The organism is Bacillus sp. LR_5 (assembly GCF_042709275.1).
In genome coordinates this window covers 57,672-111,363 of the sequence record NZ_JAVAXX010000003.1, presented here as the reverse complement: position 1 = coordinate 111,363, position 53,692 = coordinate 57,672, and the positions used below count along the sequence as shown (strand labels likewise).

General features: G+C 44.5%; 28 protein-coding genes and 1 pseudogene (1 of these 29 running past the window's edge). 9 read left to right on the top strand and 20 right to left on the bottom strand.

Annotation, left to right across the window (positions count from 1 at the left end):
- Positions 1 to 53 precede the first annotated feature (53 nt).
- Entirely contained in the window at positions 54 to 1,208 is a 1,155-nt protein-coding gene (locus tag RAC86_RS01915; protein WP_377885348.1) for a site-specific integrase, read from the top strand.
- Between the two features lie 112 nt (positions 1,209 to 1,320).
- Here RAC86_RS01915 and glnA read toward each other — a convergent pair whose 3' ends face one another.
- From glnA to spoVK, 5 genes and pseudogenes are all read right to left on the bottom strand, one after another.
- The gene (gene glnA, locus RAC86_RS01910; RefSeq protein ID WP_003231737.1) at positions 1,321 to 2,655 is read right to left on the bottom strand and encodes a type I glutamate--ammonia ligase; all 1,335 of its coding nucleotides are present in this window, start codon (positions 2,653 to 2,655) and stop codon (positions 1,321 to 1,323) included.
- A 58-nt stretch (positions 2,656 to 2,713) separates the two neighbouring features.
- The gene (gene glnR, locus RAC86_RS01905) at positions 2,714 to 3,121 is read right to left on the bottom strand and encodes a transcriptional repressor GlnR (RefSeq protein WP_003238341.1); all 408 of its coding nucleotides are present in this window, start codon (positions 3,119 to 3,121) and stop codon (positions 2,714 to 2,716) included.
- A 109-nt stretch (positions 3,122 to 3,230) separates the two neighbouring features.
- Positions 3,231 to 4,495, bottom strand: a pseudogene (locus tag RAC86_RS01900) (methionine gamma-lyase family protein).
- 17 nt (positions 4,496 to 4,512) lie between these two features.
- Positions 4,513 to 5,775 (bottom strand): GTPase HflX, encoded by a 1,263-nt coding sequence (hflX, locus tag RAC86_RS01895; protein WP_015483254.1) that lies wholly within the window; start codon positions 5,773 to 5,775, stop codon positions 4,513 to 4,515.
- 132 nt (positions 5,776 to 5,907) lie between these two features.
- Positions 5,908 to 6,876 (bottom strand): stage V sporulation protein K, encoded by a 969-nt coding sequence (gene spoVK, locus RAC86_RS01890; protein ID WP_003231746.1) that lies wholly within the window; start codon positions 6,874 to 6,876, stop codon positions 5,908 to 5,910.
- A gap of 639 nt (positions 6,877 to 7,515) precedes the next feature.
- On the opposite strand from spoVK, the gene cwlC reads away from it, so the two are divergent.
- On the top strand, positions 7,516 to 8,283 hold the full coding sequence (cwlC, locus tag RAC86_RS01885; RefSeq protein WP_377885347.1) for a sporulation-specific N-acetylmuramoyl-L-alanine amidase: 768 nt from the start codon (positions 7,516 to 7,518) through the stop codon (positions 8,281 to 8,283).
- A gap of 63 nt (positions 8,284 to 8,346) precedes the next feature.
- Here cwlC and RAC86_RS01880 read toward each other — a convergent pair whose 3' ends face one another.
- The 9 genes from RAC86_RS01880 to RAC86_RS01840 form a co-directional block, all read right to left on the bottom strand.
- Positions 8,347 to 8,967: a hypothetical protein gene (locus tag RAC86_RS01880; RefSeq protein ID WP_003245105.1), complete on the bottom strand. Its 621-nt coding sequence runs from the start codon at positions 8,965 to 8,967 to the stop codon at positions 8,347 to 8,349.
- A gap of 49 nt (positions 8,968 to 9,016) precedes the next feature.
- The gene (gene nrdF / locus RAC86_RS01875; protein ID WP_003231754.1) at positions 9,017 to 10,006 is read right to left on the bottom strand and encodes a class 1b ribonucleoside-diphosphate reductase subunit beta; all 990 of its coding nucleotides are present in this window, start codon (positions 10,004 to 10,006) and stop codon (positions 9,017 to 9,019) included.
- A gap of 17 nt (positions 10,007 to 10,023) precedes the next feature.
- The gene (gene nrdE, locus RAC86_RS01870; protein ID WP_014479842.1) at positions 10,024 to 12,126 is read right to left on the bottom strand and encodes a class 1b ribonucleoside-diphosphate reductase subunit alpha; all 2,103 of its coding nucleotides are present in this window, start codon (positions 12,124 to 12,126) and stop codon (positions 10,024 to 10,026) included.
- Positions 12,086 to 12,478, bottom strand: coding sequence for a class Ib ribonucleoside-diphosphate reductase assembly flavoprotein NrdI (gene nrdI / locus RAC86_RS01865; protein WP_003231758.1), 393 nt, complete (start codon positions 12,476 to 12,478; stop codon positions 12,086 to 12,088). Before nrdI ends, nrdE begins: the two co-directional genes overlap by 41 nt.
- A 243-nt stretch (positions 12,479 to 12,721) precedes the next feature.
- The gene (locus tag RAC86_RS01860) at positions 12,722 to 12,952 is read right to left on the bottom strand and encodes a hypothetical protein (protein WP_003221102.1); all 231 of its coding nucleotides are present in this window, start codon (positions 12,950 to 12,952) and stop codon (positions 12,722 to 12,724) included.
- 81 nt (positions 12,953 to 13,033) lie between these two features.
- Complete coding sequence (locus RAC86_RS01855; protein ID WP_072566311.1) at positions 13,034 to 13,306, bottom strand: YmzC family protein; 273 nt, start codon at positions 13,304 to 13,306, stop codon at positions 13,034 to 13,036.
- Between the two features lie 196 nt (positions 13,307 to 13,502).
- On the bottom strand, positions 13,503 to 13,724 hold the full coding sequence (gene hfq, locus RAC86_RS01850) for an RNA chaperone Hfq (RefSeq protein WP_003221097.1): 222 nt from the start codon (positions 13,722 to 13,724) through the stop codon (positions 13,503 to 13,505).
- Between the two features lie 39 nt (positions 13,725 to 13,763).
- Entirely contained in the window at positions 13,764 to 14,708 is a 945-nt protein-coding gene (miaA, locus tag RAC86_RS01845; protein ID WP_072566310.1) for a tRNA (adenosine(37)-N6)-dimethylallyltransferase MiaA, read from the bottom strand.
- A 99-nt stretch (positions 14,709 to 14,807) separates the two neighbouring features.
- Positions 14,808 to 15,221, bottom strand: a complete 414-nt coding sequence (locus tag RAC86_RS01840) for a YmaF family protein (protein WP_072566309.1) — start codon at positions 15,219 to 15,221, stop codon at positions 14,808 to 14,810.
- A gap of 89 nt (positions 15,222 to 15,310) precedes the next feature.
- Here RAC86_RS01840 and RAC86_RS01835 point away from each other — a divergent pair, with 89 nt between their 5' ends.
- The 3 genes from RAC86_RS01835 (at position 15,311) to ebrB (ending at position 16,385) form a co-directional block, all read left to right on the top strand.
- Positions 15,311 to 15,559, top strand: a complete 249-nt coding sequence (locus RAC86_RS01835; RefSeq protein ID WP_041520968.1) for a hypothetical protein — start codon at positions 15,311 to 15,313, stop codon at positions 15,557 to 15,559.
- A 141-nt stretch (positions 15,560 to 15,700) separates the two neighbouring features.
- The gene (ebrA, locus tag RAC86_RS01830; protein ID WP_041520967.1) at positions 15,701 to 16,018 is read left to right on the top strand and encodes a multidrug efflux SMR transporter subunit EbrA; all 318 of its coding nucleotides are present in this window, start codon (positions 15,701 to 15,703) and stop codon (positions 16,016 to 16,018) included.
- Positions 16,019 to 16,031: 13 nt separating this feature from the next.
- Entirely contained in the window at positions 16,032 to 16,385 is a 354-nt protein-coding gene (gene ebrB / locus RAC86_RS01825; protein WP_014113871.1) for a multidrug efflux SMR transporter subunit EbrB, read from the top strand.
- A gap of 11 nt (positions 16,386 to 16,396) precedes the next feature.
- Here ebrB and RAC86_RS01820 read toward each other — a convergent pair whose 3' ends face one another.
- The 3 genes from RAC86_RS01820 to RAC86_RS01810 all read right to left on the bottom strand — a co-directional run bounded on the left by RAC86_RS01820 (position 16,397) and on the right by RAC86_RS01810 (position 18,144).
- Positions 16,397 to 16,849: an OsmC family protein gene (locus RAC86_RS01820; protein ID WP_072566308.1), complete on the bottom strand. Its 453-nt coding sequence runs from the start codon at positions 16,847 to 16,849 to the stop codon at positions 16,397 to 16,399.
- A 74-nt stretch (positions 16,850 to 16,923) separates the two neighbouring features.
- Positions 16,924 to 17,631, bottom strand: a complete 708-nt coding sequence (locus tag RAC86_RS01815; protein WP_014113869.1) for a poly-gamma-glutamate hydrolase family protein — start codon at positions 17,629 to 17,631, stop codon at positions 16,924 to 16,926.
- A gap of 279 nt (positions 17,632 to 17,910) precedes the next feature.
- A complete protein-coding gene (locus RAC86_RS01810; protein ID WP_041520966.1) occupies positions 17,911 to 18,144 on the bottom strand; it encodes a hypothetical protein in 234 nt (77 codons plus the stop codon).
- 215 nt (positions 18,145 to 18,359) lie between these two features.
- Between RAC86_RS01810 and aprX the strand changes: the two genes are divergently transcribed.
- The 4 genes from aprX to RAC86_RS01790 all read left to right on the top strand — a co-directional run bounded on the left by aprX (position 18,360) and on the right by RAC86_RS01790 (position 22,512).
- Positions 18,360 to 19,688 carry a serine protease AprX gene (gene aprX, locus RAC86_RS01805; protein ID WP_072566307.1) on the top strand — a complete coding sequence of 443 codons (1,329 nt, stop codon included), beginning with the start codon at positions 18,360 to 18,362 and terminating at the stop codon, positions 19,686 to 19,688.
- A 108-nt stretch (positions 19,689 to 19,796) separates the two neighbouring features.
- Positions 19,797 to 20,621: an MBL fold metallo-hydrolase gene (locus RAC86_RS01800; protein ID WP_072566839.1), complete on the top strand. Its 825-nt coding sequence runs from the start codon at positions 19,797 to 19,799 to the stop codon at positions 20,619 to 20,621.
- Between the two features lie 78 nt (positions 20,622 to 20,699).
- Positions 20,700 to 21,056, top strand: coding sequence for a protein YmzB (ymzB, locus tag RAC86_RS01795; protein WP_014113863.1), 357 nt, complete (start codon positions 20,700 to 20,702; stop codon positions 21,054 to 21,056).
- Positions 21,057 to 21,294: 238 nt separating this feature from the next.
- Complete coding sequence (locus RAC86_RS01790) at positions 21,295 to 22,512, top strand: cytochrome P450 family protein (RefSeq protein ID WP_072566306.1); 1,218 nt, start codon at positions 21,295 to 21,297, stop codon at positions 22,510 to 22,512.
- 42 nt (positions 22,513 to 22,554) lie between these two features.
- Here RAC86_RS01790 and RAC86_RS01785 read toward each other — a convergent pair whose 3' ends face one another.
- The 3 genes from RAC86_RS01785 to RAC86_RS01775 all read right to left on the bottom strand — a co-directional run.
- Positions 22,555 to 30,186, bottom strand: a complete 7,632-nt coding sequence (locus RAC86_RS01785; protein ID WP_072566305.1) for a beta-ketoacyl synthase N-terminal-like domain-containing protein — start codon at positions 30,184 to 30,186, stop codon at positions 22,555 to 22,557.
- 14 nt (positions 30,187 to 30,200) lie between these two features.
- Positions 30,201 to 46,604: a non-ribosomal peptide synthetase gene (locus RAC86_RS01780; RefSeq protein ID WP_236827582.1), complete on the bottom strand. Its 16,404-nt coding sequence runs from the start codon at positions 46,602 to 46,604 to the stop codon at positions 30,201 to 30,203.
- 118 nt (positions 46,605 to 46,722) lie between these two features.
- On the bottom strand, positions 46,723 to 53,692 hold the 3' portion of the coding sequence (locus RAC86_RS01775) for an SDR family NAD(P)-dependent oxidoreductase (protein WP_072566303.1). Its footprint extends 5,813 nt past the window's final position; the window shows 6,970 of its 12,783 coding nt (coding positions 5,814–12,783); its start codon lies beyond the right edge, outside the window — the gene reads right to left on this strand; the stop codon is at positions 46,723 to 46,725.

Here is a 53,692-nt window from a genome sequence, read left to right as displayed (position 1 = left end):
ACACCTCGGCCTTGGTCGGCAGCGTCCGATTTGTATAAGAGACCGGAATAGTCGTGGCGAGTTATAGAAAGCGTGGCCATACATGGGAATACCGAATCTCATACCAGGATCCCTTTACGCTCAAGAATAAAGTTAAATCGAAAAGTGGTTTTAAAACAAAAAAAGAAGCTCAGCTGGCAGCAGCTGAGCAGGAAACATTACTAGCAACGGACTTCGAATACGACACGGTTACTATTTCTCTTAAGCAATTTTTATTAAGCTGGCTAAACGAGTATAAAAAAGATACTGTAAGAAAAAATACTTACGAGCTTCATGAACGAAACATCAAAAATCATATTCTACCTTACTTTAAAAACATAAAGGTTACCGATGTAAAACCTATTATGTATCAAAAATTCCTTAATTCGTTAACCGATAAGGGATATAGTAAGCGTACTGTTGAAATTATACACGGGACAATGTTTAATGCATTTAGTAAAGCTGTAATCATTGGGAAATTAACAAAAAACCCTTGTTTCGGAGCTACAGTTTCGAATAAGAACGAAAAGAAAAAAGACACTCTTCAATACATGCTTTCTGACGATATTCCAAAGTTTCTTCAGGAAGCCTATAAGTATAACTATATTTATTACATCTCCTTCAGAGCTCTCTTGGAAACCGGGTTGCGAAAAGGAGAAGCCGCCGCGCTTCAATGGACAGACATCAATCTGAGAGAGAATTACATAGACATTAAGAAAACATTAGATTTCGCTGCAAAAACCACCGATGAACTCTTCGGCGAAACTAAAACGTATGAATCGAAAAGAAGAATATCAATCGGCGCCTCACTTTCTGCTGCTTTACAAAAACATAAGAAGTGGCAATTTGAGAACAAACAAATGTTACAAGATGATTATAAGCATGACCTTAACTTAGTTTTTAGTCGCGTTGACGGGAATATCTTACCGAAGTCTACTCTCTTCAATGCATTTAATCGCATTTTAAAACGAGCAAACATTGATAAAATGCCAATCCATGCATTGAGGCACACGCATGCTGTATTACTTTTAGAGTCGGGTGCAGACATGAAATATATTCAAGAGCGCTTAGGTCATAAAAGTATGATGGTAACCGCCGATGTTTATTCCCATGTAAGTAAAAAACTTGACCAAAACCGAATAAAGAATTACGAGAATTATGTCTCGTCAATCGTAGAGTTAGATTTCTAACTTCAAATATTTTTGGTCAAAATTTGGTCATTGACCAAAAATACTAACTCCTCATTCTATTAATCAAAATCAAAAAATCCCTTGACACCAATAGTGCCAAGGGATTGAAAGATTAATACTGAGACATATACTGTTCGCGCTCCCAAGGGTGAACTTGTGTGCGGAACATATCCCATTCGATTTCTTTTGCTTCGATGAAGTGTTCGAATAGGTGCTCGCCCAGCGCTTTGACCATGACTTCGTTTGATTTGAATTCTTCTAGTGCTTCCGCAAGTGTTGCGGGAAGGTCAACAATTCCGTTTTCCATGCGCTCTTCTTTGCTCATCACATAGATGTTGCGGTCTATTGGAGCCGGCGCTTCCAGTTTGTTTTTGATTCCGTCTAATCCTGCAGCAAGCAATACGCTAAGTGCAAGGTATGGGTTTGCAGCTGGGTCTACGCTGCGTACTTCAACACGTGTGCTGATGCCGCGAGAAGCCGGGATACGGATAAGCGGGCTTCTGTTTTGCGCGCTCCATGCTACATAGCAAGGTGCTTCATAGCCAGGAACAAGACGTTTGTAAGAGTTTACTGTCGGGTTTGTTACTGCTGTAAAGCTTGTTGCGTGCTTCACGATACCTGCAATGAAGTGTTTCGCTGTTTCACTTAACTGAAGATCTGCGTTTTCATCAAAGAATGCGTTAACACCATTTTTGAAGAGTGATAGATTGCAGTGCATACCTGAACCGTTCACGCCGAACAATGGTTTTGGCATAAATGTCGCATGCAGGCCGTGTTTGCGGGCAATTGTTTTGACAACTAGTTTAAATGTTTGGATGTCATCACAAGAGCGGACTGCTCCAGCATATTTAAAGTCAATTTCGTGCTGACCAGGTGCTACTTCGTGGTGAGATGCTTCGATTTCAAAGCCCATCTCTTCAAGTTCAAGCACGATATCGCGGCGGCAGTTTTCTCCTAAATCAGTTGGAGCTAAGTCGAAATACCCGCCTTTGTCGTTTAGTTCAAGCGTCGGCTCGCCTTTTTCGTCCAATTTGAATAGGAAGAATTCAGGCTCAGGCCCAAGGTTAAAATCACTAAATCCGAGGTCTTCCATTTCTTTCAAAATCCGTTTTAAGTTGTTTCGCGGGTCACCTTCAAAAGGTGTGCCATCCGGATTGTAAATATCACAGATGAAACGTGCTACTTTACCTTTTTCAGCTGTCCATGGGAAGATAACAAATGTATTTAGATCTGGATACAGGTACATGTCTGACTCCTCGATACGAACGAATCCCTCAATAGAAGAACCGTCAAACATGACTTTATTATCAAGCGCTTTTCCAAGCTGGCTTACAGGAATCTCAACATTCTTGATTGTTCCAAGAATGTCAGTAAATTGAAGGCGGATATACTTCACGTTTTCTTCTTTTACTAATTTTTCGATATCTTCTCTAGTGTACTTTGCCATTTGGTAAAATTCCTCCTCTTAAAAGGTAAATGTATATAGCAAAACAGTTGCTAACGGATTAATGAAAGAAGCGGGACATGTCGCCTTGACGGAATGTATTCCCTCTTTGAAAACGGCCGGCTTGCATGAGCTCGTTTTTCAGGAGCTGTCTCAGTTCGTCATCGGACAGATCATGTTTCATTGGTTTTTTCGTCTTCTCGTTTTGTTTTTGTTCTGGCTCGGCTTCGGCTTTCGCCAGAATCTGTTTAATTCCTGCCATGTTTACACCTTGTTCTATCAGGTGCTTGATTTCTAACAGTTTATCTACATCATGAAATGAAAATAATCGTCTATTTCCTTCACTTCTGGCTGGAAATATCAGTCCATTTTCCTCATAATATCGAATTTGTCTTGCTGATAACTCAGTTAACTGCATGACAATTCCTATTGGAAATAAAGGCATTGAGCGGCGAATATTATCACTCATCTCAATTTCCTCCTTTTCTTAACTTAGTTTCATTATAGGTGATGTTATATTATGTGTCAATACGATGTAATGATTCTTAACATCAAATCCAGAGAAATTTTTAAAAAATTTAAATGAATTGCTTATCCATCAATGAATCCACTGCACTGCATATGCCTTCTTCACATGCGAATAGGTTAATCCTCCCTGAACATACGCTACATACGGCGGGCGGATAGGGCCATCAGCTGATAATTCGATGCTTGCTCCTTGAATAAACGTGCCTGCTGCCATAATGACATCATCTTCGTATCCCGGCATGTAGGCTGGATAAGGCGTCACATGAGCATTGATTGGCGATGCGTATTGAATAGCCTGGCAAAAAGCAATCATCTTTTCTCTGTCAGAAAACTCAACGGATTGTATTAAATCCGTTCTTTTCGCATCCCATTTCGGGTTTGAAGTGAAGCCGAGTTTTTCAAGGAATCTCGCTGTAAACACCGCTCCCTTTAGACTTTGAGACACAACATGAGGCGCCAAAAAGAAGCCTTGGTACATTTCTTGGAGCGAGTAAAGAGATGCCCCCGCTTCTCTGCCGATGCCGGGTGACGTCATACGGTATGAGCAAGCTTCAATCCATTTCGCTTTTCCGACGAGGTAGCCGCCTGTTTTCGCAAGGCCGCCGCCGGGATTTTTAATGAGAGATCCCGCCATCAGGTCGGCTCCGACATGGCAAGGCTCAAGCTCTTCCACAAATTCTCCGTAACAGTTGTCCACAAAGACGATCAGATTTTCATTGATTTCTTTTACAAAACGGATCATTTCTTTTATTTCACTAATTAAGAAAGAAGGGCGATTCGCATATCCTTTTGAGCGCTGAATGCCGATTACTTTTGTCTTCGGATTGATCGCAGCGGCGACTGCATCATAGTCTATCTTTCCGTCTTTCGTCAGATCAACCGCATTATAGCCGATTTGAAAATCCTTTAACGAACCAGCGTTTTCTCCACCCCTGACGCCCACAATTTCCTCTAGCGTATCATACGGCTTGCCCGTGATATAAAGGAGCTCGTCCCCCGGTCTGAGGACACCGAACAAAGCAATTGAGATGGCATGTGTGCCTGAAATGATTTGCGGCCTTACAAGCCCCGCTTCTCCGCCAAACACATCCGCATATATGCTTTCAAGCGTGTCTCTTCCGATATCATCATAGCCGTATCCAGTAGACGGCGTGAAATGAGTGTCGCTTACTTTGTGTTTTCTATAGCTTTGAAGCACTCTCCACTCATTTCGCTCGCTGATTTCTTCTATTTGTTTATGAATGCCGGCAATGTCCGCTTCCACTTCCATTGCCGTTTTCTTCAATAATTCTCCGTGTGTTAATGTGTCAAACATGTCTTTATTTTTCCTTCCTACATATACTTCTTTAATTCACCGATGATACTTTGCTCTTCTTGGACATAGCCGGATATGTCATACTGTTCATTTTCTTCATTAAAATAGAAGCGGTCTACCATCGTTTCCGATTTGATTCTGGAAAGGAGCTTCCCTTCACTTGCCGGCACATGTGCTTCAAAAGACGTTAACAGTTCTTGGCGCAAATAGCGCTGAATCGCTTCTTTAAAGGCTGCAGCGTCGTCCTCAAATTTCGCACTGACCATAATGTGATCCCTTCCGGCGGACGGTATAAAATCAGGCAGTTTTTGATCACGTTTATTGTAAGCCGTCAGCATCGGGATATCATCTGCTTCAAGCTCCTCGAGAAGCCGAAGCACTGTTTTTTCATGTCCCGCATAATCCTCATTTGAAGAATCAATTAAATGCAGGATCAAATCCGCTTCTTTTACTTCCTCAAGCGTTGAGCGGAATGCAGCAATCAATGTCGTCGGAAGATCCTGAATAAATCCTACTGTATCTGAAAGAAGAACACTGTAGCCGCTTGGCAGGACCATTTTTCTGGTCATTGGATCGAGCGTGGCAAACAGGAGGTCTTCTTCATAGCTGTCAGCACTCGTCAGGCGGTTGAACCATGTTGATTTCCCTGCGTTTGTATAGCCGACAAGCGCAATTTGAAGCACACCGTTTTTCTTTCTTCTTTCACGGTATCGGCTTCTATGGCGAATGACAGTGGAAAGCTGTGTGTTGATTTCATGAATGCGATTTCTGATATGGCGGCGGTCGGTTTCCAGTTTCGTTTCCCCGGGACCTCTTGCCCCAATTCCTCCGCCTTGCCGGGAAAGGTTGATCCCTTGTCCCGTCAGACGCGGCAGTGCATATTGCAGCTGAGCCAGCTCAATTTGAAGTTTGCCTTCTCTCGTTCTCGCCCGCTTTGCAAAAATATCTAATATCAATTGCGTGCGGTCAATCATCTTCACTTCAATTGCTGTTGCCAATGACTTCAACTGACTTGGCGACAGTTCATCATTAAAGATGAGGAGATCAGCTTCAAGCTCTTCCACGAGTGCCTTCAGCTCTTCTACCTTCCCTTTTCCTATATATGTAGCGGCGTCAGCCCTGTTCCGTTTTTGTGTGACGCTGGTCAGTACTTTTCCGTCTGCTGTTTTCGTCAGAGATGCTAGCTCTTCCATAGAATTTTCAAAATGCTCATCCGTGATATGCGGCAGCTGACATCCGACTAAAATGGCTTTCTCCTGAATCGTTTCTTGTTCGTTCAAATGGATGTTCCTTTCTTTTGCATATTGGGCAGTAGTATTATCATACCAAACCCTGCATGTGTATACCACAAATCGATTGCTTTGAAAAGCGAAAATACGAGCAAAAAACAGACCTCTCAAAAACTGAGAGGTCTATGCAGATCCAGATGCTTCTTCTTTAATGGAAAGATCTTGGCTTTTGATGGTCATCAAGTCGCTTTTTAAGTATTGGTCTCCCATTAAAAGCCTCATGGCTTGTGCTCTGATCGATTTTTCGATCACATTTCTGACAAAACGTCCATTGCTGAATTTAATGGGGCTTGTCGTGCTTTTCACCGTCATTAAGTAATCTTTCAATTTCCATTCCGCTTCTTGACTGAGCTGGTATTCCCTTTCATCGATCATTCGTTTCGCAATCTCCATGAGCTGGGTCACAGAGTAATCTGGAAAATCAATGGAGATGGGAAATCTTGATTGGAGTCCGGGATTTAACGAGAGAAAATGATCCATTTCCCGTGAATATCCGGCGAGTATCAAAATAAACTCATGCTGTTTGTCTTCCATATGCTTTACAAGTGTGTCGATCGCTTCTTTCCCAAAGTCCTTTTCGCCGCCTCTTGCCAGCGAGTAGGCTTCGTCTATAAACAAAATGCCACCTAATGACTTTTTGATTAAGTCTCTCGTCTTTTGGGCGGTGTGTCCGATATACTCCCCGACCAGGTCAGCCCGCTCCGCTTCTATTAAGTGGCCTTTTGACAGGACATTCATTTCAAAGAACAGCTTGCCGATGAGCCGTGCAACCGTCGTTTTTCCCGTTCCCGGATTTCCTTTAAACATCATGTGCAGCGCTTGCTTTCCAACCTTCAAGCCTTGCTCCGCGCGTTTTTGGTTCACAAAAATCCAGGCGTATATTTCCTTGATGTTGCGTTTCATTTCCTCCATCCCAACTAATGCGCTCATCTCTTTTTCGATTTCCTTCAAAATGCCGTGCTTTGCTTCGTTTTTTTGCAATGCAGCCTGATATTCCGCCTCTGCCTCAGCATTCGTCAGTACCTGCTTTTGCCCGTTCAGAATAATGTTGATCTGTCCGTTGTTTTTATAAGTCACAGCGCGCTCCAACATCTTCACCTCTCTGTTCTCTCTATATGATATTCAAGCGGATGCCGATTGTGACAAACGCCTATCATGTGTCGAAACAATTGCTTTTTTCGGGAACAATAAGGAATCCTGCGCTTTCCCGAGAAATACTTTATTTCTTATTGTATTCACGGACATGGGGTGGACAAACCATGAGATTTTGTTTTTAATCATTTTGTCAGAGTATTATGGTGAACTTCTTTTTCATTATTTTTTCCATTCGCCAATCCTTTTTTCATGCAACGGGCTGTTTTTTGTACGAAGCGTATTACCCGCCCTAAGATACCTGAAGTGTTTTTCTTTTTTTCGATTTATAAAGGGGTGTCTTTAATGAAAGGAGCTTTTCTCATCAATTTACGTTTCAAATGCTTGATTTAATATGAACGCAAAGCTTAAAACCAGCAGGAATCAGTGCAGGTTAACCGAACCCATAGTACATACAAACATATGGCATATGCACATATTTCATTTTGGGCCGTATCTGTTGTCGCTTCATGTTGAATTGTGCGCTTTCCCGAGAAATAATTCCCGGTGTGAAAGGGTTATTTCCTCATTTTTCAGTTGAATGATAATCGTACAAGCAGAAGCCGTGTTTTTTCATATCCTGTAATGAGGTGATGAAAAATGGTTAAAATTTTTATTGATCCTGGCCATGGCGGGTCTGATCCAGGCGCAACAGGTAATGGCCTTCAGGAAAAAACGTTAACCCTGCAAATCGCTTTAGCCTTACGTACGATATTAACTAATGAATATGAAGGCGTTTCTCTGCTGCTGAGCCGGACAAGCGACCAATATGTCAGCTTAAACGACCGGACAAATGCCGCAAATAACTGGGGAGCAGATTTCTTTTTGTCCATTCACGTTAATTCCGGGGGAGGCACAGGTTTTGAAAGCTATATTTATCCAGATGTAGGAGCCCCGACGACGACTTATCAATCGGCAATTCACTCTGAAGTGATACAAGCTGTCGACTTTGCCGATCGCGGCAAAAAAACAGCGAACTTCCAAGTCCTAAGGGAGTCGGCAATGCCTGCCCTCTTGACCGAGAACGGCTTCATTGATACCGTTTCCGATGCAAATAAGCTGAAAACGAGCAGTTTTATTCAAAGCTTAGCGAGAGGACATGCAAACGGGCTGGAGCAAGCCTTTAACCTTAAAAAGACTTCCAGCTCAGGGTTATATAAGGTTCAAATCGGCGCATTTAAAGTCAAAGCGAATGCCGACTCGCTCGCAAGTAATGCCGAAGCCAAAGGTTTTGACTCGATTGTCCTTTTAAAGGACGGATTATACAAAGTGCAGATTGGCGCATTTTCATCCAAAGACAATGCAGACACCCTCGCTGCCAGAGCGAAAAATGCCGGCTTTGACGCTATTGTGATCCTAGAATCATAGCCGAGACGGGGACGAGCGTCTCATAAAAAAACCCGGCTCCTCATCGCGAGAAACCGGGTTTTTTTATTCAAGAATATCAACAACAAACTGTGACCATGTTTCCAGACGGTTGTAGATGTCATCCTGTTTTAATTCAGAAACTTTCATCCATTTACCCGCAATTTGTTCTTTCTCCTTCACTTCCACTTGTGCGCCAGGCTTTAATTGAAGCGCAGAAAGAATACCGATATGCACTTTGCCAACACTGTTTTCATCATCATTGATCAATCCCAGTGTGACAATCGCCTGTTTATCTTCTTCATTTATTTGCAGTTCTTCCTCAAGCTCACGGTCTGTGTTCAGCTTTAAGACTTCAGCAAATGAAGCTGCCCCTTCGATGGCGTTCATATGACCGCCAAAGCCGAGAGAAAGCTTGTTGTGCAGTCGTGATTCACCGCCGCCAGCCAGCCGCTCGTAAAGAAAAACTTCATCTTCACGCTTAATGACGACATAAGGTATCGGCTGCTTGAAACGCGGATCTTCTTCTGCGTCCCCTCTTCTCATTTCACGATAGGCCGCTTCAATCTGAGCCATGATTTCGGCTACTCTGCTATCTTCACTGTACACGCCCTGGAAGGTTAAGCTTTCTTTCTTAAACACATCATCGCGCGGGGCAACTAAAATCATTTCGTCCATTTTTCCCATGGGTACTGCGTCCTCCTCATTTGAATCTTCAAGCCGAAAAGAGCAGATATTATATCTGCTCTTTTTCATCTTCAAAATAAAAGTCATCATCTTTGAGCGGCTCAACTGTCGCTTTTTTATAACCATTCCCCTTCATAGAGAAGAAGTCATGCGATTTTGTTTTTGTGTTTAATCCGTTTAATACGATCGGATTAATATCTTCCTCTTCGAAGTATGGATCAAATCCAAGATTCATCAGCGCTTTATTCGCATTATAGCGGATGAATTTCTTTACATCGTGTGAGAGTCCGACTTGATCGTACAAGTCCTCTGTATACTCAAGCTCATTTTCATATAACTGATTCAGAAGGTCGATCGCAAATTCACGAAGCTCTGCTTTTTTCTCTTCTGTCTGTTTATTATAAATTTCCTGAGCAAGGAGACCGACATACACGCCGTGAATCGCTTCGTCACGAAGGATCAGGTTAATGATCTCACCGCTTTGCATCAGTTTTCCTTGTCCGTAGAAATATAACGGATAATAGAAACCGCTGTAGAAAAGGAAGCTTTCCAGATAGACGGAAGCAACCATCGCTTTGAACAGTGAAATTTCATCATCTTTTTGAATGGCTTTGTAAAGCCCGACAATCATTTGCGCTTTTTTCTGCAAATATTTATTTTGTTTAACCCATTCAAATACTTCATTGATCGTTTCAGTCGGTGCAAGGGTCATGAAAATATTAGAGTACGACTTCGCATGGACAGCGTTCTCCATCATCGCCATAAAGTTCAGCACCGCTTTCCGCTGGTGGCCGTCTACGTGTTCAGCCACGATCGGCATCCCCGTATTCCCCTGCTCTGTATCAAGAAGCGTAAGTCCGGCCAGTACCTTCATATAAGTGTCCTGCTCATTTTTTCCGAGGTACTTCCATGTGAGGAGATCGCCGTTTAAAGCAATCTCTTCCGGAAGCCAGAACTGTTTCACGTTTTGGTTATAGAACATTTGGGTAAAATCGTCTTCATGCTTTGACCAGTTTGCTGCGTCATAAATTTTTGTCACTATAAACTCTCCTTTAATCAAACAACACAAGAAAGGCAGCTGTCTTGCCCAGTATCTTTCGTTCTTGCATAGTAAATGGTTTTAATTCCTCTATGATGTGCATACAGATCGATTCGGTTTAAATCACGGGTCGTCATTGTGTCTTTTAAGAACAATGTAAAGCTGATTCCCTGATCAATGTGCTGCTGGATAGTGGCGATCATATCCACAACCTTGAACATGTCCATATCGTAGGCTTCTTTATAGAAGAACCAGTTATTAGATGCAAGCCCAGGCATTGGGTAGTACGTTTTTGAGTTGCCGTATGTTCGTTCTTCAATCCGTTCCATAATCGGCATAACAGACGCCGTGCTTGATTGAACGTATGAGATAGAGCCTGTCGGCGCAATGCATAATCTGTAGCTGTGATACATACCGTGTTCAGCCACAAATGCTTTTAGCTTTTTCCAGTCCTCTGTCGTCGGGATATGCATACCTTCAAACAGATTAGCTATTTTTTCATATTTCGGTGAGAAATCAGTAGAAACGTATTTGTCAAAGTATTCACCTGTCGCATAGGTTGAGCCTTCATATTGATCAAACGTTTCACCCTTCTCTTTTGCGATTTCCGCAGAACGCTGGATGGAGTAGAAGTTCACCATCATAAAGAACGTGTTTGCAAAATCACGCGCTTCCGGACTTTCATACGCAATGCCGTTTTGCGCAAGGTAGCCGTGAAGGTTCATAGCACCGAGGCCGATTGATTTCATCGCCTTGTTTGCCCGTCTTACAGCAGGCGCATTACGGATGTCAGTTGTTTCAGACACGTGTGTTAAAGAGTCTGTCGCAAGCTTGACTGTCTTTTCGATTGATTTATGCTCCATGACATTGAGAATGTTAAGCGAACCCAGGTTGCAGGAAATATCCAGACCGATTTCATCTTCTTCATCATAGTCTGTGTATGAAGAAACTTGAGATGCCTGCAGCACTTCAGAGCAAAGGTTAGAAAATTTGACCTTGGAAATATGGTTATTCGCATGCACTTTATTGACGTTATCTTGGAACATGATGTATGGATAGCCTGATTCAGAACGAAGCATCGCCAATTTTTCAAGCAGTTTCCGCGGGTTGATTTTTTCCTTTTTCACCCGAGGGTTGTCGACAAATTTGTCGTACATTTCGTTCATGTCCATCTCATCCATGTGCTGGCCGTACTCTTTATAAATCGTGTGCGGATAGAATACATAAGCCGCTTTGTCCTCGCGTGCAAGCTCAACGAACTTATCCGGAATGACAACACCGATCGAAAGCGTTTTGACGCGCACATCTTCATCCGCTGAAATCTTTTTCGTATCGAGAAAATCATTGATATCGCGGTGGAAAATATTTAAGTACGCCGCGCCAGAGCCTTGTCTTTGTCCCATTTGGTCAGCATAACGGAACGCGTTATCAAGAAGCTTCATGACGCCTACAACGCCTTTTGTGGCATTTTCAACATCTTTAATGGCTTCACCTTTCGCGCGAAGCTTGGACAGGTTAAGAGAAACCCCGCCGCCAAGCTTAGAAAGCTGCATGGAGATATCGATCGCTCTTGAAATGTCATTTAAGGAATCATTGACTTCCAGCAAGAAGCAGCTCACAAGTTCACCGCGGCGTTTTCTGCCGGCGTTCAGAAATGTCGGTGTGCTCGGCTGATATTCTTGATTGATCATCAGGTTTACATATTCTTTTGCTTTCTCAGTGTCGCCGTTAGCGAAGAACAGCGCAACAATTGAGATCCGGTCCTCATAACGCTCGAGGATTTTTTTCTTGTCATTCGTTTTCAAAGCATAGTCATTATAGAATTTAAACGCACTCATGAAGGAAGGAAAACGAAACTTCTTAGCGTAAGCTGTCTTAAACACTTCTTTAATGTCTTCAAAAGAATAAAGGCTTAAGAATTCCTCTTCGTAGTATTGGTTTTCAACCAAATAATCCAGCTTCTCTTTTAAATCGTGAAAGAAGACTGTGTTTTGATTGATATAATCTACAAAATAGCTATGTACAGCCTCTTTATCCTTATCAAACTGGAATTTTCCATCTTTTTGGATCATGATTTCGTTATTTAACTGGATCCATTTTGGCACTTGATTTTGTGACAACTCTTTCTACCTCCTGAGTAAACAATTCAACGTCTTTAGATGTGCCGCTGAGTTCAAATTTGTGCAAGATCGGCACCTGATATTGTCTTGAAATGGTATCGGCGCTTTTTGCAAAGTTATCGCCCCATACTTTGTTGCCGCTCGCAGCGACTCCTAATAAGAGATGGGCGTATTTTTCGAGAAATGATTGTGTTGATGCCGGTACCTGACCGAAGTTTGTCGTGTAGGTGACCAAAACAAACGGAGTGTCCACGTGGTCCATTTCGTCCACCTTGCGTATCTGCTGAAAGCCTGTTTTATTCACAAACCGCTGAACATTCCCTGTTTTCGAATCAAATATGATTTGTACCACGTTTTATCACGACCTATCAAAAAATATGAATCTCTCATCACTAACACTATATATAGTATACTACCCTCTATCAAAAACACAATATATAGATTTGTTTTTATGAAAAATTCATATTTTGATCAAATCAGGCAAATGGGCAGACTCATTAGGGCCCAAAAAAGAGAGCAGAACGAGAATCATCTCTCGTCCTACTCGGGGTGTCGTTTTTAAGCCGATGTATATCATAACATGAAAAAAAACTGCTTAGTAGTCTAGATTTTTTTTTCTTAAGCTATCACAGCATTTTTCGCTCTCTACTGTTTCTTCTATTTCAACATCCGCACCGATCTCTTCTAAAACCGCCTTCAAAGCGCTGATAATTGACGCTTCTCTGACTAATTCTTTTCCGTTCACAATGATGCTTGTTCCGTATTCATAGCAAGAATCATCTTCGCAAATTTCTTCCCAATGATTCACGATCACTTTATGCTTCATTTTTTCACCCTCTGTTTGATCTGTGTCTGTATTTAGTTTAGCGGGTAGCATCCGCTTTGTAAATTCGGATGCTTGTGAATTTTATTCAAGCTCATCATCCGCGTATTCTTTCTTCAGCTTTACCTCATTGCGGGACTCATTATACTCATAAATTTTGATATAGCCGTCCTCCACAACGCCAAAATGATTATGTTCAAGCTGGAACGAGGTTGGCTGAGGCGTTTCATAGTCTGAATTGCCGCTGTCTGTTTCAATGATGGTTTCTTGGTTCCCACACGCCCCGAACAGCAAAAATACAGCTATCCACACAAGCGCAATCCTGATTCGTCTCAGTTCTGCTTCACTTTCAAACAAGGTCGCGTCACTCCCAGATTGTGATTTTTACATGATATTCAAGTTAGTCTTGCATATGTTGATTTCATAAAAAAAGACCGTGCCTTGGCATGGTCTGCTTACAAAAAAGCTTGGAACGGAAGTGGATCAATTTTAAAAAATGGCTGCCGGGATTCCCCCGACAGCCTCCCCATGCCTTGACATGGTATTTTTTGATCTATTCGAGTTCAAGCTGGACGTTTTTTTGCGGCGCAAACGTTGAGATCGCATGTTTATATATAAGCTGCTGCTTACCTTCCGATTCCAGCAATACGGTAAAGTTATCAAAGCCTTTCACCTGGCCACGCAACTGAAAGCCATTCAGCAAAAAAACAGTGACATACGTATTTTCTTTCCGGATTTGATTCAAAAACTGATCCTGAATATTAATCGGTTTCATGTTTCGTCCTCCTTGATTCTCTATATCATACAGTTTCGATTAAAGTTCGAGTTTTCCTGCTATATGTGTGAAAATTTCCTTTTTTTTCAGCTCCATATCAACGGGCGGTGTCATATCGAACCAGGTAACCTGCATTTTGTTGCGAAACCACGTCAGCTGGCGTTTCGCATACCGCCTTGAGTTCTGCTTTAGCTGATCGACGGCATCAGAAAGTGTCACAAAACCGTCAAAATATGCATATAGCTCCTTATAGCCTATCGCCTGTATCGATTGACAGTCTCTCACGTTCCTGTCGTAGAGGCGTTTCACTTCTGGAAGAAGACCTGCCTCCATCATCATATCGACCCGCTGATTAATTCTTGCGTAAAGCGTGTCTCTATCCATTGTCAGTCCGATTAACACTGCATTGTACAGAAGTTCTCGTTTTTGTTCCTTCAAATGCTGAGACATCGTTTTTCCAGACGTATGTAAAATTTCCAGCGCGCGAATGACTCTTCTTGTATTATTGGGATGAATCGCAGCTGCTGCCTCGGGATCTGCTTCTGCAAGTTTGGCATGAAGAAAGTCAGCGCCTTCCCGCTCGGCAGCGACTTGCAGGCTCTGTCGAAACGCAGGATCGTTCGCCTCTTCCGTAAATGTATAATCGTAAAGCACAGACTGTATATAAAGCCCTGTACCGCCGACAATCATCGGAAGCTTTCCTCTTTTTGCAATCTCACTTATTTTGTTTCTCACTAAGCCTTGGTAATCGGCGGTGGAGAAGGAATCTTGGGGATCTAAAATGTCAATCAGATGATGGGGCACTCCCTCCATCTCCTGTTCAGTAATTTTAGCTGTTCCAATATCCATCCCTTTATAAACCTGCATCGAATCTCCGCTGATAATTTCCGCGTTCAAAGATTTGGCTAGCTGAATACTTAAATTTGTTTTCCCCACTGCCGTCGGTCCGACTAAAATGACAACGGGCTGCTTCGTATTATTCAATGTGTATCACTCTCTTTTATAAATCTCCCCCCATTATAGCATTCATCATGTACAACCACCTATCCATTTTGCCCTTTTTTTGCACTGGTAAACATTCTTCTACCACCCGAGCGGCTCATTGCCGACGATTTCTCTCGTCTTTCCTTTCAGGGCATGCCGATGCGTTTTTCTTCCGTCATCTTTCGGATCATACACCACGCCTCCGTACCGGATCTCAATCGGTTCATTATAGGCCAGATACGTCGTTTCTTCGATTTCGTGATAATGGGTGCCGTCCGCTAAGGGAATCGCAGGCCCTGAGATTCCGTAATACCGGTGAAAATGGCCGTTTTCAAAAGAAGTAATCCCTGTAAAGTAATGTGTATGCTGATCGGTATTCGATCCATTAGCCGGCTGAGTAAATCCTTCAATGAGATGATAATGTTCCTGTTCTCTCGTCGTTTTGACATGATAAGCATGTGCGTGAGGCGGTGCTTTTGACCAGTCAGACGGATACAGGCCCAATGTGATCACATCCCTTCTTTTTCATCAAACGCCCAATCAAATCTGGGTAGGCTGAATACACTGCATCATCTACACTTTATTACAGGAGGCAAGAAAAAATGAACGAGATAGAACATTTCACTGCTGAAGATACAAGAATATTTGGAAGACCTTTCGGATTTGGAAGACCTGGATTCGGCTACGGGTTTGGAAGACCTGGATTTGGGTTTGGCCGGCCATTCGGTTTTTACGGGGGACCTTTTTTCGGCGGCCTAGTTGGCGGGCTTGTAGGAAGCGCTTTATTTAATCCTTATTTTTATGGCGGATATCCCTATTATCCGTACGCCCCATTCCCTTACTACTATTAAACACAAAAGGCCTCTTCAAAAGGGGTCTTTTTAGGTGATTGAAAATGAATCTCTTGACTCATACATAGGCATACACTAATATTTTTCTAGCTGAAGATCTTTTCAAATCTAAAAATGTAGTTGAAGTGAGGAGAATTTACGATGTTGGTAGGATATATATTCCTCACGATTGCCATATGCTCGGAATCGATAGGAGCGGCCATGTTGAAAGTATCTGACGGTTTCAAAAAGTGGAAGCCAAGCGCTTTGGTCGTGATTGGCTATTCCCTCGCCTTTTATATGCTGTCGCTGACCTTAAACCATATCCCCCTCAGCCTCTCGTATGCGACTTGGAGCGGTGTAGGCACGGTGCTGACGGCAGTGATCGGAGTGAAATGGTTTAAGGAAGAATTGAATGTCAAAGGGCTTATCGGGATTCTTTTATTAATATCAGGGGTCGTGTTACTTAACTGGCAGTAAAGGAGTGATAATGATGAAAGGATTGCTTTATTTGGCTCTTGCCATTGTATCTGAGGTTTTCGGGAGCACAATGCTTAAGCTTTCAGAAGGATTTACACAAGCCTGGCCCATTGTCGGAGTCATTGCCGGATTTCTTTCTGCTTTTACCTTTCTAAGCTTTTCTTTAAAAACAATTGACTTATCAAGCGCGTATGCGACATGGTCTGGCGTTGGAACGGCGCTTACAGCCATTGTCGGGTTTTTGCTTTTTGGCGAAACCATCAGCTTAAAGGGAGTGTTCGGGCTCACGCTTGTCATTGCAGGCGTCGTCGTGTTAAATCAGTCGAAAGCCCCTGCTAAAGAAAAAAAACAGACGGTCTGTGAGTGACCGTCTGTTTCTTATTCTCCAGTCCGTTTTACGGAGGCTTCAAGCTGCAGCTCGACATTTCCTTGAATTGCGCGTGAAATCATGCATGACGATTCCGCCTTCTCACAAAGCTTGTGCGCCAATGTGACATCTTCTTGTGAGGCATCATGTTTGAGCACGACAGAGGGACGATGAATGATCTTTTTATATGTAAAAACTCCTTTTGTGACGTCGACAATACCTTCTGACTCCATCTGCAAGTCTTCCTTTTCCAGCCCGCTTCTTTCCATCATTGCAGCAAGTGTAATAATGTAACAGGTCGCTGCCGCCCCGAGAAGCATTTCATCTGGGTTGGTCCCCTCTCCCGGTCCATCCATTTCTTTAGGAATGGAAATAGATGTGATTAAGTTCCCGCTTTCGATCGTACCGACATCATTGCGGTTGCCTGGCCAGTTCGCTTTTAAATAAAAATGATGATCTGCCATCGTATGTTTTGCCTCCTTTTATAATCCTATTTCAGTCTACTGATCTTCTCTTATTTTGTCTTCTGATCTGCTTATTACGAATACTCTTTTTCAAGGACACTTTTGATCGCACTCACATAAGCATAAAATTCACTGTTCTTTGTGTATTTCCTATTTTTATAATAAAAATCATCGAAAAATGCTTCTCTCTGCTCGCGGCTGATTTCCAGCTGGATACTCAGCCCCGTTTCCCCTTGGTTGTTAATGTTTTCGGCACTCAACCCAGCAAGACCGCTTTTAGACGACGCTAACTCAGCGGAAAACCCTCTTCTCTCAAGGGCTCTTACGATCATTTTCGCCCGCTTTCGATCTGTGCCTCCAACAAGTGTATTCTTGTTCTCTCCTTTATATCCGTGAAAAGCCACAACATATTGATGCTCCTTGATTTTCTTTTCGGCCAATGGCTCATCAAAGTTGGTGCTTGTAATGTGAAGCGTTTGGTTATCGTGTGACTTCAACCCTTCAAACAGGTATGTAGAGAATTCATTATTGAAATACCGCACAAGCTCGCTTACTCCGCCTTCAATTCTTCCGCCGTGTGGAGACATAATTAACACTTTGCTTCCTTTTTTCTCACTATAAGAAATATCATAATCGGCTGGGCTCTCATTTTCTGCCAAGCTGCTGAAATTTGAATATGTATCTGGCTGATTAGATGGTTCAGGTTCTAATGAGTAATGAACATATCTCAGGAATAAGACAATGGCTAAGACTAATATGACATTTAGTATAAATCTTCTCATGTTTAACTCCTTTCATAAGAATGGCACGGTTCATTATATGAGGTTTAGCCAATAGGTTTTATCTTACCATTGTATACGCTATATCATCAGTGAAAAAGTTCCCGGTTTCAAAAAATCAATTGATTGTCACGGTTAATAGCGGTTCATTTGAAATATGAGTGAAAAAAGATTGAGAGGAAAGATAAAAAAGGTAGGAATAACCTCACTTGGCAATTACATGTATAGAGGTTTAAGGAGGGTTTTATTAGCGGCTGCCCAGTTGCTGAGACGGACAGCCTGTTATCTGTCTGCCAAATAGAGGTTTTGTTTATTTGTTCTCACAAAGTCACAGGAGAGGATCGAATCCAACAAAAACGTTCTGATCTGTTGTTTCGAAAAACAAAATGCTTTGATTTGCGTTTGGCTTTTCTGTCTTACAATAATTGTTCTTTTACTAATCGTTCCGTCTTTCTTCATATATATAATGCTAATTGGTATTTGGCTTTCCAAAGACCGATGAAAGAAGAAATTCATACAGCTGCTCTCCCTTTGCCAGTTTAATATGACAATATTATAATACGAACAAACGTTCCTTTTCAATCCCCAATGATTGCCACAACTCCTGAATCTAATTCGAAAGATTCATAAAAACCAACTCTTGTCCGCCTCTTATAAAGGACAAACAAACTTACCAAACCTATCATCTGTTCATAGAGTATACAGTGAACCTTATAATAGGAGGAAAATACATGTTTGGGTACTCTATGGTACAAATGGTGAGAGCAAATGCTCATAAGCTAGATTGGCCGTTACGGGAAAGCGTCTTGCAGCTTTACAAGCCCTTCAAATGGACTCCTTGCTTCTTGCATCAGTTTTTCGAAACCAAATTGAAAAACAGAAAAAAAATGTCAGTCATTATTGAATTTGAAGAAGGCTGTCACGAGACCGGCTGTCAAATGGCTGGAGAGGTACTGCAAAAAGAAAAACGCAGCAAGTTAAAAAGCCGATTCAATAAAATCAATTGCTGCAGCGCCGAGGTGACCCCTTCAGCGTTACATTCCCTTCTTTCTGAATGCAGTGATATCCGCAAAGTGTATTTAAACCGCGAAGTCAAAGCGCTACTGGACACGGCAACCGAAGCAAGCCACGCGAAGGAAGTCGTCAGAAACGGGCAGACCCTGACTGGAAAAGGTGTTACTGTCGCTGTTGTCGATACAGGAATCTACCCGCATCCTGATTTAGAAGGCAGAATTATCGGATTCGCGGACATGGTCAATCAAAAAACAGAACCGTATGATGATAATGGTCATGGCACACACTGTGCAGGTGATGTTGCAAGCAGCGGCGCATCCTCTTCTGGCCAATACCGCGGGCCTGCACCGGAAGCCAATCTAATCGGTGTGAAGGTTTTGAACAAGCAAGGTTCGGGAACGTTAGCTGATATTATTGAAGGTGTAGAGTGGTGTATTCAATACAATGAGGACAACCCGAATGAACCGATTAATATTATCAGTATGTCGCTCGGTGGCGATGCGCTTCGATATGATAATGAACAAGAAGACCCGTTAGTCAGAGCGGTTGAAGAAGCGTGGAACGCAGGGATTGTCGTCTGTGTCGCTGCCGGAAACTCAGGGCCTGATCCACAAACCATTGCAAGCCCGGGCGTGAGCGAAAAGGTGATTACAGTAGGTGCCCTTGACGATAACAATACCGCAAACAGCGATGATGATACGGTCGCTTCCTTCTCAAGCCGCGGGCCGACAGTATACGGGAAAGAAAAGCCCGATATTTTAGCGCCGGGTGTTAATATTATTTCCCTGCGCTCTCCCAATTCTTATATCGATAAGCTTCAAAAATCAAGCCGTGTAGGATCTCAGTATTTTACAATGTCAGGAACATCGATGGCAACACCGATCTGTGCAGGAATTGCAGCTTTAATCCTTCAGCAAAATCCGGATCTTACACCTGATGAAGTGAAAGAGCTTTTGAAAAACGGCACGGACAAATGGAAAGATGAAGATCCTAATGTTTACGGAGCGGGCGCCGTCAACGCAGAAAATTCCGTTCCTGGCCAATAGACAGTACCATAAAGCCGGCAATTCTCTCTGCAGAACTGCCGGCTTTATGTTTTGAATTTCCATAATAATAGGATAAAATAATAGAAAATGGATGAAGGAAGTGAAAAAGTGCCATATTATATCTGCAAAACATGCGGAGTACAACATGCGCAGACTGTAAATCCGCCGAACTCATGTCTGATTTGCGATGACGAAAGGCAGTATATTCATCCGGATGGACAATCTTGGACAACCCTTGAAGACATGCGTGAGAAAGAAAACCTTCAAAACATCCTCAAAAAGGAAGAAGAGCATCTTTACAGCATCAAAACTGAACCAGAGTTTGCGATCGGACAAACAGCACATTTGATCCAGCATAAGGGCTTCAACGTGCTGTGGGATTGCATTTCATATCTTGACCAAAAGACAATTGACCAAATCAAAGAATTAGGCGGTATTCAAGCCATCGCTTTGTCTCATCCACATTATTACTCTGCTCAGGTTGAGTGGGCTGAAGCGTTTCAGGCTCCGATTTATATTCACGAGGATGACAAAGAATGGGTGGCAAGGCCAAGCAATCACATTCATTTCTGGACTGGGGAAACTCTCAACATGAAGCCGGGACTGGACCTTTACCGCCTGGGCGGACATTTTAAGGGCGGTGCTGTTCTCCATTGGAGCAACGGCAATGAAGGGAAAGGCTGTCTGTTGACCGGGGATGTCATTACGGTTGCGGCCGACCGGAACTGGGTCAGCTTTATGTACAGCTATCCAAATCTCATTCCCCTCCCCGCCTCCAAAGTTGAAGAAATAGCAGCCAAAGTGAAACCGCTTCAATTTAACCGGATTTATAATGCTTTTTCTAAAGTTGTCAGAGAGAATGCCGGCGAAGCAGTCCAGCGTTCGGCCGTACGTTATATCAAGGCTCTGAACAGCGAATTGTTTCATACATAGAGAGTGAGGCGGCTCTTTTCCGTGTAAAAGATGCAGCAATTGGGAATAGTATCGTGTAGATCAAAAGGAGGAATATTGATGGCACACACGAATACACAGCTTTCTCAATGGCTGGAATCAAAAGTCGGCCAAACGCTTGATATTAGAAAAGGTGAATTGACCCATGATGAAGAGATTTCAGACCTGGATCAGATTGTTCTCCATCTTCAAAAAGTGGGTATACGCAGCACGAATCATCCTGATGACTATGTTGCAAAAGAAGAACTCGTTTTAGAAGGCGAAGGAACAACATTCACTGAGGACGGCGACGTACCGCTTCCGCAAAATGCCTATGAGATTCCTTTATTAGGCGATATTCATATTCACCAAGAAAACGAAGGATTGAAGGTTGTAACAGATCGTGCAGTATATACATTTGATGTCCAGCACAGCTGATAGTCACTTTCATCAAAATAATACAGCTTAGCGTCTTTGAGCTTTCATTCAAAGGCGCTGCTTTACATGGCGCCACTTTTTCATTTTTTCATTCTTCACCCTATTGAATGCCGCCTAGAATAGATATATAGTTTTAGAGACAGGATCAAGTTTCAAACAATTCTGTTTTTTGCAAACTGCAACTTGTATAACAAAATGAAATTACCAATTTACCCTATTTTAGGCGAGGAGAATGCACATGGAAAAATTGATGTTTCATCCGCATGGTAAAGAATTTCATCAAAATCCTTTTTCAGTATTGGGCCGATTTAGAGAGGAAGATCCCATTCACCGATTTGAATTAAAACGATTCGGAGGCACATATCCGGCTTGGTTAATCACCCGATATGATGATTGTATGGCCTTTTTAAAAGACAATCGAATTACAAGAGACGTTAAAAACGTGATGAGCCAAGAACAAATCAAAATGCTCAACGTCAGCGAGGATATCGATTTCGTATCCGATCATATGCTGGCAAAAGACACACCTGACCATACCCGCTTAAGATCACTTGTTCATCAAGCATTTACTCCCCGCACCATTGAAAATCTGCGCGGCAGCGTCGAACAAATTTCTGAACAGCTTTTAGATGAAATGGAAAAAGAAAATAAAGCGGACATCATGAAATCCTTCGCATCCCCTTTGCCTTTTATAGTTATATCTGAATTGATGGGAATTCCTAAAGAGGATCGGGCACAGTTTCAAATCTGGACCAATGCGATGGTTGATACCTCTGAAAGTAACAGAGAGCTGACAAATCAAGCCCTTCGTGAATTTAAAGACTATATCGCCAAGCTGATCCATGACAGAAGGATACAGCCAAGAGACGATTTAATCAGTAAGCTTGTGCATGCTGATGAAAACGGCAGCAAGTTAAGTGAAAAAGAGCTTTATTCGATGCTGTTTTTGCTGGTTGTAGCGGGCCTTGAAACAACCGTTAATTTACTCGGATCAGGCACCCTCGCATTGCTTCAGCACAAGGAGGAGTTCGAAAAACTGAAGCAGCATCCTGAAATGATCGCTACAGCAGTTGAAGAATTGCTGCGATACACCTCGCCTGTCGTTATGATGGCAAATCGGTGGGCCATCGAGGACTTTACATACAAGGGGCATTCGATCAAAAGAGGAGACATGATCTTTATAGGCATCGGATCTGCCAATCGCGATCCAAACTTTTTTGAGAACCCGGAAACATTAAATCTAAATCGATCGCCTAACAGACATATTTCTTTCGGCTTTGGCATTCATTTCTGCTTAGGAGCGCCGCTTGCCAGACTGGAAGGCCACATTGCGTTCAACGCGCTTCTAAAGAGATTTCCGGATATTGAACTCGCGGCAGCGCCTGATGACATTCAATGGAGAAAAAATGTCTTTTTAAGAGGGTTAGAATGTCTCCCTGTTTCACTTTCAAAATAACATATTCAAAACGCCCCCTTAAATAGGGGGCGTTTGTGTTTCTCAGCGCTTCACCAATTCATCTTCTTTTTCTTCTTTCGCTTCATGTTTTTTCCGGAAAGCCTTAAGGAAATTCGCGTTTACTACTCCCTTATTTGAATAGAGTTTTTCGCAAAATTCTAACATGGCTTTGGACGCTTTAGGTTCCGTTAATATCATGAAGTGGTTGCTTGAATCGATATCTATCAGGTTGAAATGGGGAATTTGCCGCTCCCATTCCTCCCAGTAGGCAGCTTGATCGAACGATGTTTTTTCATTTGAGAAAGTGAAATAAATGTCTAAATCACCAAAGAAAGACCTGCTTTTGTTGCGGAAGTAATAACATTTTACCGCCTCAGGGTCAGGCAGAGGCTGTACAGTATACGATTCAACATCATAGGCACACTGTGTTTTCATCATTTGCTTCGTCTGCACACGTATTTGCTTCTCCGGTTTATTTAATCCCCGTTTTTTTGCCAAATCAATCAGCTCAGACAGGAATTCTTCATCCTCTGTGCTGGTGTCTACCTCTTCACGGCTGATGAGAACGTCAGTAAGCTTATCCGGATTTGCAATCGATGCCAGCATCGTATTGATTGTTTGCAGCATTGACGCTTTCATAGAAGCCTCATACTCTTTCGTCTCAGAACTGTATGGAGAGTCAATCATCACCATGCTTTTGACCGCGAGGCCTTTATTTTGCAGCTGGCGTGTGACTTCATATGCAATCATTCCGCCTAAGGAATATCCGCCTACATCATAAGGGCCTTCCGGCTGTATAGATCGAATGATCTCTATATAATAGGAAGCCATTTGTTCAATTCCATGTAAAGGATCATGATCAGTCATAAATCCCCTGGCTTGAATACCATAAAAAGGGCGCTGGCTTTTTTGTGCAAATTGCTGATAGATTTCAACGCCTCCCACCCCGCCATGAAACCAAAATACAGGGCGCCCCCGCTTGCCGTCATTTAACGGTATCAATTCCGCAAACGTGCGAGCATGATCATTTTGTAAAGATGCATCCTCCTGTTTCTTTGCGATCAAGTCCGTCATGTCCTGTACAGTTTGGCATGCTTGCAACTCCGCCAAGGTGACGAGAGGGTCAACCTTTGATTGCAATTGCTGTAATAACTGTATGCAAGAAATCGAATCAAATCCGTAATGTTGCAATTGCTTATGAGGATGCAATTCTTCTGGAGCCATCCCTAATACATCAGCTAACATGTGATGATCGCGGATGTTGATATGCTCATCATGTGAAACAGAAGGCGTATTCTCTATTGCTTGAAAGCCATTCCAGCAACTTCTCTTTTCAAATGGATAGGTTGGCAACGGTATTCTGCAAGCATCTTTTCCTTGATAAAGCTGCTCCCACGGGATTTGCACCCCTTTTGTCCAGCAAAATGCAATCTTTTCAAAGTTGTTTTCAGACAACAAAGTCTCTATCACCATTTCTCTTAATGGACCATCCAGCAAGGCTTCGATATCTGACGAGCCCTCTTCCGCATTTCCGCTAAAGACAGGTACAGAACTTTTCGGCTTTTCGCCTTTTTCCGCGGCTGTTAAGCAGTCTTGCAAGCCGGTTACCAGCTCTTCTTTATTGCGGACGACCAGCGCCAGCCGGTCTCCCATCTCCTCTCGTCCGGTTTGAAGTGTAAAAGCATAATGTTGTAATGACAGTTCTTGTTGTTTGTTCACATAATCAAGCTGCTGTTGAATAACTGCTTTTAGCCTGTCTTGATTCTTTGCAGAAAGAACCGCAATGTGAGCTTCATTCTCATTCATATGAATCGGTGCTTTTGGTGAAGGAATGTATTCTTCTAAAATGACGTGCGCATTTACGCCTCCAAAGCTATAGCTGTTGATACTCGCTCTGCGCGGGATTTTTCTGCCTGAGCCGTCCTTTACATCCTCCCACTGCTGGTTCTCCGCAGTCATTTGGAAACGGGTGCCCTTTATTGACACCTGATCATTCAATGAATCAAATCCGGATATGCCTGGTATTGTTTGATGCTTCATTGCCATGCTGACCTTCATGAGAGCAGCCATGCCGGAGACCAGTTCACCGTGTCCGATGCTTGGCTTTAAGCTGCTGATATAACATGGCGCTTCCTCCTGTACTTCCTGTGGAAGTTCCAATTCAAGCTGGCTTAAGCCTGCAGTTAATGCCCCCATTTCTATCGCGTCTGCTAATGGAGAAGCAATCCCATGCGCTTCTATATAGGTCACCGTTTTTGGATCAATTTGCGCTCCTTGGTAAGCCTTCAGCAGTGCATCCTTCATACCAACCGGATTTGGCGCGTGAAGTGACATTCCCCTGCCGCCATGTGATACACCTGTCCCTTTAATGACCGAATAAATATGATCTGAATCCTCAATGGCTTTTTGCAAAGGTTTAATGATAAGAACCCCTGCTCCTTCACTTCTGACAAAGCCATTCGCATCTGCTTGAAAGGATTTGGCCTGTCCTTCTGCACTCAAATATCCCATTGAGTCGAAGCCAATGAAGCCTTTTGGTGAAAGCAGCAAATTCACAGCCCCGACAATGGCTTGCTCACATTCACCGTATCGAATTGATTGTATGGCTCTGTGCAAAGCCACAAGAGCTGAGGAGCAGGCAGCTTCGTAATATTCGCTTGGCCCTTTTACATCCAGTGCATAGGAGATACGGTTAGGAATTAAGGAAGGAATCACAGCTGTATCTGTATTGCCGGCCGCGACAAACACTCCTGTCGGACGGCTAGATAAGGCCTGTCCTGTTAAGCCTGCGTCTTCCATCGCCTTCCATGCATGTATCAAGAGCAGAAACTCCTGCGGATCCATATGTGCCGCTTCTTTAGGTGATATGCCAAAAAACAGCGGATCAAACTCACCTATTCCCTCTATAAATCCGCCCCATTGAAGGCTAGATTGTTCCTCTTTATCAGCTGAAGCAAATTTACGCCAGTCCCAGCGTTCTTTCGGCACTTCAGAGATACAGTTCTTTCCGTGAATGATGTTGTCCCAAAATTCCGTGACGCTGTTTGCTTTCGGAAACTGCCCCGACATGCCGATAATGGCTATTCCGTCTGTCGCATGTTCAATTGTTTTATCCGTCTTCACCTCATGTGCCGGGATCTGTTTCATTTTGTTATCGATTTTAGCCGGGCGTTCCTGCAGCTGATCAGCTTCACCAAACAGCCGGACAAATGATTCTTCATGTTTGTCCGCAAAAAAGTCGATAAGCTCTTGAACAGTTGGATATTCAAAAAACAACGTCGGATTTAATTCGATTTTTGTTTCTGATTCCATCTCCCTTGTCAGCGCAACCAATTGAGAGGAATCAACCCCCAAATCCATAATATGCGCTTTTGAAAGAGACAGTTTTGACGGGTCGGCCATGTTTACTGCCAGTTTATCTGTTACATAGCTTCTGATACGGTCTTTTAGATTGCTGACTTTGATGGGCTGATTTTCATTTTCTCTGTGATTTGAAATACGTAGTTGCTTTAACGAGTAGCCCGAATAGCGCAGCACTATTTCTGACGATTCATTGATTACATCTACATCGAACAGCAGCATGTCACCTGTATTTTTAACCAATGTAATCAGAAGCCAACAATCCTCTTGTATCGTATGTTTTGTAAATTGGATATCATTGATTCCAAATGGCAGGAAGCTGCCCTCAATGTCAAATTGCTCTAAGAAACTGAGGATAGCCAAGTAGGCGCTGTTTGTTACCAATGGGCTTACAGTGTACAGATGCCTGTTTGCCAGACCGCTTTGAGGAAGGCGAATTTTTGCCAGTATCGACCTATTGTCTCTGTAAAGATGAGTAATCGTCTTAAATAGCTCTCCCCACTCAGGCCCGTTTCCGGCTTTATACATCTGTTCGATGTGATGAAGCTCGGTTAATGACTGCTTTAAGCTCTCGATATTGACTTTTTTTGTTTCAAATAAACTTTTTTGGCATTGCCCGATGGCGGCAGGCTTCCATGTATCAGAGGCCAGCTCACGGTACATGATTTGTAATTCTATGACTTGATCTTTTTGAAGCGGGTTTGCCTGTAGTTCAATGGTCTCGCCTTGTTTGATGACAACTGGGTTGATATAACTTAATTTGCTGATACGGCCGCTGGTTTCCTCAGGAAACAAGTTAAAAAATGCATCAATGGCCAGACTGCTGAATGTTGCACCGACAAGCACCCGTTCATTGTTAAAGACGTGGCCTCGCACGTAAGGCTCATCATATGTGAATTGATCTTGTATGACCGGATGATTGATATTGCTTTCGACAGCCGGTGGTTTCCCCTGACCCGACGGAACATCGAAATGAAATGCTGTATGATGATCAAATGCATAGTGTGGCAGGTGAACCCAGCCGGATCGGTTCCCTTGAGTTGCTTCTTTAAAAGCAATGGATGCCCCTTGTGCCCATTGCTTTGCTGGATTTGTTTCTTTATCCTTATGGGCTGATCCCGCACATGGCTGTAAATCGAATGATGTATAAATACCTTGCTGGAGTGAGCTTTCTTTTGATGTTCGGAACATCTTTAGTTTTTCGATCAGTTCCTGAGTCGATGTTACTGTAAATGCAGCCCTATGCTCTAAATTGTGATTTCTCCTGTGTAAAGCCTGTACAATTGGTTCAATACCCAGAGCAGCTTCCTTCTCTAAAAACAATTGCATGTTTTCAAGATAGCTGAGCAGGCTCCATTTTGTTTTTGCTGAAAAAACGGCTGTAAATTCCTGTTGGCGGGAAGCAATCTGTCTCTCAGGAGCCGTCTCTATAAATTCTTCTATAATGAGATTGGCATAGGCTCCCCCCGCTCCGAAGGAATTGATCATGCTTCTGCGAGGCAATTGTTTTCCGGTTTCAGGATCATTCAAGCGATGCCATGGCTCCGTTTGTTCCTGAAGATAAAAAGCCGTATTTTCCAGTTTAATATTTGGATTGACAGGTGTTGCGTTGATTGTCGGCACCAGCGTGCCCTTCTTCATCTGTAGCAGCACTTTTGTCAGCTGAGAAATGCCGGAGGCCGCCTCCAAATGCCCCAAGTTGGATTTGACAGAGCCTATCGCACAAAACTGTTTCTTATTTGTGTATTGTTGAAACGCGTTTGTCAATGCAATTACTTCAATGGGATCGCCGAGTGCTGAACCGTTTGCCGCTGATTCAATATAGCTGATAGTTTCCGGATCAATGCCCGACTGGTCAATCGACTTGGCAATTAATTTTGCTTGCTGCTTCGGATCTGGAGCTGTATACATCTGTCTTCCTCCGCTATGATTGGCAAAACTGCTTTTGATCACAGCATAAATATGATCCTGATCCTCAATTGCCTTCGATAGTGGTTTTAACAGAACAGCTCCGACGCCTTCCCCGGGAACAAGCCCGGTTCCTGTGCCAAAACTTTTGCTTTGATTTCCGCTTTCCAGCAGATTGGCTCGGTCCAAAGAATCATACTTTGAGAGATCAAGTGTTAAATTGACCCCTCCAGCAATTGCCATAGAGCAGCTATTCAATTTCAAGCTTTCACAGGCAAGATGAATGGCGTTTAATGAACTGGAGCATGCAGAGCTGACAGCGATACTCGGTCCGGTCAGATTGAAAAAATGGGAAACGCGGTTCGCGATATGCCAGTCTCCTCCATTTGAACTGAGGACTGCCTGCTCTATTGATGGGATATTCCAAAAATACTGGTTATACATATTCCCGATAAAGACACCCACTCCGGTGTCGCCATCCCGCAGTTCATCCAGCCGGGTGCGGGTATAGCCGCCGTCCTCAAATGTTTCCCAGACGGTTTCTAAACATAAGCGGAGTTCCGGTGTCATTTCCATCACTCGGCTTTTCTCCACTTCAAAAAGCTGATGGTCAAATGCTTCAATGTCTTGTAAAAATCCGCCATAACGCTTCTTATCTGCAGGCTTTATTGAATCTTTTGATAATGTTTTCAATAACGATGTGCGCCATCTGGATTCCGGAGCCTCTGTAATACAATTGTCTCCAGCGATTAAATGCGCCCATAGCTCTTCTAAACTATCAGACATCGGATAGCGTCCGCTGATCCCGATAATTGCGATATCTTCTGTACCAGAATCTTTCGTCTGGGCCTCTTGGACATTGCTTGTCGTTTCCTTTTTTACCTCGCTATTTGATGCTTGCTGCGTTTCTTTAACTTGCTGCTCTCCAGCAAAACGGCGTGTAGTAAAAGAAAACGGCTTACTAGCAGTTGCACGCTCCGTTTGAACAAGAGCTTCGTTTTTGGCAGGCTGTGGTGTTTCTTTTAACAGTACTGTCCGGAGCTTGCTTTCGTGCTCCTTTACTAAATAATCAACGAGTTCTTTTGTGTTGTTATGTTCAAATAAAATGGTTTTTGGAAGATCCCCCGTCACTTTTTCTAATTCACGAATGAAATTCACCTGCAAAATCGAATCAATTCCATACTTCTCGAATGTTGTATCTTCATGAATACGCTCTGGTGATAGTTTGATTGATTTTGCCAGCGTCTGCATGACAAATTGTGCAGTTTGTTCAATGAGAGAATCGCTTTCCTGTGAATGAGCTTTTACAGCATTCATTTGTGTAGGTCCTGTATCTTCTGCCGACTCAGTTCTCTTCTTTTGACGGACGACTCCGTCACTTTCAGCAGCAATGATCTGCTGGCCAAGCTGATGTGATTGTTCAGCCATAAAGGAAACATAGCGATATCCCTCACTTTCAAGCGCCATTTTCCAAGTGTCCGGATACAGGCCCGGGCAGCCCGGTATACGGAGATCAGGGTCCTCATACAGCCACCAGCCCTCCAAAAGGCCGAACGTCAAATGCGAGTATATATTATGATCACTTATTTCATTTAAGAGAAGCAGCCCATTCTTTTTCAGAACTGCTTTTGCATTTCGCAATGTCTGCCGGATATTTTTCGTGGCATGCAGCACATTCGCTGCAATGACCACGTCATAGCTCCCTGCATCAATATGCTGTTCAGATGCCGGCTCCTCCACATTAAATCGTTTATATGTCAAATATGGATTGTCCGGACCGTACTTATTTTCTGCATGCATCAAAAATGCTTTCGACAGATCTGTATAGCAATATTCTTTTATATGTGTCTGCCAGGCTTTCAATTTTTGAAAAACAGCCGCGCTTGTACCGCCGGTTCCGGCCCCGATTTCTAATATTCGAATCTTCGCCTCAGGCTCTTGCTTCAGGCGTTCTTGCAGATAGGCCGTTAACGTGTCGGCTAACACATCATTAAAATAGTCTGCGACTTGGTTGTTTTTATAGACCCCTTCTACTAAATCCATAGATGAATCCGGAAACAGGATATCGGTGGCAGACGCCTTGCCGGTCAGGATATCCGGCAAGGCTTTAAGTGCTGTTTCCACCAATGTCACCATGGCTTTCATATTATTGTCTTGAAGCAGGTCTGACTTTTGTTCATTCCATTCCTTCCACAGCTCACCTACGGTCCCTATTGAGCGCGTTGGAATATGTCCATTCTTCGTTCGCTTGAGAAATTGATGCCGTTCTAAAATCGATTGGCTTTCTTCAAACCATCTGCCATAGAAATTCTCCAATACCGGCTGGGATTTACGTTCTGTGAAAAACCCTATGGACTGCAATTGTGCGAAAAGCATTTTACAGAGAATGTCTTCTGTGTTCAGCATTGGCGTTTCCCCTCCTATAACAGTTGTTGAATCTTTGTGCTGTCACCCGGGTGATAGCTTCGCAGCTTTTGAATGGCGGAGCTATGAGTTTCCGGGTACACTTCAATTGTTTCTTCTATCTGTTCCGCTTCATCATTCGTTTCGTTTGCCATTTTCATCATCACTAGCTGCTTCAGCGGCCCCCCAAGCAGCAATTCCAATGCCTCCATCGCTTCAGGGGCTTCAATCGAACCAATGCCTGCCTGAGCCATTCTCTTCTGATATTCCGGTGAGGAAACAACACCGACGCTTCCCCAATAACTCCAATTCATCACGGCTACTGTACAAGGCCATACTTGAGAAAGCCGCTGTGCAAAAGCATCCTTAAAACTGCAGCCGGCAGCGTAATTGCTTTGTCCGGAAGCTCTCGCAAACGATTGTACGGAAGAGAAAAACAAAACAAAGTCCAGTGGTTCATGCCGGAAAACTTGTGCCATTCGCACACTTACATCAACTTTTGCAGCAAGAACGTTTCTGAAGCAGTCCTCACTCATATTCATCAGGCTTCGGTCTTGCAAGACAATCGCAGAATGTATAATGCCGTTGATTTCTCGATGCGTTTGTTTGATTGTTTCATAAGCATGCTCTAATTCCTCGCGGTTAGCCGCATCAGCTTGAATGTAAAATGGGGCTGACCCTAGACGCGCAAGTCTGTCCAGCTTACTTTGAATCGCTGTATCCATTTTCCTTCTGCCAATCCAAACAATCTGTGCCTGGTATGTTCTGATCATATATTCGCTCCAAGCTTCGCCAATACCGCCTGCGCCGCCTATGACGACATAAACGCCTCCGTGCTTATACTTCGTATGCACTGGTTGATTGTTGTGCACTGGAATCAAACGCAGTTTATGCCAGTGCTGATTTCGATAGGCCCAAGTATTCCCTTCTTGATCAATTGGCAAGGAAACGATCTCAGACACCGGCAAATCCTCATGCTTCCTGACATCGATCAGCTTTGTCTGCCAATTTGGATATTCTTTTGCCATCGAACCAATCAGACCGTGTACACCGGCGTCGACCGGGTCGACAATATCATACTGATCAACACATTGCGTATCTGCCGTCACGACCGTCCAACTCATCTTCTTCTCTCCATAGCCTAAAGAGAGCATTGCCTTAATGAGCCTGAACATTTGATTCACGCCTTGATCTTGGGCTTCAATCATTTCGTCGCCGGCTTCACTTTCTGTCACACGGGAAGGGGACAGCCACACAATATGGTCAAACGATCCGAGTGTTTCAAACTGGCTCCCAATCTCATGAATCGATGCGCTCGGCTCAATATACAGCTCCTCGGCAAACGGGAACTGCCTTTGAACAGCTGTTCTGCTGTTGTGATCCCCTCCGAGGATGACAACACGCTCATCAGCAGGCGGAATGCTGTTCTTCTCCAGTTGTACTTGATCCCATACCGGCGCCATAAGAAGCGCTCCATCAAGAGATGCCTTGATATCTATTGACTTCGGCTCATCTTGCGGTTGTATTTCTTCCAGTACCCTTGAGGAAATACCCTTGATTCGTACACACACTCGGCCTTGTTCATCACATAGATCCATATCCAGTTTCTGTATTCTGTCCTCATTTGGACGAGATGTGACAGACACCCACATTTTATCTGTACACGGACTGAATATTTCTAGCTCTTGCAGCGCAAAAGGCAGAGAAAGCTGTTCGTCGCCGGAATTCAACTTCAACCCGATTGACGCTTGTAAAGCAGAGTCTGCCATACTTGGATGAAGAACGAATTCGTCCAGCGTGTGAGATATACCAGGAGGCAGGGAAAGCTCTGCCAGGGCTTGATTGCGGCCGATATAAAGCCGATCTATTCCTTGAAAACCAGGTCCGTATTTAATGCCGATCGCCTTAAATAATTCATAACATTGCTCGTGTGAGAGTGTGCTTAGGCAGCATTGATCTTGAAGCTCGCTGATATCCTGAACTGGAATGTCTCCTGCCCCGCTGATTGCAGCACTGCCTTGACAGTGTATTTTCCGCCCATTGTGCGCATCCTCTGTAAAGATGTTAAAAGCAATCTCACCGTCCTGCTGGGGATCCAGACTGATATCGACTTGAACAGGCTGGCCATCCGCCACAATTGGCTGCACCCACACAACATTTTTGATGTGAACAACAGATTGTGTCTCTATGATTCCTCTCACTGATCTCGTAACGGCAGCATGAACCATCTCAAGATATGCCACACCCGGCATGACCGGGCTTCCCTTCACCTTATGATCGGTGAAAAAGAACTCAGCACCTGTAAAGGTCGAGCTGAAACGCTGCTCTGATAGATCGGATGTGTTGGACTGTACTAATGGGTGCAAAGCTGCTGTTTCGACACTAGGTGCTGCATGATGTGTGACTGCTTCCTCTTTCATATCCGTTATCCAGTAGCGTTCTTTTGCAAATGGATAGGTTGGGAGACTGATGCGTTTCGGCTGTTTGCCGCCATACAGTTTACTCCAATCTATTTCCATGCCTTTTATCCATAATTCAAGCAGTCTTTCATATATCACGGGCTCCCAGCTGTTATTGAGGATTTTCTGTATTTCATCATCTGATCTCAATGTCTGTACGATCCCTTTGTCTGCTCTGCCTGACATGTACTTCGCACTTGCATGTCCAGTGATAAAGAGGTTCAGTTTTTTCAGCAAGTCCCCTGCCGAGACAGCGATGATCCCTAATCTCTCCTCCATTGCATCACGCCCCACTTGGAGTGTGTAGGCAATATCAGTGAGATCACGAGATGTAATAGATTGACTGCTGATAAAGTCTGCTAATTGCCGGGCTTGGTCTTTTAGACGATCTTCATCCTTTGCCGACAAGATAAAGATGCCCGGATGTTGTGCTGTCACAGCTGGCGCTTGTGCAGAATGAGTTGCTTCTTTTGGAATATATTCCTCAATGACCACGTGGGCATTGACGCCGCCTATGCCAAATGAACTGACGCCGGCGCGGCGCGGCAGCTCTCGGCCGGCTTCATCCTGCAGCGCCTGCCACTCTCTGGATTCCTGCACAATATAAAACGGGCTGTCCTCCAGTCTGATATACGGATTTATCGTTTCACTGTACAAACTCTTTACAAGCGTCTTATGTTTCAGCTGCAATAACACTTTAATGACACCCGCCACACCGGCGGCGAGCGATAAGTGACCGATGTTTGTCTTTGCAGATCCAAGTCCGCAATGACCGCTACGAACTGCCGGGTCTCCCGTTTTTTCATACAGCTCTTTAAATGCCGCTTTTAAGCCGTTGATTTCTACTGGATCACCAAGCTCTGTTCCAGTTCCATGCGCTTCAATATAGGTCACGGTTCTTGGATCAATTCCCGCTTTTTCATATGCTGTTTTCACGACATCCGCCTGAGCCTTCGGATTAGGAGTCGTCAGAGAATTTGCGCGGCCTCCGTGGTTTACCGCACTTCCTTTGATGACACCGTAAATATGATCACCGTCTCGTTCAGCCGCTGTCAGCTTTTTCAGGAAGAGAATGCCGGCACCTTCACTGACTGCGAATCCATCGGCTCTATCAGAAAATGTTTTGCATCTTCCTTCTTTGCTCAGCGCCCCGGCCTTATCATAGGCGATATGGCCTTGAGGTGTTACAACTGTGTTGACACCTCCTGCAATCGCCATTTCACAGTTTCCGTTTTCAATTGCGCAAACCGCATGATGAATGGCGACCAAAGAGCTTGAGCATGCAGTGTCGATCGGTTCGCTCGGTCCATGAATGTTCAGAAAATAACTGACTCTATTCGGTCCTGCAGAAGGACTCATGTTCGCAGCTGCCGAGCCTTCGATGTCTACATTTGACAAAAGCGAACTGTACCCCGTGTTTCCAGTCCCGATATAGATACCCGTTTTGGTTCCTGACAGGCTTCGCGCTGAGTATCCCGCTTCTTCTATCGCCTTCCACGCATAGGTCATTAACAGGCGCTGCTGAGGCTCCATCTGTTCCGCCTCAAGCGGAGATATGCCGAAGAACAATGGATCAAAGTCAGCTACTTCATCTATAAAACCGCCCCATTTGACGTTTGTTTTATTCGCTTCTTTTAGAGGGTCTCCGTAATACTCCTGCCAATCCCAGCGGTCTTTTGGAACCTCTGTAATACAATCTACGCCCGCTTTCAGATTCTTCCAGTATTCCTCGATGTCCTTTGCCTTTGGAAAAACGCCGCTCAGCCCCACAATCGCAATAGGCTCAGGCCCGTGATCAGCTGCCTTTTGCACTGGCGTTACCGAAGGTTTTGCAAAGCGGTTTTCAGCTGAAAATGTCATGTTTTTTATGTTTTTTTCTACAGGTTGTAAAGGCTGCTCAGCTTTGACAGGCGTTTGAACTGTAAAGGCATTTGGATATTCTTCTGACAGATACGCTGCAAATGCATAAACAGTTGCGTGTTCGAAGAAGATCGTAGGCGTGAGATCCAGCTTGTACTGCTCATTCAGTGTATTTGCAAATTCAGTCAACGTTATCGAATCAAATCCATATTGATTAAATTCCATATCCGGGTCAATCTCTTCAGGTTTGATTTTGAGCAATTGAGAGATTGCTTGCTTTAAAGCTTCTTGAATATGGTCAAACAAACTGTCTTGGTCCATTCTTGCTTCAGATGTCACCGGTACCTGCACTGTTTTCATTGGAACATCATCAGAAGACGGTTTTTGAGTCAGCTTTTCCCTCATCATGTCTCTGATCCCTTCCATGACGATGACGTGATCTTTGCCAAATGCCAAACCTTTATACAGCGCCTGAATGCCGGTCTCGGTCCGCATTGGAGTCACACCTGTGTTTTTCAAAGTCATGTTTTCAATTTCTTTATTCGCGCGCATGCCGCCTTCTTTCCAGAGCGGCCAATTGATCGACAACGTTTGCCCGTGCCTGTACATGGCGGTCACAAGCGCATTTCGATAAGCTGCATAGCTGTCCATAAACGCGTTAGCCATCGCATAATCCGCCTGCCCTACGCTGCCGGCAACACTTGATATTGAAGAAAAGAGGATAAAGAAATCTAATGCGAGATGCTCGGTTGCCTCATCCACATTCACAAGTCCTTTTACCTTAGGTGCGAGAACTTGTGTCAGCTCTTCATTGGTTTTGTTCACGAGATAGTTATCTTTAATCAGCCCTGCGCTGTGAATGACGCCATTCAAGTCCCCGTAATCAGACGTGATGCTTGTGATGAGCTCGGAGGCTTCCTCTGCTTGTGTCACATCAATCCGTCTGTATTCTGCGCGAGCCCCTAAGCGCTGAAGTTCGTTTAGCTGTACCTGCTGATCCGGATTCAACGCAGATCTGCCTGTCAGAATGAGCACAGGCTGTTCGGCTTGACGAGCAACCTCTTTTGCAAAAATAAACCCGAGTCCTCCTGCACCACCGGTGATGAGGTATACACCCTTATCTCTCCACGGCAGGCTTATGCCCTGATCAGCCATTTGCATTTCACGTAATTCATTGATGTACCGTTTGCCAGTTTCATATTTGATGTGCTGATCTCCTGCGTGTCTTTTATTCTCTTTCAGTTTTTCTATCACACTTTCAATGTTTTCGTTTGAAGCGATCTCAATCGTCTGGCCGATCAATTTTTTGTTCTCCAGGCTGGCGGTTTTAAGGAGCGCCGATAGCCCTGAGAATGAGTACTGTTTTCTTTGGGCAGAAGTTAGAAGCTGGATCAGGACATTGCCCTGCGGCTTGCTTTTGAGAAGGCTCTGTACTGTCTCAAGCGCTTGTTCGGCATAATCTTGGAACCTCTCTGCCAGTCCTTCGCGGAAAGACTCCAAAACGATGCATTCCGCTCCTATCATTCTTGATTCAATGCTGTCTTTTGAGAGGCCATTCATGTCACAAAGAATGACAATGTGCCGTTCGTAATGAGGCTCAGGATTTTCTTTTTCACAAGCCTTAGGCACCCATTGTTCTTCAAACATCAGGGTTTCCAGCGTTTGATCAGGTTTTGCCGATCCAGAGCCGCCTTCAGCTGCCCTGAAAGACAATCCTTTCATCCGTACGCAAACATTGCCGTTCTCATCTAGCATATCAATATCCCGTTTTTGTACTTTATCAGTTGCCTTGCTGCCTTGACTGTATCTTGCATATACCCACATTTCTGAAGAGCATGCTCCGAAGACTTCAAGCTCTTGGACCGCAAAAGGCAGTGTCAGCTGGTTATCCCCCGCGCCTGTTAAAATGCTCGATGCCTGCAAAGCAGAGTCCATCAACCCCGGGTGCATGTTGTATTGGCTGAGCGTATCTAAAGCAGACGGATGCAATGACAATCTTGCTAAAACAAAATGTTCGGCTGTATAGATTTTTTTCATCCCGCGGTAAGCAGGACCATATTCAAAACCGATCATTTGATAGGTGTCATATACTTCAGTAACGCTGAAATCGCTTTGCTGACACTGCTCCCGCAAGGATTGCAAGTCAACCACCGGCAGGTTTTCAGCAGGACTTATTACAGCACTGCCTTGGCTATAGACGATTGACTGTTCGCCTGCAGCGTCTGGATTACCGTAGATTTCATAAGAGATTTCACCATTTTCTTCCGGTAAAAGCCTGATGTGTACTTGCTGCGGCTGATCCTCTACAACAATAGGCCGCACCCAAACCGCATTCTTTAGCTTCATGGTGCACGGAACACCTTGTACCTCTGCTGCCTGTTCGACAGCCGCCCGCGCCAATTCAAGATGTGCCACTCCCGGCAAGATCCGTTGGCCTTTGACAACATGATCGGCAAGGAAAAATTCTTCTCCAGTATAGATGGAGCTAAATCTTTGTTCCGAGAGGTTCGATGTGTTTTGATGCATTAATGGATGGAGCACAGCTCCGCCAAGGCGGGAGGCTGCTTTGTTTGCTTCAGGGCTGCCGCTTTTTTCTATATGATCAGAGATCCAATAACGGTCTTTTGCGAAAGGATATGTCGGCAAGCTAATGCGCTTAGGCAAATTCTCGCCATACAGTTTCGTCCAGTCTACATCAAGCCCCTTTACCCATAACTCAAGCAGTTTTGCGTACTTTCCCCGTTCCATCCATTTTTCAACGGCTTCTTGAATCTCTTCGTCCTCTGTCAACATTTGCAGCGTGCCCTTATCAATCCTGCCTCTAAATAAATCCTCCACATCGCTTTTGCCTGCTGCAAAGTCTTTTAACTTTTGCTGTAAATCCTCAATGGAACCAGAAATAATCCCGAGACGTTCTTCCATCGCATCCCGTCCGGCTTGCAGTGTATAAGCGATGCGGGTGAGATTTACGTCACTATATGTTTCCTTATCAATCGCATCTGCCAGCTGCTGTGCATATTCTTTTAGCCGCGCTTCATTTTTAGCCGATAAAACGAAGATACCCGGATGTTCAGGTGTGATGGACGGTATAATCTCATCGGCTGCTTCTGGAATATATTCCTCAATAATCACGTGAGCGTTTACGCCGCCGATCCCAAATGAACTGACACCTGCTCGGCGAGGCAGCTCTTCTCCCCGTTCATTTTTCATCGCTTTCCATTCTTCCGTTTCCCGTACGATATAGAACGGACTGTCTTTCAGCTGAATGTACGGATTCACGGTTTCGCAGTGAAGACTTTTCACTAAGGTTTTGTGCTTAAGCTGCAATAATATTTTAATGATCCCTGCTGCACCGGCTGCCAGCGATAAGTGGCCGATGTTTGTCTTCACAGACCCTAATCCGCAATAAGGATTGGCTGATGGATCTCCTTCATTCACACCCAGTGCTTTAAAAGCTGATTTCAATCCGTTAATTTCAACCGGATCTCCAAGCTCCGTCCCGGTTCCGTGCGCTTCAATGTAGGTTACGGTTTTCGGATCGATTCCCGCTTTTTCATATGCCGACTGAATGACATCCGACTGCGCCTTCGGATTAGGCGTCGTTAAAGATGCTGCACGGCCGCCGTGATTGATTGCGCTGCCTTTTATGACTCCGTAAATGTGGTCTCCCGCTTCTTCAGCCGCTTTTAATTTTTTCAAGAACAGGATGCCGGCCCCTTCTCCATGGGCAAAACCATCGGCTTGATTCGAAAACGTTTTGCATTTTCCTTCTTTACTCAGTGCCCCCGCTTTATCAAAGCTGATATACACCTCAGGAAGGATAATTGTATTCACGCCGCCGGCCAATGCCATGTCACAAGTGCCTTCCTCAATTGAGGAGATGGCGTGATGGATAGCCACCAATGAGCTGGAGCAAGCTGTATCAATCGGTTCGCTCGGCCCATGCAGATTAAGAAAATAACTGACCCGGTTCGGACCGACTGAAGGGCTTGTATTGGCCGCCGCTGAGCCTTCTACTGCCGAGTTGGCTTTTGACAAAAGGGAGCTGTATCCTGTATTTCCCGTTCCGATGAAGACGCCTGTTTTTGTGCCAGACAGACGTTTCGCCGAATATCCTGCATCTTCGATCGCTTTCCAGGCGTAAGTCAACAGTAAGCGCTGCTGAGGTTCCATTTGTTCCGCTTCACGCGGGGAAATGCCGAAGAATAATGGATCAAAATCTGCAATTCCGTCAATAAAACCGCCCCATTTTACGTTCGTTTTATTGACTTCCTTCGCCGGGTCACCTTCATATTCCCGCCAATCCCAGCGGTCTTTCGGAATTTCCGTCATGCAGTCTTTGCCCTCTTTTAAGATCTTCCAGTATGCATCAACATCTTTCGCCATAGGGAAAATCCCGCTAATGCCCACAATGGCAATAGGCTCATGCCCAGCATCACTCTGTGCGGCGTTTGGCAGCGTGACTTGCTGCTTCCGGCGTCTTTTAGCTTTGACATGTAAGGCTTGCTCCTGTTTGGCAGCAGGCTGAACCTGGGCCGATGCTGCGCGCACAGCAAATGTCTTCGCAAACACCGCTTGATATTCTTCTGACAAATGCTTGCCAAACGCATGAATCGTCGGGTGGTCAAAAAAGACGGTTGGCGTCAGCTCTAATTTATAGGCGCGATTGATATGGTTGGTGAATTCCGTCATTGAGATAGAATCAAATCCATACACCGTCATCTCGGCATGATCATCAATCGTTTCAAGCTTAACCTTTAACAGCTTGGCGACCTCCCGCTTTAACATCGCCTTTACTTTATCCAGCAAATTGTCTGTATCAATGTTCTTTGCTTGTTCAGTCATGCTCTCTGTTTCCTTCTTTTCCATAGGTGCCGAGGCGGTTTTTGCCAGCATGTTTTGTTTTATCTTCTGCACATCGCCTTCGATCACCATTACTTGGTTTGCTTCGGAATGAAACGCTTGATATAATGCCTGAATTCCTTTTTCTGCTCTCATAGGAACAATCCCGGCCATTTGCACAAGTCTTTTCTCTGTTTCTTGATCGACCTTCATGCCGCCCTCGCTCCATAACGGCCAGTTTACAGAAAGTGTCTTCCCGTGCCGCTGGCTGAGGTCGGCAAGCCTATTTCGATAGCTTGCATACATATCCATAAATACATTGGCAGCCGCATAGTCAGACTGACCGATGCTTCCTAAACTTCCAGAAAGTGATGAAAAGAGAATAAAGAAGTCCAACGGCAAATCCTTGCTTGCTTCGTCTAGGTAAACAAGTCCTTTTACTTTAGGCGCCAGTACGTCGTGCAGGTCTTCGGCTGATTTATTGACCATGTAGCTGTCTTTGATGATTCCCGCGCTGTGAAGAATGCCGTCCAGACGGCCGTATGTTTTCTGAATTCTGTCAATAAGCTGGTAGACTTCAATCTTATCGGTAACATCTGTTTGCTGATAGGTGACCTCAGCCCCCTTGCCGTGAAGCTCTTTAAGCTTATTGCTTTTACTTTCGCTAAGAGGCGAGCGGCCTGTCAGAATCACTGTCGCATTCTTCGTTTGTTCCGTGATTTCTTTTGCAAAAATAAGGCCTAAGCCTCCGGCACCACCTGTAATGAGATAAACGCCATCATCTTTCCACGGCTTGCTGATGTCTTGGTTTGCCGTTTTGATGTCACGCCAATCAGCAATGTATCGTGTACCGTTGTGATATTTGATATATGAATCGCTGCTCATTTGATTTTCTATCAGTTTGCCAGCTATGCCTTCTCCACTTTCTTCACTGCTGACTTCAATCATTTGGCCGGTTAGTTTGGCATTTTCCTGCTCGGCCGTTTTTAGCAGTCCAATCAACCCTGAAAACAATTGCTGTTCTCCTTCGGCAAAGGTTACGATCTGAATGAGAATGCCGCCTATCGGTTTCGTGCGAGTGATCTCTTGTACCTTCTTAAACACTTGTTCCGTATAAGAATGGAAACGCCCATCCACTGAAGAAGGCCTTGCTTCCAAGCTATATACATGGACATCCTCGATCGCTGCTTCAATCTGTTTTCTCGTCTCATTGTCATATTCACATAGGAACACGAGATGCTCTGCATATTTTTTTGCCGCCGCGCCTTCAGCTGCCTTTTGTTCTTGCCAAACGGGCTGAAGCAATAAAGTTTCAGCGTTTATTTTTGATGGTTCGGTTTGTATATCAGCCTCCATCACTCTCGTCGAAAATCCTTTCATCCGCACGTAAATCGTGCCATGCTCATCGCATAGATCAATATCGACTTTCTGTATCAGATCCCCTGGTTTATTTTTCGCGTTGAATTGAACATAAACCCACATGTCAGTGACACATTGATGAAAGACCTCAAGCTCCTCCAGGGCAAACGGCAGTGCTGCCTTAAAGTCTTTACTGTCTGACAGCTCCGCTCTGACGACGTTTTGTAAATATTCAGCCGCCTGTAACGCCCCGTCCATTACACTTGGATGAAGAACATAATCGTCCAACGTATGCATGACAGATTCTGGCGGTGATAATTTCGCAAGCAGCTGACCCTCGCCTTTATATACGGCCTCTACACTCTTGTAACCGGGGCCGTAATCGGCGCCGATCATTCCTTCATAAAACAAGGCAGCGTCCATTCTGCTTTGATCACATCGGGTCTTGATCTCAGCAAGATCCAGCGCTTTTTCTTGCTTTACCTGCATCAATTCCGCTATACCCTGGTTATATACAACTGGTTCTGCATCAACAGATTCCGGCTCACCATACATCCGATAAAGAATGTGTCCGCCGTCTTCATCATAAAGTCCGATGTTTACGTGAACCGGCTCATCTCCTGCTACAACCGGACGAACCCACACGACATTTTTCAGCCTGATTCCGGTTTCATGATCCTCCAATTCGCCAATTCCTTGTTCTATAGCGGCTCTTGCCATTTCAAGCGTGACCGCCGCCGGCAAAATCGCCATGCCTTTAATGATATGCTCGGCAATAAAATACTCTTGTCCTGTGAAGGTGGAGCTGAACCGCTGCTCTGACAGAATCGATGTATTATGGTGCACCAAAGGATGCAAACGCGATGGTTCAATTGTTGTGATAGCGCCGGTGCCGCTTTCAGGCCAGTACCGTTCTTCAGCAAAAGGGTATGTCGGCAAGCTGATGCGGCGCGGCGTCGTATTTTGGTAAAGCCTCCGCCATTCAACGTGAAAGCCTTTTGCCCACATCTCGGCAAGCTTTTTCAATTCTTCTTTTGATATCCGTGATGCAGCCAGTTCTTCCGCTTCAGCGTTTCCAAGCAACTGTTCAGCGGATGTCATTCTCGTTTTTTCTCCTTGAATACAGCCTTCTGCGAGCGGCTTTCCATTCACAAAAGCCTCCAGCTGCTGTTTCCATTCTTCCAGATCGTTCGCTATAAAAACGACCCTGCTGTCCATTGCTTCCCGGCCGACCTGGAAGGTGTATGCAAAATCTCTTAGAGAGATATGCGTTTGCTTGTTTTGACTGATATAGGTCAGCAGCTCCTTTACGTATGCTTGGAGCCGTTCACTATTTTTTGCTGATACAGGAATGATGTAGGGCTGATCGCCTTCGTTCCCTGCCCATGCAGAAAGGTTTTCATATTGCTCAAATATAGCATGGGCGTTAGTGCCGCCAAGACCGAATGAACTCAGAGCCGCCCGGTGGACACCTTCACTTTTCTTTAACGGCTTTCGTTCGCGGACAACATAAAAGGGAGAGCTTTCAAAGTTTATATTCGGATTCGGCTCCGTACAGTTGATAGTCGGTGCAAGTTCATTATGGTATAAGCTCATCGCAACTTTAATGCATCCGGCTAACCCAGCAGCCGTATCTAAATGGCCGATATTCGTTTTCACTGAACCAATTCCGCAAAATTGTGTTTTGTCGGTGTATTGCTTGTACACTTTATTTAAAGCAGACAATTCAATAGGATCGCCTAATTTCGTTCCCGTTCCGTGCGCTTCAATATAACTGACCGTTTCGGGATGGATGTTGGTTTGATCCAATACATGCTGTATCACTTCTGTTTGGCCTTTTACACTTGGCGCGTAGAAGCCTGCCTTATCTGCCCCATCATTATTAATGCCTATTCCGCGCATAATGGCATAAATATGGTCTCCGTCTTTTATGGCATCCACAGCTTTTTTCAGCAGGATAACCGCTACGCCTTCACCTCCGGCCATTCCATCCGCTGAAGCATCAAACGCCTTAACATGACCGTCGCTTGAAAAATTCAATCCGTTTTGGTGTACGTAGCCGATCGCTGATTGAGCGTGCAATGTCGCGCCTCCGACAAGCGCATATTGAGATTCGCCTGATGTCAGGCTTTTGTATGCCTGATACAAGCCGACTAGTGATGAAGAGCAATTAGAATGAACAAAGTAGCTTGGCCCTTTTAATCCGAGCTTATGTGAGATCATCGTCGGGATGGTTCCGCTTTGGGCTAAAACCCATGAGACATAGCCATCCGGTGATTCATGCCCTTCTGTTGCCTCCTTCGGCAATAACGTTCTGTATGAATTGTTGCTCGCAGACATATATACACTTGTGCCCGGAATCTCCTTTGCCACATATCCTGCATCCTCAATCGCTTTCCAGGAATGCAGCAATAAGAGGCGGAGCTGAGGGTCCATATACTCAGCATCTTTCGGAGAAATTTGAAAGAAACCAGGGTCGAATAAGTCTTTCCCCTCGATCGCAGATTGCACAGGCACATAGTCAGGATGTTGAATCAATTCTTCCGGAACTCCGTTTTCGCGAAGCTCTTCTTCAGAGAAGAACTGAATGCTTTCTTTGCCTTCCTTGATGTGATTCCAAAAATCATGATGATTTTTCGCACCCGGAAATTGGCAGGATATCCCCACAATCGCAACACTATCGTCAAAATAAGGAGGGATCGTCTGCTGCTGGTATTTTCCATCTCTTTTGAGATCATCATCGTCTTCATTTCGAGTTATGGCTTTTTCTGAGTTTTTCATCTCCAAAATGTATTGGCTCACTGCACGGATTGTGGAATATTCAAATAGCTCGGTAACACTAAATTCACAATCCAATTCTTTTTTGATTCGTTCAGCCACAGCTACAGCCAGAAGCGAATCACCGCCCGCATCGAAAAATCCTTCTTCCGGTCCAAATCCGCTGACCTTGAGCGTTTCCTCCCAAATGCGAAGCACCTGATCCTCTATTTCCGTTAACTGCAAGCGATTTGGTTTCTTTTTATTGAAAACGATCTCGCGTTTTTCCAGTTCTTTACGGTTCACTTTCCCGCTGGGCGATAACGGCAGCTCATCTAAGCGGATAAAGTGTGAAGGTATCATATATTCCGGCAGACTGGATTTTAGATGACGGCGCAACTCTTTTGGATCTGCAGAGGAATGGCCGCTTTCCTCTGTATAATAAGCAGCGAGCTGTTGATGGCCTTCCAGCTGCTTCACCACGACCGCCTGATCTAAAATGCCCGGATATTCACTCAGCTTTGTTTCTATTGCGCCCAGTTCGACGCGAAAACCGCGTATTTTGACCTGGCTGTCAATCCGACCTAAATATTCTATGTTGCCGTCAGGAAGCCATCTTGCTGAATCACCTGATTTATAAAGCTTGGTCCCTGGTTCAAATGGATTGTCAATAAATTTTTCAGCCGTGAGGCCAGGCTTATTATAGTAGCCTCTTGCCAAGCCGGCTCCCGCGATGCAAAGCTCACCAGGCTTTCCAATCGACACAGGCATCAAATGCTGGTCCACAATATAAAGTTTCACGTTGGAGACAGGTTTTCCAATCGGCGTATGGTGACTTGCAATATCCCCGTTTCCACATCCGAAATACGCAGCATAAATTGAGGCTTCCGTAGGTCCGTAAATATTTTCAACACGGCAGTTTTTAAGGATTGATACCGCCTTTTTCACTAATTCTTTAGGGAAAGCTTCACCCGCAACCATCATATACTTGAGCGGTCCATCCTCTGTGAACTGCTTGTTGTCTTTCGCCGTTTCTAAAAAAACATGGAGCATAGCCGGTACAAAATTAATATGGCTCACTTTGTATTTTTCAATATAATCCATGCACTGCTGCGGTGATTTCTCTCCATTAGGCGGAAGAATCACAAGGCGGCCGTTTCCGATAAACCATCCAAATAATTCCGAGATCGATACATCGAACACATAGTTCGTCTTCAGTAAATATGCATCCTCAGCAGTCACAGGATAGTGAGATTCAAGAAAATTTAGGGTATTCATAATGCTCCTATGCTCGACCATAACCCCTTTAGGCTGTCCAGTGCTTCCCGATGTGTAAATGATATAAGCGAGATGCTCCGGTTTTACTTCCCGTTTTAAACCGCTGCTTTGCTGATCTGTATAATCATTCCGGCAAGCCAACTCGATATTGATAGCTTTTACATGGCTGCCAATTAATCCGCTGATCGTATGATGAACGTCAGGTTGGGTCAGGACAATGGATGCCTGACTGTCTTTGAGCATGTACTCCAACCGTTCTTGCGGGAAGCTTGGATCTAACGGCACATACGCTCCGCCGGCTTTCAGTATTCCTAAAATCCCGATGATCATATCAAACGAACGCTCTGCACAAATTCCAACAGGGTGTTCAGGTCCAACCCCCTGATGTTGAAGATAGATTGCCAAAGATGTGCTTTTTTCATCTACTTCTTTATATGTAAGAGACCTGTCTTCGAAAATCACAGCAACCGCATCCGGGGTTTGTTTCGCTTTTTTCTCAAACACTTCATGTATACACTTGTCATTTGGCGTGTTTGTGCTTGTCGCATTCCATTGTTCCAGTAAACTGTTTTGTTCTTGATGTAACTGTAAAGAGTAGGTTTCAAGCGGCAAAGACGGATCCTCCATCATGTGTTGCGCGAGCTTCATATAGTTCTCCATCATGCTTTCAATGAAGGACAATTCATATAGATCAGGGTTGTACAAAAGGTGAAGCGCTGTTTCATTTTCTTGCTCATATATCTCGAGTGCCAGCTCAAATTCTCCCTCTTGCCGAATATCCTCAATATATTCAATGCCAAGCGTTTGATATAGTTCAAGCGCTTTTTGCAAGCCTGTTGTCTGAAAGAAGTTTTGGTACAGAAAGGCTGTTTGAAAAACCGGCGAATCCGCGGCCGAGCGGTCTACATTCAGCTCTCTTACCAATGCTGGGAACGGATATGCCGCATGGTCCAGACCGTCAGCCATTGTCAGCTGCAGTTCCCGAATAAATGCTGTAAATGGCTGAGATCCGATATTCTTGCTTCGAACAGCCATCATGTTGATAAAGTAACCGATAAGGGTTTCAAAGCTATCTTCATGCCGCCCCATTGTCGGAACGCCGACAATGATATCTTTTTGTTTTGTATAGTGATGCAGCAGGACCTTGTAAATGGAGAGAAACACAACCGATTCATTCACATGATTGGTGCGGGCAAACGATTTGATTTGATTTCTCAGGTGATGAGGGAGCAAGCTTTTATATGCTTGCCCCTTGAATTTTCGTGCTGAAGACCGCGGGCGGTCAGCTTGAAGATCAAGAACTGGCAGATTCCCAGACAACTGTTCTTTCCAGTAAGCGAGATGCTCTTCCCCTTCTCTGCTATTCAGCATCCGGGTTTCCCAATCGACAAAATCGTAATAATCAGCTGTTAGCGGCTGCGGCACGGGCTCAATCCCATTCACTAATTCTTGATACGCCTTAAAAAGTTCCGATATCAATGTCAGCATCGACACACCGTCAAATATGATATGGTGAATCGTTATGAGCACAATGCATTCTTCTTTTGATCGATGAAAAAGATGTGTGCGCAATAACGGACCAGCTTCCAAATGAAAAGGTTCTTTTGCTTTTTCTTTTAGAAAAGGCAATATCTCTGCTGATTTGATCGCTGAAATATCCTCTTCCTCAAAACAAAGAGCTTCTGACGACTGAACCGTTTGAAATGGAATGCCATTCTCCTCTTGAATCACACTGGTTAAAACAGGATATTGTCTCTGCACAAACAGAAGGGCTTTCTTGAACGTCTCTGCATGTATTCGTTTGCTGATGCGAAAGCATAAAGGAATATTATATGCACTCATATCAGGAGACATTTTCTGAAGCATCCACAGTCCTTTTTGTCCTTCTGAAAGCGGGCTTTTCAACTGCCGCTTCTTGCCTTGAAGATGTTCTTCTACCTCAGAAATGGTTAATTCTCCTGATCTGAAGGCATCGAGAATTTCTTTATGATTCATACGATTTACTCCCTTCTATGATGTTTTGCACACTCTTAAAATCCAATTTTCCTTGCGCCACTCCTTGCATCAATCCGATGATTTGCTCGTCTGTATACGTGCCCTTTGTTTGATGTGCTGCCGCGCTTTGATTCTGTCTTTCTGCTTTTAATGCCAAATGAGCGGATAGAGTTTGGACTGTCTGACATTCAAGGATTTCCCGGCCGGTCATCTTCATCTGCGTGGTTTTTTCGATATGACGCATCAATTTTCGGCCAAGAATTGAATCCATCCCATAATCCAGAAAGTTTCTTTTGAAATTGATGCGATCCTCAGATATGCCCAACTCTCGTGCTAAAAATTGAACAATGATCTTTTGCATGTGCGTTTCCCCATTAGGCTCGTCAACCTCTTTTTTCATGTCTTGTGTATGCGGTTTAGCGGCCTCTGATTGATGATTGCCTGACGAAACCCAATACCGCTCCCTTGCAAATGGATAGCCAGGTAAAGGGAGCATCCGAACGTCATCACCTTCATGAAGGAGCTCCCAAGGAATCTGATATCCTTTCACCCAACATTCCGCAATGTTTTCCAAATTTCTTTCTTTTGCGAGAATTTGCAGGACTGCTTCATCCTGTTCTTCTATCATCCCTTCCGTATGTCCTGTATAAAGAGATGCCTGTTGGCCTGATACCCCACCATTCTTCATTGCTTCCGCATATTCCTTCAATATTCGCACCAATTGCTCCTGATTGTTCACAACAATCGCGAGCCTTGCTTCCATGGCTTTTCTCCCCGCCTGAAGTGTATATGCAACATCAGGTAAAGAAAGGTTTTGATTCTGCTCGAGATACGCAATCATGCGGCTGACAGCATCCTGAAGCCGATCGTCATTTTGGGCTGAAAGCACGATGACCTGCGGGGATTCAGCTGACTCTTTATGCCGTTGTGTGATCGGCTGCTCATCCGGGATGTATTCTTCAATGACTGCATGCGCATTGGTGCCGCTGATTCCTGTCGTGCTGATTGTTCCCATCCTCGGCTTCTGATTTTTCCTGATCCATGGACGGTTCTCTTTGCATAGCACAAACGGGCTTTCTTTAAACTGAATATACGGGTTGTCCGATTCACAATGATGAGTAGCCGGAATGGTCTTGTTTTTCATTGCCATCAGCATACTGATTAAAGCAACCACCCCTGACGCTGCAAATGTGTGTCCGATTAACGGTTTAATCGAGCTGATCATGCAGAATTGCTTCTGCTTCGTATATTTGCTGAACACGCTCGTTAACGCTTGGACCTCAAGCGGATCTCCAAGATTTGAGCCGGTACTGTGCGCCATCACATATTGAATATCGAGTGGGTTGATTTCATTTTTTTCATAAATGTTTTCGATCAATTCTGCCTGGCTAAAAGGATTTGGTGCAGTAATGCCATTGGTTTTGCCATCGTAATTCACACCGCTGGCCTTTATGCAGCCATAAATGTGATCTTTATCTTCAATGGCCTTTGATAATGGTTTCAGGAGAACAGCAGCTACTGCTTCACCTGGCACCAGACCATTGGCATCCTGGTCAAACACTTTACATTGTCCATTTGGAGAAAGCATTTCGGCTCTTGTCAGCGCTTCAAAAGACATTTGAGAAATATTCAGGCTGACGCCGCCGGCTAAAGCCATTTCACAATCTCCTTGACGCAGGGCTGAACACGCCTGATGAATCGCCACAAGTCCAGATGAACATGCTGCTGTCAACGCCATATTAGGCCCTTTTAAATCTAATGCGTATGCGATTCGCGCAGATAATGTGGCGTTTTGCGTACCATTAATGTAATCCGTATCCCCGGTTAAATGCGCATATTCTCCTTCTTCCACACCTACATAAACACCGCAGGATTTTCCTTTTATCCGATGTCCCATATAGCCAGCGTCTTCAAACGTGTGCCATGCTTCCTCTAGAAAAATGCGCTGGCGCGGGTCCATGCTTTCGGCTTCTTTAGGCGATATTTGAAAAAACAGTGGATCAAATCGGTCTATGTTCTTCAAAAATGCGCCCCATTTTGAGACTGCTTTTTCTGGATCTCCGTCAGCACCACCCCAGTCGCGGCGTTCTTTCGGGATGTCAGAGATACAATGTTTGCCGTTTTTCAGATTGTCCCATAGCTCATGGATCGAGTCAGCTTGAGGAAACCTGCCACTCATTCCGATAATGGCGATAGGCTCGGCGTGAGACTGCCTGTCGCTCTTATGATTGCTTTCTGGTACGGGAGCTGCAGGAATTTCCACTTCAGCTTCAGGGGGCTTTTGTGCCTCAGATGCATCATCCCGGTAAAGTGCTTCGATCAGCTCTTTGTGATCCGTTAAGAAGAAGCCGATCAATTCTTGTAAAGTCGAATAGCCAAAAAATAAAGCCGGTGTCACTTCGATGTTGAAATGCTTTGATAGCACATTCGAGAATTTAGCCAAATAGATCGAATCAAATCCGAAGTCGGCCCAATTTTTGTTCAAATTCAGCTTGTCCTTTGAGATTTTAAGCAATGCGTGAATATGTTCTTTCAGATCGTGTTCTAAACGCTTTTCAATGCTTAGCGTTTTGATCTCTTCCCTTTTTTCTTGTGCAGCAGGTGCTTGAATGGCCGGTTCCGGAACAGCTGGTTCAGTCATTCCTAAAAAGCGGCTGACCCGGCTGGACTGGCCAGCGATCACGAGATGCTGAGCATCCTGCTGAGACAGGATGTGTTCAAATAGACGGATGCCTTCATCGGCTTCTAAGAAGCGCTGACCGCTTGATTTCAGGTACATATCGGTTGTTCCTTCATCACCGATCTTCATTCCGCCATCCTTCCATACAGGCCAGTTGATGACAAACGTTTTTCCGCTATGAAGCTCATTTCTGTATTGTGCATAAGCCATTTGGAACCGATTCCCGATTGCATAATCACAACAGCCAAAATCTCCTAAAATAGCAGAAGACGAAGAAAAATAACAAATAAAATCAAGGGCTTCATTTTTAAGCCATTCATCAAGCGCTATCGTGCCGTTGACTTTCGGTTCAATGATGCGCCGGAAGCTTTCGATCTCTTTGTCAAAAATAGTAGAATCGCTTTCGATTCCGGCTGCATGAATAACACCATTGATGGTACCAAATCGATCTTTCCCTCTTTTTACGCAGTCTCCCATCGCGATAGGATCTGAAACATCTGCTTCTGCATACATGGCTTCGCCGCCTAGATCCTTTAATTCTTTTAATTTCTTTTGCTTTTCGTCATTGAAAGGCGACCTCCCTGTCAAAATCAGGTTTGCGGCATAGTGTTTAGCCAAATGCTTGGCGAATAAATAACCGAGCCCTCCTAAACCGCCTGTCATTAGGTAAGTACCGCCAAACTTCAATTTGCTGTTGTTCGGTTGTATCGTGGTCTGTTCAATGTGACATACACATCGTTTCCCATTTTGATACAAAACGGTTTGTTCAGTTGAAGCCTGTAATTCCGTCCAGATTTTACGCGCCCAATCCTCCATCGATTCTTGATCTGCCGGCTGAAAGATCCCAGTCACTTTTGTGTGTGGAAGGACAAGCACGAGTGAACGTTCGAAGCCAATCCATGATTCCAGATAGCTCCGGTCAAGACCATTTTCAAAACGTCCTGCCAGCAGCAGCCGTGAAGGGTGGAGCTTTGCTGCAGTCATACCTTGTAATAGATAGACAATACAGGAATGGTCCTTTATACAGCTCGCGTCTTCCGCGGGCCACATATAGAGGATTGCATCTGGCTCTCCATGTTCCGCCTGAATGCTCTGGAAGGCTTTTTCAAAAGTGACGGGTTCTTGCCGCACAATCTGATAGCTGTTTTGAGATTGTTTGCTGTACACCTCGCCCTGTGAAATAAAAATGATCTTGGTGTCCTGATCAACATTTTTCACAGATGCAGCGAATGCGTTTTGCTTTTCTCTATCCGTCAGAAAACAGATGAGCGTTTTGAAACGTTTCGATGTGAGAGTTGCCGGCTCTTCTTTCCACACTTCTTGAAAAGTCATAACCTCGAAATGCTCTTCTGGTTGCTGTTCATGATTCTGTTCTATAGGCGCCGGAGCCTTTGCCGGGCTTGGTGCCCAGTAACGTTCCTTTGCAAATGGATATGCCGGAAGACTGATCCGGACAGGCATTTGGCTTCCGTACAGCTTGCCCCAGTCAAAAGACAAGCCTTTCACCCAAAGATCCAGCAGTTTCGTGTATTTTCCTTTGCTCATCCATGCCTCTATGATTTTTTCCGTATCTTCATCAGCTGATAAGACGGCTAATGCTTTTTTGTTGTCATCGATGCGATCCAGGTACAGGCTGTCTGCTTTGTTTTCGATAAAATCGTTCAGCTTTCTCTCAAGATCCTCTAATGATTCCGCTATAAAGCCCAGCCGTTCCTCCATTGCTTCACGGCCCGTTTGCAAAGTATAGGCGATCCTGATTAGATCTGTTTCGCTGTACCTTTTTTCTTGAATGGCTGTGAGCAGCTGTTCCGCTTTTTCTTGCAGCCGTTCCCTGTTTTTCGCTGACAGCACAATCAGCGCAGGAGAATGAGCTTCAGGAGTCTGCGCTTCTGTTCTCGGAATATATTCTTCCAGAATCATATGTGCATTGGACCCTCCGGCGCCAAAACTGCTCAATCCGGCACGTCTCGGCACCTCTTGCCCGTCAATCACCGGGCGTTTCCATTCACCAAGATGCTGCTGAACGACAAACGGAGTATGGCTGAATTCAATGTTTGGATTCAATCGCTGAGAATGCAAAGATGGCGCAATTTGGCCGTATTTAAACTGAAAAAGAATTTTTGTCAGCCCGGCGATGCCGGCTGCACTTTCACAATGACCGATATTTGATTTGCTGGAGCCAATCGCGCAAAACTGTTTCTCTTGCGTATCTTCCTCAAATGCTTTTGCTAATCCCGCTATCTCAATCGGATCTCCTAATGCGGTGCCTGTTCCATGCGCCTCCAGATAACTGATGGTCCGGGCAGGAATGTTGGCGCGCTCAATCGCTTCTTTAATCAGCTGTGCCTGTGCATGAGGATTTGGAACCGTATATCCATTTGTTTTTCCTCCGCTGTTAATCGCACTGGCCTTTATCACACCGTAAACATGGTCGCCGTCTGCTATTGCTTGCTGCAGCGGCTTTAACACAATGGCTCCTACGCCTTCACCGTCGACAAATCCATCTGCGTCATCGCCGAATGATTTACATGTATCACTTGCAGAGAGCATATTCATGACAGATAAGTTCTGATAATGGACCGGGTCGACAACTACATTGACACCGCCGGCAATGGCGCAATCACTTGATCCGCTATAAATACTTTCCAGCGCTAAATGAATCGCTGTCAGAGAAGAGGAGCAGGCTGTATCGACTGCAAGGCTCGGACCTTGGAAATTCAGCAAATAGGATATTCTGTTGGCGATAGACCAATAGCCGTAGCCGGTCGGATAATTTTTGTTCATGACTCCGGCAAAGACGCCGATTTTTCTACTTGTACAGAGCGTGTCAGGCGTGTATCCCGCATCTTCAATACTTGCATAAGCGGTTTGCAGAAATAATCGCTCCTGAGGGTCCATTCTTTCTGCTTCGAGCGGAGAAATCTGAAAGAATAATGGATCAAACTTGTCCATATCCTTGATAAATCCGCCCCATTTCGTATAAATCGATCCTTCTTTTCCTTTTTCTTTATCGTAATAGGCTCTCCAATCCCAGCGTTCTTTCGGAATTTCCTCAATACAGTTTCTTCCTTCTTTTAGGTTATTCCAAAAGTCTTCTGCTGTCTCCGCCTGAGGATAACGTCCGGATATGCCAATAATGGCAACGTCACGGCTGGCAAGAGCGTGTGTTGGCGTTTCTTTCTCCCTACTGAAGCCAAGCTTGCGATAGCGCTGCAATTTTTTAACGGCGTGTCCAGACTTCTGTGAAGATTCATTCTTGCTTGCGGCCGGTGGCTGTTGGTGAACTTGACGGTCAAGACCTGTCAGTTTCATCAGTGCTTCTGTTTTTGTTTTGATTAAATGCTCTACTAACGCGTCGATGGTCTGGTACTCGAAAAATAAAGTGCTGCTTACATGGTCTAATTCTTTACGCAATGTATTCGTCAGCTGGACAACGACGATAGAATCGATACCGTATTTTTCAAGCGGTTCAGATGACTCAATTTTGCTTGCAGGAATTTTCAATGTTTCTCCGATTAGTTTTTTCATATATTCTGTGCTTTTTTCTCTAAGAGCATCAGTATTGGATTGTCCCGCTTTCTCCGAAGCTATGTTTTGTGTATTGGCTGGCTCGTTAAATGATGTCTGAGACATATCTTTCTCTGGCACGATCACACTTTCCATCATCATACGGCGAACCAGCCCATTGCTTGAGGCTGCGACAATCTGGTGACTGAGATCATGGACAGCTTCGGCCGGGAAGAAGACAGATTCAAAGCCTTCGCTTTCTAGTGCCTCTTTCCAGCTGTTAGGATATAAGCCTGGACAGCCGGGAATCCGCACTGCAGGATCTTCATACAGCCACCAGCCTTCCAAGAGACCAAAGGTGATGTGGGGGAACAGGCTGTTTCCCGCCATTTCATTCAGCAGCAGCATTCCGTTGTTTTTCATCACTGCTTTTGTATGCCGCAGGGTTTGACGGATATTTTTTGTCGCGTGAAGGACATTAGCGGCAATGACGACATCATAGCCGCCAGCCTCGATTTCCTGCTGGTCAATTGGTTTTTCCACGTCAAAAAGCTGATACGTCAGGTACGGATTTTCCGCCCCATATTCCTTTTCAGCATGCAGCAAAAATGCTTTCGACAGATCTGTATAACAGTATTCTTTGATATGGTTTTGATAGGCTTTCAGTTTTTGAAAGATTCCGGCACTCGTGCCGCCTGTGCCTGCGCCTATTTCCATAATGCGAATCGATGCCTCAGGATCGTGCTTCAGCCGTTCATCCACGTAAGCGATT

What these genes read in the sequence shown, in the direction of transcription:
- glnA (WP_003231737.1), bottom strand. Translation starts at nt 2,655, where the DNA reads ATGGCAAAGTACACTAGAGAAGATATCGAAAAATTAGTAAAAGAAGAA.
- glnR (WP_003238341.1), bottom strand. Translation starts at nt 3,121, where the DNA reads ATGAGTGATAATATTCGCCGCTCAATGCCTTTATTTCCAATAGGAATT.
- spoVK (WP_003231746.1), bottom strand. Translation starts at nt 6,876, where the DNA reads ATGTTGGAGCGCGCTGTGACTTATAAAAACAACGGACAGATCAACATT.
- cwlC (WP_377885347.1), top strand. Translation starts at nt 7,516, where the DNA reads ATGGTTAAAATTTTTATTGATCCTGGCCATGGCGGGTCTGATCCAGGC.
- RAC86_RS01880 (WP_003245105.1), bottom strand. Translation starts at nt 8,967, where the DNA reads ATGGGAAAAATGGACGAAATGATTTTAGTTGCCCCGCGCGATGATGTG.
- RAC86_RS01860 (WP_003221102.1), bottom strand. Translation starts at nt 12,952, where the DNA reads ATGAAGCATAAAGTGATCGTGAATCATTGGGAAGAAATTTGCGAAGAT.
- hfq (WP_003221097.1), bottom strand. Translation starts at nt 13,724, where the DNA reads ATGAAACCGATTAATATTCAGGATCAGTTTTTGAATCAAATCCGGAAA.
- RAC86_RS01835 (WP_041520968.1), top strand. Translation starts at nt 15,311, where the DNA reads ATGAACGAGATAGAACATTTCACTGCTGAAGATACAAGAATATTTGGA.
- ebrA (WP_041520967.1), top strand. Translation starts at nt 15,701, where the DNA reads ATGTTGGTAGGATATATATTCCTCACGATTGCCATATGCTCGGAATCG.
- ebrB (WP_014113871.1), top strand. Translation starts at nt 16,032, where the DNA reads ATGAAAGGATTGCTTTATTTGGCTCTTGCCATTGTATCTGAGGTTTTC.
- RAC86_RS01820 (WP_072566308.1), bottom strand. Translation starts at nt 16,849, where the DNA reads ATGGCAGATCATCATTTTTATTTAAAAGCGAACTGGCCAGGCAACCGC.
- RAC86_RS01815 (WP_014113869.1), bottom strand. Translation starts at nt 17,631, where the DNA reads ATGAGAAGATTTATACTAAATGTCATATTAGTCTTAGCCATTGTCTTA.
- RAC86_RS01810 (WP_041520966.1), bottom strand. Translation starts at nt 18,144, where the DNA reads ATGAATTTCTTCTTTCATCGGTCTTTGGAAAGCCAAATACCAATTAGC.
- aprX (WP_072566307.1), top strand. Translation starts at nt 18,360, where the DNA reads ATGTTTGGGTACTCTATGGTACAAATGGTGAGAGCAAATGCTCATAAG.
- ymzB (WP_014113863.1), top strand. Translation starts at nt 20,700, where the DNA reads ATGGCACACACGAATACACAGCTTTCTCAATGGCTGGAATCAAAAGTC.
- RAC86_RS01790 (WP_072566306.1), top strand. Translation starts at nt 21,295, where the DNA reads ATGGAAAAATTGATGTTTCATCCGCATGGTAAAGAATTTCATCAAAAT.
- RAC86_RS01785 (WP_072566305.1), bottom strand. Translation starts at nt 30,186, where the DNA reads ATGCTGAACACAGAAGACATTCTCTGTAAAATGCTTTTCGCACAATTG.
- RAC86_RS01780 (WP_236827582.1), bottom strand. Translation starts at nt 46,604, where the DNA reads ATGCTTCAGAAAATGTCTCCTGATATGAGTGCATATAATATTCCTTTA.